Source organism: Pseudomonas sp. SMN5 (assembly GCF_052041925.1).
Classification (GTDB): domain Bacteria; phylum Pseudomonadota; class Gammaproteobacteria; order Pseudomonadales; family Pseudomonadaceae; genus Aquipseudomonas.
In genome coordinates, this window is the sequence record NZ_JBKGGX010000009.1 from 115,343 (window position 1) to 173,013 (window position 57,671).

A 57,671-nucleotide genomic window follows, 5' to 3' on the forward strand; every position below is an offset into this window, starting at 1 on the left:
CAGTTGATTGTTGGCCGGGTTGCGCACTTCGATGCTCGGCTCGCTGGGAACGAAGGCGTTGGCGATGAAGTGCTGGTAATGAATGATTTCGGTCATGTGTTTGCTCTCGCGGACAGTGTCGAAAACGATGCAGTGGCGCCTTTGCTCCTTGCATCGCGGCGTTCATTTGGCGCTGAAGGTTTTCCAGACGCCGCCTTCCTGCTGCAGGTCATGGGCGCGCTTGATCAGGTATTGATGGATTTGCTCCACCTGTTCCGGCGTAAAGGCATCGGCAAAGGACGGCATGCCGTCGGGCACCCGGCCGCCGTAGAGAATGCCGAGGAACATCTGGTGTTTTTCGGTCGTCAACTTACGCAGGTCCGGCAACACGCCACCGCTCACTGCATGGATGCCGTGGCACTGGGAGCAGTAGCCGTCATAGAGTTTGCCACCGGCCTCCACCGCGACGGCGTCACCGGTCAAAGGCGGCGGCTTGGGGGTCTCGGCAAGCGGTGCCGGTTCGTTGAGTTTCGCGGTGCCGCCCAGCTTGTAGGTCAGTACCTGAGAAAACGGACGAACCCCGGCGCGCAGGGACAACGCACCGGCGAAAGTCGAGAAGGCCCCGCCCCAGCCGGCCATGAACGTCACGTATTGTTCGCCGTCGACGCTGTAGGTAACCGGCGCGGCCATGACGCCGCTGGCCGCCGGTTGCTCCCAGAGCTTCTTGCCGGTATCAGCGGCATAGGCAATCACCCGGCCATCGGCACTGCCCTCGAACACCAGGTTGCCGGCAGTGCTCAAGGTGCCGCCATTGAAGATCGTCACATAGGGCACTTCCCAGGCCGGCTGCTGCTTGACCGGGTCCCAGGCGATAAGCTTGCCCGACCAACCCTTGGCCATTTCCAGCAGCCCATCAGCGTTCTCCGGCATCATCCCGGTGCGCAGGCCCAGTTGATACATGCTCTTGAACGGGTTGCGCTTCGGCGCCTCGGGGATGTGCTCGTAGTAGGCGGACATGATGTGCGCCGGGATATACACCAGCCCCGTGTTCGGATTGAATGACATCGGCTGCCAGTCATGTGCGCCCCAGAACGCAGGCGTCACCAGTTTGCGCTTACCGTCCTTCCAGTAGGCAGCGTTCTCGTCATCCACGATAGGCCGGCCCGTCTTCATGTCCATGCCCTTGGTCCAGCTCTGCGGCACGATGCCCTTGGCCGACAACAGCTCCCCCGTGGCACGGTCGATCACATAGAAGAAACCGTTCTTCGGCGCCTGCATCAGCACCTTGCGCGGTTTCCCGTCGATCGGCAGTTCCGCCAGGATCATGTGCTGGGTCGCAGTGTAGTCCCAGGCATCTCCCGGCGTGGTCTGGTAATGCCAGACGTATTCGCCGGTGTCGGCGTTGACCGCGACGATCGAGGAGAGGAACAGGTTGTCACCCTTGGCCTGGCTGCGCCATTTGGGGTCCCACAGCGAACCGTTGCCCACGCCGATGTACAACAGGTTCAGATCAGGATCGAAGGCAAAGGAATCCCAGGCGGTACCACCGCCACCCTGCTCGACAAATGCGTCGCCGTGCCAAGTCTTGGCGGCGACGGCCATGGCCTTGTCTTCCGGCGGCAGCTTGGGATCGCCCGGTACGGTATAGAAGCGCCAGGCCTGCTTGCCGGTTTCTGCATCGTAGGCGGTGACATAGCCGCGCACGCCGAATTCCGCCCCGCCGTTGCCGATCACCACCTTGCCGTTGACCACACGAGGGGCGCCGGTGATGGTGTAGCTGCGCTTATGGTTGTCCCGGGTGTCCACCGACCAGGCGCGTTGGCCGGTCTTGGCGTCGATGGCTTCCAGCCGGCCGTCGAGCACACCCACATAGACTTTGCCTTTCCACACTGCGACGCCCCGGTTGACCGCATCGCAGCAAGCTTCACCGGCGCGGTTGCGGTCGGACTGTGGGTCATACTTCCAGATCAGCCGGCCATTGCGTGCATCCAGGGCGTAGACCACCGAAAACGGCCCGGTGGTGTACATCACGCCGTCAACCACGATGGGCGTGGCTTCGACACCGCGGTCAAGATCGAGTTTATAGCTCCACGCCAGGCCGAGCTGGTTGACGTTCTGGTCGCTGATGCTGCTGAGCGGGCTGTAGCGTTGCTCATCGTAGGTACGACCGGTGCTCATCCAGTTACCGGGCTCCTGGTCGGCGGCAATAATCCGCTTGCCATCGACGTTGGCGGGCACGTCCTGCGCCCAGGCCGGCACGGTGCTCAAAGTCATGGCTAACGCGACGAACAGGCTCTTGAGCGGAGCGCCGAAAGGCGCGGTTCGGGGGGCGGGAGGCACGGCGAGACCAAACTGTGTCATGGGGGACTCCTGATTCTTATTAGTAGCGAAGCCATTGCGCTGCGCAGAGGGACAAGAGCAACCCCTGTGCCAGTCGCCACCAAGGACCTGTAAGCCGCGCCCTATAAGGCTTACAGGAAGAATCGATTACTGCATCAACTTGCGACAGGTGTCGCACCCATGGAGCATCTGTGCCACGCATGGCACATCTGTTTCACGCACAGGTATGTGCCTCATTAAATTTATTCACTTTGAGTAGCGATCTATTTCGTTTGAATAAAACTCGAGGGTTTTCATACTTCCAGCCTCGTATCGGGTCACTCCCGCAGCCTTGGAAGAAACATGCAAGCCATGCATCGACAGGTCGCCATGCTCGCCAGCGCGCAGGCCTTGTTTCAAACAGTCTCAGTCTTGGTCATGACAATTGGTGGGCTTGCGGGAGCCCAGCTGACAGAGCGTGCCGACCTGGCAACGGCCCCCATTGCCAGCATGTTTCTCGGCACCGCAATGGGGATGTTTCCTGCCTCGGCGCTGATGGCCAACGCCGGACGAAGAGCGGGTTTCATGCTCGGAGCAGCCCTGGGTGTGCTGGGTGGCCTCATCGCAGCGCTGGGTATCTGGCTGATCTCTCTGCCCTTGCTCTCGCTAGGAACGTTTTTCGTCGGTACGTATCAGGCCTTTGCTCAGTTCTACCGCTTCGCGGCGAGTGAACTGGCGGATGACGCTTTGCGTCCGAAAGCCATTTCACTGGTTATGGCGGGAGGAATTGTGGCCGCGCTTCTGGGGCCGACCCTGGCCCGTTATGGCGGCGACCTGCTGGCGCCAGCGTACGTGGGGTCCTTTTTAGTGACGTCGATCGTCGCGGCCCTGGGGCTGGCAGTGCTATCGCGCCTGGAAATGCCGAAAACCGAAACGGTGCACATCGCCCTAGAGAAAGGCCGGCCGTGGCGTCAAATCGTCACCCAGCCCACGTACCTGGTGGCGCTGTTTGGTGCCGTCACCGGTTACGGGGTAATGATCCTGGCCATGACCGCCACGCCGTTGGCCATGATTCATCACCACCATTCATTAGCGACCGCCGCAACCGTTATCCAATTGCATGTACTAGGCATGTTTCTTCCATCCTTTTTTACCGGGCCTCTCATTTCGCGTATTGGGGCCTTGTGGGTCATGCTCCTGGGGCTCGCCCTGCTGGCGCTGCATGTGGTCACCACGTTTACCGGAACCGGTTTCGGTTCATTTGCCGGCGCGCTCGTTTTGCTTGGAGTTGGGTGGAATTTCCTGTTTATCGGTGGAACGTCGCTGCTAACCACAACTTACAGTCCTTCAGAAAAAAGCCGCGCACAGGCAACCAACGACCTGGTGATTTTTGCTGTAGGGCTTTCATGTTCGTTTGGGGCCGGTGGGCTACTGAACATTCTGGGCTGGGAAATACTCAATGCCGTACTACTGCCCTGGCTCTCGCTGGCGGCACTCGCAATCCTCTGGCTGCTGGTGGCGGGCAAACGCCAGAGCTTCCAGATGTGACTTTTGAAACCAATGGGCCCCGCGGCCAAAGATCCTGCCGACGCGCGGTGGCCAGAAGTCATGTACAACGCCGAGGTACAAGCACCAGCACGACTGATGATCAACTGACATCCAAATCCGCATTTGATACCGTCAAAAAGCGAGCTGACCCAGACGCTGAGACACGCTTACCTCGCTCTACAAACTGACTCCTCGGAGGAGATTCTAGCTAGCCTATCGTTCTGATAAGTTTGCATCACGATACCAGGCCATACACTGATCGATGGAGCCACCATGCGCATAGTCCAAGATTCCCGGTCAGACACCATCCTCAGGCTTGAGCATCTCTTAGAAGGCGTTAACTATACCGTCTGGGTAAACACCTACGGGCCTTTCGACCTAAGTAGAACACTTGAGGAGCAACTGGCCCATTCCATTGGCAAGGATGTCATCGTGGGTGGTCAGTCTTGCATGACAGCAAGCGAAGCCCGCAACACCGTCACAGAACAACTGCTGCATTCGGGGGATGGTAGCTACGGCCCCGTAGATCTGACGGTAAAACGCCCAGAAATCCTGATGCTCCTAGAGGTCCTGTTCAAGCAGGTGAACCTTGACCAAGCCAGCGTCATTACCTCATTTTGGCTCTCCAACGGTCATCCGGCGTGTCCGGTATTCTGGGAGCTCTCCCTTGATATCCATGCCCATGGAAAACGATGGATTCTGATGAGCAGTGGCAGCGACTAGGCTGAATAGGTTTGGCTTCGAGCTCCTTTTTAGCTCGTTGCAGCCTGTGCCAATGGCTGTTTCAGGTCGTTTCCTGGTAGCGGCCCTCAGCGTAGTCGCCAGACGTGCTGATTCTAATTGTCAGTCGCCAGCGCGATAATCGTGCCTAGCCATCAGCACGCCGGAGGTGAGATGTACGGCTTTTCCAAGGATTTGAAGTTGGAAGGGGTTGCCTGGGCGGGGTTCGCATATCAGACAGACGATGATCCAGAAACTGCTTTAAACGCTTCTTTGACGACTACGATATCTCCAGTGTAGCTGTACTTGAAATCCTCCTACCTCGATATCAGACTCAATGGGTTACCCCAGCGCTGTGATCACCCAAACGGAGTAGAAATTGTTAATTCATGGAGAGTGGTATTCATTTCCTGGCGCCACCAGCTCCTCTTTAGACGCGCTTAAGGCAGCAGCACCGCCAATGCTTCCTGATGAGTACTACCAGCTGCTGAGCGAGAGCAACGGCGGTGAGGGGCCCCTCCCCGTCAACCCTGTGTATTTCGTCCTCGACTCTGCAGAGACTGCGTCAAACCCGGAGAGCATCGCGCTGTATAAGCAAATGGCGCCGGGCCTGTTCGTGTTCGGTGGCAATGGTGCTGGAGAACTCTTTGCTTTTGACCTTCGAGGCGCTTCTGCGCCATGGCCCATTGTGTACTTCGACGGGATTGACCCTTGGGGATCAGTAGAATGCATTGCAGGGAGCTTTGCGGAGTTTGTCTCACTGGTTGGTAAGGAGGAACACTCCAGATGACAAATTTGAAGCACTGCTGGAAACGGCCATGGCTGCGTTGAAGAAAAAGCAGGAGAACCTTAGTCAGGATTACTCGTTGAGCGATATGGGGAGATGGTGGCTCGATCAGGAGACCGCGACCATCCAATTCTTCGATGAACATGACCGCCTGACAGTCGAGGCACAAGTAATCAATATCGGTTCTTTCGCACCGAAGCGATTAAGTTGGATGTGGGCTTGGGGTAACCCCACGGTACCTGCCAAGCTTCGTCAGAAAGCCCTTCCTCTCAAGGAACTACAAGCTATCACCGGAATTGACCTCTTCGCCTTCGACCAGGCATTTACCCTTGAGAACGAGGCCATGGCTTGGGAGCTAGCTGCAATCGCGGTTCAGCATCTGAATGCGCGGGGTTGTTATCGAGCGCCATCGCCGCCCGATGGGCCAACGATTTTTCTGGCCATAACCAACCTAACCCGCGTTTTGCATTGATCAACACCAGGGGCGGACGGATTTAGATCATTGGCCGCGACGGCGCCGCGATTGCGGTTGGCCAGGCCACCCGCGAGCAAGGCTTACAATCTTGGCGGAGAGCTACTGGACACGGATGCTGCCCGGAGGTCCGACTCGCTCCTCCCGTTAACACATGCTTCATCCAGGGGCGAACATTCTCCCGCGCAGCGCGGCCGCCACATACGAGCCGTAGCTGTCACGCCACCTATATAGACCTCCAGATGTGCAGATAGATTGTGACCTGGCCATGCAATCCCCGCCCTAAGCCATGATTGCCGGTTAAATTAGCCATTCTTGAATGAGTGACAGATCAGCTCCGCTTTCATGCTTTTTCAATCTCACATTTCACGGCATGGTGATGTACCGCCTCCAGGACAGCCATCACATGAACTCCGCGCCCAAACACCTCGCAGTGCTCAGTTGCCATTGGCGATGAAAATTGTCATCGATGAAAATCTCTGACTGACACCCGCTGACAGACGATTAGCCGTCTGCATTGCTCTGCGCTGGGGCCGGTCAACCCTGCCCTACGCAGTTACGCCTGCTTCGCGGTTCTGAAGCGGATGTTGAGGGCTTCGACGGCGAGCGAAAACGCCATCGCAAAATACACATAACCTTTCGGCACATGCATTCCCCAGGCATCGGCGATCAACACCACGCCCACCACGATCAGGAAAGCCAGCGCGAGCATTTTCAAACTCGGGTGCTTGTCGATAAAGCCACTGATCGCCCCCGCGGCGAGCATCATGATCAATACCGCGATCACGATCGCAGCGATCATCACCGGAACGTGCAAGACCATCCCGACCGCGGTGATGACCGAGTCCAGGGAAAACACGATATCGATGATCGCGATCTGGATAATGGTGCTCAGAAAGCCTGCGCTTTTCTTGCCAAACGCCGAGGCCTGCTCATCGGCGTCTTCCAACGTTTCGAAGATTTCGCTGGTGCTCTTCCACAGCAGGAACAACCCACCAAAAAAGAGGATCAGGTCGCGGCCGGAAAAGCCTCGTCCGAACGCCTGAAACAGATCGGCCGTCAGCCCCATGATCCAGGTGATCGACAACAGCAGCAGAATGCGCGTGACCATGGCCAGCGCCAGGCCGAAGAATCGCGTTTTCGGCTGCATCGCCTTGGGCATGCGACTGACCAGAATCGAAATCATGATGATGTTGTCGATCCCCAACACAATTTCCAGGGCGGTCAGGGTGAAAAGCGCGATCCAGATTTCCGGATTGAGGAACCATTCCATAACGTCAAAACTCTCGTTTACTCAAGCAAAGAGCGCTGCTGACCCGTTAACTGGTCAGCAGCGCGTAGTCATCTGTTGCTAGATCCGCTGGGCGGATCCGCCTAGAAGATGTAATCGGTGGTCAGAAAGCTGGACTGGCGCTGCTGAATGATGTCGCTGACCAGCGCCTTGTTGCTTTCCAAAAATTTGGTGGCCACCAGCGTGCGAATCGAGAACACGCGCAGCGCATCGTCGACTGACAAAGTCCCTTCGGCCGAATTTTTTCGTCCGTTGAAAGGGAAACTGTCCGGTCCGCGCTGGCACTGCGCATTGATATTGATCCGTCCGACCTGGTTGGAGAAGGCGTCAACCAATCGGCCCACCTGCGCCGGGTCCTTGCCGAAAATGCTCAGTTGCTGGCCGAAGTCCGAATCCAGCACGTAGTCGATGACCGTCTGCAGATCCCGATAAGGCACCACCGGCACCACGGGGCCGAACTGCTCCTCGTGGTAGACGCGCATGCTCGAGATGACTGGATAGAGCACCGCTGGGTAGAAGAACGTTTCACACACCCGTCCGCCCCCGGGGTTGACGACCGCAGCGCCCTTGCTCACGGCGTCCTCGACCAGCCCGGCGAGGAAATCTGTCTTGCCTGGTTCCGGCAAGGGCGTTAATGCAACACCCGCCTCCCACGGCATGCCCGGTCTGAGTTGCGCCAGTTTCTGAGTGAATTTATCGAGAAACGCATCAACGACGGTTTCGTGCACAAAGAGAATTTTTAAGGCCGTGCAGCGCTGGCCGTTGAAAGACAATGAGCCGGTCACTGCCTCGGCAACCGCGTTGTCCAGATCCACATCCGGCAGGACGATCCCCGGATTTTTCGCATCCAGTCCCAGGGCGGCACGCAGACGATGCGGTTTTGGGTGCAGCTTTTTCAGGTCGCTGGCCGCCTTGTTGGTGCCGATGAAGGCGAACACGTCGATCTTGCCGCTGGCCATCAAGGCGCTGACGGTTTCGCGGCCGCTGCCGTAAATGATGTTGATAACGCCCGGCGGGAAGCTGTCGCGAAAGGCCTCGAGCAGCGGCCGAATCAGCAGCACACCGAATTTGGCAGGCTTGAACACCACGGTGTTGCCCATGATCAGCGCCGGGATCAACGTGGTGAACGTCTCGTTGAGCGGATAGTTGTAAGGCCCCATGCACAGCGTGACGCCGAGCGGTACGCGTCGAATCTGTCCCAGCGTGTCCTGTTCGAGCTCGAAGCGGCTGGAGCGACGATCCAGCGCTTTCAGGGCATTGATGGTGTCGACGATGTATTCGCAGGTGCGATCGAATTCCTTCTGCGAATCCGTCAGGTTCTTGCCGATCTCCCACATCAGCAGCTTCACCACCGCTTCGCGCTGCTCGCGTATGCGTAAAAGAAACGTCTCCATGTGTCGGATGCGTTCAACCACGCGCAGGGTTGGCCACACTCCCTGGCCGCGATCATAGGCTTGTACGGCTGCGTCGAGCGCTGTCATCGCTGTGTCTGCATCCAGCAGCGGCGTGCTGCCCAGGATCACGGCTTCGTGGCGCGCTTGCTTCTGAAGGCAAATCGGACTGCGCACGGGCGCCAGCGCGCCATGCCACAGGCGCAACTCGCCATTGACCAGATACTCGCGCTGCTCCAGGGCGGGATCCGGGCGATAAGCAGCGGGGATTTCGTCGGCACTCGGGAACAGTGTTTCCAGCGGACGGTTCACGTTCATGTTGGCTTTTACCTCGGGTGCGTGGCTGTCGCTGCCTGGCGGATATTCCGGCAGCGTGGCACGTCAAAAGAATTCAGTTGGCGTGGGGTTCACGGACAGACAGGCTCGCGTTGAGCCGCCCGGCAGATGGTTGCAAAAGACGTCGCGTCCAAAGACGCCCCCCCGATCAAGCCGCCGTCGATGTCCGGTTGAGTGAACAGCGCTTCGGCGTTGTCAGCCTTCACGCTGCCGCCGTAGAGGATCCGGCAACCGGCAGCGGCGGCCGGGTCCTGACTCGCCAGCCACTGACGTATGTGTCGATGCACCGCCTGCGCTTGGTCCGGCGTCGCCGTCTCGCCGGTGCCAATGGCCCAGACCGGCTCGTAGGCAATCACACCTGTGGCCAGGTTCTGAATACCGACAAGCTTGACCACGGCTTGCAACTGAGCGGTGACGATCGCCTGGGTTTCGCCACGTTGGCGCTGCTCAAGTGTTTCACCCACGCACAGGACGGGAACCAGACCGGCCTGCAAGCCCGCCGCAAATTTCTTCGCGACCTGCTCATCATCCTCGGCGTGCAACGCCCGTCGCTCGGAATGCCCTACGAGCACGAAACGACAACACAGGTCATGAAGCATGGAGCCACTGACCTCGCCGGTATGGGCGCCCGACGACTCGGCGCTGAGGTTTTGTGCGCCCAGCGAGATAGCCACGTCATCCAGCCAATCGGCGACGGTTGTGAGGTAGGGAAACGGTGGGCAAATCGCAATTTCAACGGTGTCCAGTGGTGCCACCAGGGGCAGCAATGTGCGCAACAACGCGGCGTTGGTCGCACTGCTGCCATTCATTTTCCAGTTACCCATCACCAGCGGCTTTCTGTTCGAGCCGGTCATTGAAACGCTCCTCTCTTCAATCATCAGGGGATGCTCGCTCAGCGAATGGTTTCACCCACGCACACCACCCGCAGCGAGTTGGTACCGCCCTGGGCGTTGACGTAATCGCCCTTGGTGATCAGCACGCGATCGCCGGCCTTGACCACGCCGCGTTCGAGCAACTCGGCCACCGCTTGCTCGTTGACACGTTCAGGGGCGAAGTCGTCGCTGTCGAAGGGAATGGTGGTGACACCACGAAACAGCGTCACCCGGTTCTGCGTGGCGCGGTTGCGCGAGAAAGCGAAGATCGGCAGGTGAGAGCGGATGCGTGACATCAACCGAGGCGTGTCGCCACTTTCCGTCATGCAGATAATGGCTTTGACACCGTGCAAGTGATTCGCGGCATACATGGCGGACATGGCAATGGACTCGTCGATCTTATGAAAGACCTGGTCCACGCGATGTTTGGAGCGATGGGATTGAGGATGCTTTTCCGCACCGATGATGATGCGGTGCATGGCCTGAACGGTTTCCACCGGGTACGCACCAGCAGCCGTTTCGGCAGAGAGCATGACCGCGTCGGTGCCGTCGAGTACCGCATTGGCCACATCGAAGACTTCAGCACGCGTGGGCATCGACTGCGTGATCATCGACTCCATCATCTGAGTGGCCGTGATCACCACCCGGTTGAGCGTACGCGCACGGTCAATGATCAGCTTTTGCACGGCCACCAGTTCCGCGTCGCCAATTTCCACGCCCAAGTCGCCACGGGCGACCATGACACCTTCGCTGGCTTCGATGATGGCGTCCAGAACACTCAGGTCATTGACCGTCTCGGCGCGCTCGATCTTGGCGATTAGGCCCGCCTGCCCGCCCGCTTCCTGCATCAGGCGACGCGCCAGGTGCATGTCCTGCGCGTCTCGCGGGAAAGATACCGCCAGATAGTCGACCTCCATGCGCGCTGCGGTCTTGATGTCGGCAAAGTCTTTTTCGGTCAGTGCTGAGGCTGAAAGCCCACCGCCTTTGCGGTTGATGCCCTTGTTGTTCGACAGCGGACCGCTGATCAGCACTTCGCAGATCAGTCGGCTTGCCTCGACTTCCAGGACCTTGAGTTCGATCCGCCCATCATCCAGCAGCAGGATGTCATCAGGACGGCTGTCGGTGATCAGCGCTTCGTAGTCGATACCGACGCGCAGGTTGTCTCCCGCGTTCTTGTCCAGCGCCGCGTCGAGAATGAACCGCTGACCTTTCTCCAGCGTGACCTTGCCGTTGGCAAACCGCGCGATGCGAATTTTGGGCCCTTGCAAATCGGCCAGTACCGCCACGAACCGCCCGTTTCTGGCGGCCACTTCCCGTACAAGTCTGGCGCGGGCGATGTGATCCTCGGCTTTGCCGTGCGAGAAGTTCAGGCGCACGACATCCACGCCCGCCTTCACCAGCCCCTCGATGGCTTGCGGTGACTCTGTTGCCGGGCCCAACGTGGCCACAATCTTGGTTCTGCGTTGCATGACAGAGGCTTCCTCAAACAGGGTTTTATTATTGAATGCGAAGAAAAATCGGCAGGTGCCGTTGATTATTGGCGCGCCAATAATCAACTCGGAGGTGCAATTACTTGGAACTCGCCCAAACGCCTTGCTCCGTTGAACCGCGATCGACGCGGTGAAAGCCAGCCTTGAGTGGGGTGCAAGTTCGTGAAAGCGGGAAAACGACATGAAAAAATTTTGGCACATTGACACATCAAAATGCAATGCTATTTTGGTCGACTCATTCAGTGCCCGTGCACGGCAACCGGTTCGCACCCACGACCAAGGAACATCGCCCATGTCACCAAGACGCTTCTCAATCGCTAGCCGGATGGTTTGCGGGTTTGCCATCATCTGCGCCCTGAGCGTGGCGCTGGGGGTGTTTGCCTTACGCCAGATCGATGAAGTGCAAGACCAGACCATCGAGATCAAGGACAACTGGCTACAGCGCGTGCGTGCGTTGGGCGCGGCGAACGCGGCCCTCAATCGCTATCGAATGGGGTCGATGCAACACATTCTTTCGACGACGGAAAAGGACATGCAGTCCTACGAGGACAAGACGGCGGGTCGCCTGCAGCAAGTGCGCGAGCACATGCAGCTGTATGCCAGATTGCTCGACAGCGACGAGGAAAAAGCTCAGTTGGCCGCGTTCAATTCAAGTCTGGACGTGTATGCGCGCAATCACCTGGAACTGCTCAAACGGTCACGCCAGGGCGACAAGACCGGGGCCCGGGAATATCTGATGACGATCAGGGATTCCTACGACCAGATGACGAAAAACTTTGATGACCTGATCGACCGTTCCAACCGGGGCGCGGAAGCCGCTGGCGAGCAATCGGAGGCAGCCTATCTACGCGCTGCCCGCGGCGTCTGGCTGGTGATTATGATCGTCGGTGTTGGCACCCTGTTGGTCGCGTGGCTGCTGACCCGCAGCATCACGGCGCCGCTCAATGAGGCCGTCAGGGTAGCCCGGACGATTGCCGATGGCGATTTGAGTCGCCCGATCAAACCGACGGGCGACGACGAGGCAACCCGCTTGCTCGAGTCGCTTCAAGCGATGCAAAGCAACCTGATCAAAACCTTGAGCCAGATCTCCGATTCCGCACAACAACTGACCACCGTGACCACCGAACTCAACACGGTGGCAGAGGCGTCCGGGCAGGATATTCACCAGCAGCATGCGGAAATCGAACAGGCCGCCACGGCGGTCACCGAGATGACCGCCGCGATAGAGGAAGTGGCGCGCAACGCGCTGTCCACCTCCGAACTGTCCGTGGCGTCGCGCGATATCGCCCTGCGCGGACAGCAGCGCATGGTCGAAACCCTCGGTGCTATCGAAACCCTGAGCCGGGATGTGCAGTTAAGTTCGACCCAGATTGAAAGCCTGGCGCAACAGGCACAGGGCATCGGCAAGGTGCTCGATGTGATTCGCACCATCGCCGAACAGACCAACCTGTTGGCATTGAACGCCGCCATTGAAGCCGCTCGCGCTGGCGACGCCGGGCGCGGCTTTGCCGTGGTCGCCGATGAGGTCCGCGCGCTCGCCCACCGCACGGCGCAATCCACGCGGGAAATCGAAGCCATGATCAGCGGCATACAGAGCGCAACGGACACCGCTGTTTCGACCATGCTCAGCAGCAGCGAGAACACGCGACTGTCGTTGTCATTGGCCCAGTCGACCCAAGAGGCCCTGGCCGAAATAGTCGCCGCCAACGATGACATCAACGAACGAAACCTGATGATCACTACGGCCACCGAGGAGCAGGCGCATGTCGCCCGCTCGGTGGATCACAACCTGCTGAATATCCGCGAGCTGTCGGTGCAATCGGCCGACGGCTCTCAACAGACCACCCGGGCCTCGGGTTCTCTGGCCCATCTGGCCTCGACACTGAACGGCATGGCTCGGCGATTCAAGCTCTGACCAGGTGCGTCGATGTTCTGCGACTTTGCATAATTTCGCGTTAAAAAGTAGTCTTGCCGTCCATTTATCGGGTGATCATCAATATGGCGTCCAGTGCGCTGGTCCAACGCATCGCTGCCGAGATCCGGCAACAAATCCAGACGGGCGGGCTGTCAGTGGGTGCCCACTTGAGCGCGCAGAAAGTAGCGGACGAGTTCAACGTGTCACGCTCACCGGCGCGCGAAGCGCTGGTATTGCTCTCTGAGCACAAGGTGCTCGAACAGCTGCCCAACCGTGGTTTTTTCGTGCTGAAACCGCCGCTCGACGCATTGCCGAGGGTCGACGAAGTGCTGCCGCTGGAAGAGCCGGACGAATACTACCGGCTCTCGGAAGACTGGTTGAACAACGCCATTCCCAGCGAAGTCACCGAACAGTTTCTGCGCACCCGCTATGACCTGACCAAAGCGCAGGTCATCGACATCCTCAACCGCGCCGCCAAGGTCGGCTGGGCCGAACCCAAACCCGGTTATGGCTGGCGCTTCCTGGACGTGGCTAAGACGCCGGAAACCCTGGAGCAGATTTACAAGGTGCGTTCACTGATTGAACCGGCGGCGTTGCTCGAACCGACCTACCAGCATGATCTGCCCAAGCTTCAGCGCTTGAAAAAGGAGCAGCAGGACATGCTCGACGGCGGTATCGATCATTTGCCTGCCGACGTCCTGCTCAAGAACGGCATTCGCTTTCATGAAGAGTTCGTCAAACTCTCCGGCAACCCGCTTTACCACATGATCCTGGTGCAGATGAACAACATGCGCCGGCTGATCGAATACCGCTCGATGATCGACCGCAAGCGCCTTTACAAGCAATGCGCCGAACACATCCGGATGATCGAGCTGGTCGAACAAGGCAACAACCTTGAGGCGGCGCACTTGATGAAACAGCACTTGAGCGGCTCCTTTGCTCACAAGTCGCCCATTCTTCAGTTGAGACCGGAATCGCAGGAGCGCCAGGCACCTGCGGACGGCCCCACATCACTACCAGAGGGAGTCACCCGGTGACGAGCGAAGCACAACTGCGCGAAGAAATCTGCGTTGTCGGTAAAAACCTGTACGAACGAGGCTATACCGTCGGCAGCGCCGGCAACATCAGTGCGCGCCTGGAAGATGGCTGGCTGATCACGCCCACGGATGCGTGTCTGGGCAGGCTGATGCCGCAAGACATCGCGAAAGTCAGCACGGACGGCACATGGGTGTCCGGGGCCAAGCCCTCCAAGACCCTCGAGCTGCACCGCCAGGTGTACGACCGCAACCCTGAGGTCAACGGTGTCGTGCACACCCACTCCACGTCCCTGGTGGCATTAACGCTTGCCGGCGTCTGGCGCCAGGACGACATCCTCCCGCCATTGACGCCTTATCAAGTCATGAAAGTCGGGCATATCCCGCTGATTGCCTATCAGCGGCCCGGCTCCCCCGATGTGGCCGCTCGCGTGGCTTTGCTGGCCAACAGCGTGCGCGGTGTGATGCTGGAGCGGCTGGGTCCGGTCGTGTGGGAGACGTCGGTGTCCAAAGCCAGCTTTGCGCTGGAGGAGCTTGAGGAAACCGCCAGACTCTGGATGATGACCAACCCCAAGCCTGAACCATTGACCGAGGCGGCTATCGACGAGCTGCGCCAGGTATTTGCAGTGAAGTGGTAACCATCGAGCCTGGCCGGAGCGAGTGCTCGCTCCGGCCAGCTCGTTCTAGGCGTTAGTCTCGCGCGCCGGCGTCGACTGGGCGACAACCTTGCGCACCACATACGGCAATATGCCGCCCTGCTTCAGGTAAAGAATCTCTTGCCGGGAATCCAGTTGCAGAACCAACGAGACCGTCGAGCGGGTACCGTCGCTGCGGGTGATCGTCAGGCTGACCGAATTGGCCCCGACCTGCACGCTTTCCAGACCCGAGAAGTCCAGCGCCTCGGCGCCTTCCAGCTGCAGTTGCCGGGCGTCCATCCCCGCTTCGAACGTGATGGGCAAAATCCCCATGCCAATGAGGTTGCTGCGGTGGATTCGCTCGAAGCTCTGAGCGACGACAGCCTTGATCCCCAGCGTCGCTTGCGCCTTGGCTGCCCAGTCGCGACTGGAGCCTGCGCCATAGTTGAACCCCGCAAACACCACCAGCGGAATGTCGCGCGCGACATAGCTCAGTGCCGCGTCATAAACGCGTTGAACGGTGCCGTCATAGGCGGCGGCGAATCCGCCCTCCCCGGGCTGACTCTCCAGCAGCTGATTTTTGACGGCCCGGTTGACGAACGCACCGCGCATCATCACTTCATGGTTACTGCGACGGGTGGAGTACTGATTCAGATCGTTCGGGTTTTCGCCGTGTTCGATCAGCCATTGCCCGGCCTGGCTTTGCAAGGGAATCGCGCTGGCCGGCGAAATATGGTCGGTGGTGACGTTATCCCCCAGCACCATCAGTACCCGCGCCTGCTTGATCGACAGCTCGCCCGAGGTCTGTGGTTTGACGTTCTGCAGATAAACGGGGCGACGCAAATAGGTGGAGTTGGCGGCCCAGGGAAACTGAACGCTGCCGCTGGCTGACAAGGCCTGCCAGTGATGTGTACCGTCCCACAGCATCGCATTGCGCGCCCGGAACAGTTCCGGACGCACCGTTTCATTGACCAACCCCTGAATCTGCGCCTCATCGGGCATCAGCTCATGCAAGTAGACGTCCTTGCCTTGGGCATCCTGGCCCAGCGGTTCGCGCTGAATATCCACGGTGATCGTCCCGGCCAACGCATAGGCCACCACCAGCGCCGGTGATGCCAGGTATCCCACTTGCACGCGCGGGTTGACCCGGCCTTCGAAGTTTCGGTTGCCGGACAGCACCACCACGGTCTTGAGCCCTTGATCCGAAAACTGCTCCATGTGCGGTTCAAGGCTGCCGGAATTGCCGATGCAGGTCATGCAGCCGAAACCGGCGAGGTCAAACCCCAGCGCCGAGAAGTCATCGAGCAGATCGGCTTGCTGCAGGTAGTCAGCCACCACGCGCGAGCCGGGTGACAGCGACGTTTTTACCCAGGGCTTGCTCTGCAATCCGCGGCGCCGTGCGTTGCGCGCCAACAAGCCGGCCTGAATCATCTGGCTCGGGTTTGCGGTGTTGGTGCAACTGGTGATCGCCGCCAATGAAATCGCCCCATGGGTCAACGGTTGCCCGAAGGACGGTTCGAAATACTGCGCATCGTTGTCGCTCGAGCGTGCAATCACACCGTCGCGCTCGCCAAGAATGTCGTGGCGGAAGGACGAGGCGGCCTCAGCCAACCGGCGCCATTGGTGAGGCTGATGCGGGCCGGCAACGCTGGGCTCGATGGCGTCCAGGTCCAGCTCGATCAGGTCATCGAACCGGGGTTCGGGCAGCGCGTCATGTCGCCACAACCCCTGTGCCTGGAGATAGCCCTCGATGCGCGCGATGGTCTCGTCGCCGCGGCCGGTCAGGTGCATGTATTGCATCGTCGTGTTATCGAACGGGAAAAACACCACGGTGGCGCCGTATTCAGGCGCCATGTTCGACAGCGTTCCCCGTGCCGCCCAACTGAGCGTGGACAGACCCGGCCCGCAAAACTCGACGAACTTGCCCACCACACCTTTTGCCCGAAGCAACTGGGTGATGCGAAGCGCCAGATCGGTGGCGGTCACCCCTGCACGCAGCGCATTGCTCAGTCGAATGCCCACAACTTGCGGAAAGCTGATGGGCACCGGCTCGCCCAGCATTGCCGCCTGCCCTTCAAGCCCTCCGACGCCCCAGCCGAGCACGCCGATGGCATTGATCATCGGCGTGTGGCTATCGGTCGCTACGATGTCGTCCGGATGCAACAGCGGCTGACCATCGGCCGTCTGGCTTTCCCAGACCACCGTCGCCAGCGACTCCATGTTGACCTGGTGAATAATCCCGGTGCCCGGCGGCACCACCTTGAAATTGGTCAGGCTTTTTTGCGCCCATTTGATGAATTCGTAACGCTCGGTGTTGCGCCGGTAGTCGATGTCCAGATTCTGCTCGACGGCATCGGCCTGTGCGTACCGCTCGACAATCACCGAGTGGTCGATGACCAGCACGGCGGGAATCATCGGATTCATGGTCTGCGGCGCGCCGCCCATCTCGGCGACCATGTCGCGCATGCCGGCGAAATCCGCCAGCGCTGGCAGACAGGTGGTGTCATGAAACATCAGGCGGTTGGGGTAGTACGGCACTTCACAGGCCGGCGCGCCCTCACGGATGCAGGCGATGAAATTCCCCAATGCGTCGGGCGAACAACGCGCCACGTTTTCCATCAGGATTCGAATCGAATACGGCAGGCGTGACAGTTCGTCCTTGTTGAGTATCTTGTGCAGATCCACGTAGGCGTATCGGGTCTGGCCGATCTGCAGGTGGCTTAGATAGCGATCATCGATGGCTGAAATCATGGTTGGTCATTCACCGGTAGTAAGCATTTAAAGCGACTCTCTGGCCGTTCAGTGAGCACCAGCGTATCCAAAGGCGCCGGCGGCGAATATTGAGCGTTCAGCAACCCATCGTTCGCGCGTGGCGAACGCAGGCTTAGCGAGCCTGAAATTGTCAGCGGCCACCCATGGCCCTAACCTGACGCCCAGACCTATCCCTTGGAGATCATCGATGCTCACACCCACCCACGACGTCCTCCGGGACCTGGCGCCCAGCGGCACGCTGAGGGCGGCCATCAATTACGGCAATCCGGTTCTTGCGCAACGCAATTCGCAAACCGGCGAGCCTCAAGGTGTCTCTGTTCGCCTCGCGACAGAACTCGCCAGACAGCTGGGGGTAGCGGTTACATTCGTCACCTACGATGCCGCCGGAAAAGTCTTCGACGCGTTGGCGAGCGATCAGTGGGACGTGGCGTTTCTCGCTATTGAACCGGTGCGCGAAGCGCAGGTGGCCTTCAGCGAACCCTACGTGATCATCGAGGGCACTTACCTGGTTCGAGCCGATTCGGCGTTCGTCAGCGTCCAGGATCTGGATCAGCCCGGCGTTCGGATCGCCGTGGGTCAGGGTGCCGCCTATGACCTGTTTCTGAGCCGCACCCAACAACACGCCGAGCTGGTTCGTGCGCCCACCTCCGCCGGCGCCGTGGACCTGTTTCTGCAACAGGGCCTGGATGCGGCGGCGGGCGTGCGGCAGCCGCTCCTCAAGGTGGCCGACACCGGCAGTGGGCTGCGCGTACTCGACGGGCATTTCACCTCGATTCGCCAGGCCATGGGCGTTCCCGCCGCGCGCTCCGCCGGGGCCGCTTACGTGCGCGCGTTCCTTGAGACGTTGAAAGCCAACGGCTTTGTGCGCAGCGCCCTGGACGACACCGGCCAGCGTGACGTCACGGTCGCCCCGGCGCACGGCTGAACGGGGAGGTCGCATCACCACCGCATCAGCTGCCTAGCGGCTGATGCGTGCCAGCCAGAGCTTATGCACCGGCTCGGCGCACAGCATCACGACCACCAGGCGCATGATCTGCATCGCCGTCACAATCCCCGCCCCAAGGTTCAACGCCTCGGCCGTGAGGTACATCTCGGTACTGCTGCCAGGCATCATGCCCAGCGCCATGGTCATTGCCGGGAAGTCCAGCATCCAGCCAATCCCCATGGCCAGCGCGACCGTGCACACGATCATGGTCAGGGTGAACAATGCGACGCTGAACAGAAACGTGGGCGACGCCTTGAAAAATTGCCGGTCGAAATAACCACCCAAGGCGCAGCCGATCATCAGCTGTCCGTACTGACTGAGTTCCACGGGCAGCGCGGTCTGGAGGTTGAAGCTGGCGGTAAAGAACGCACAAAAAACCATCGGCCCGAACATCCAGGGGTTAGGCAAATGGCAGCGTTTCCACAGCATCGCGTTCAACGCGCCGCCTAACAGCAGAGGTCCCAACCACCACCAGTCCGCCGGTAATCGCGGATGGACAGCCGTCGGCAGAATTTTCTCGATCAGAAAGAACGCGGGCGGTACACACAGCACGATCAGGACCAGCCGCACGCTGTGGGCCGCTGCAATCTGGCTGACATTGGCTTTGTGGCGAATGCCCGACTGAATCATCTCGGCGAAATTGGCCGGCATGAAGGCAAAGAATGCGGTCGTCAGGTCCATGCCGCGCCGCCGCATGAACTCAATGCCCAGCAGGGCCAGGAACAGCGTCAGAAACGCCGCGAACAGCATCATCACGAAGTGCCCCAGCACCTGCTGCAATACCAGCGGGGTGAAGTGCAAGCCGATGGAGGTGGCGATCATCCATTGACCGGTCAGGCGGCCGTTCGGAATCTCGCCAACCCGCCAGCCAATGCAGCGCACGAGGATCACCGCCAGCATCGAGCCGATGATCCAGGGCAGCGGCCAATTCAGGTAACTGGCGGTGAGCGCCCCCATGGCGCCCACCACCGGCGTCGCCCACCACTGGCCAAGGGACGTCAGAAGCCGCCTCATGAATGGGCTCCGCCAAAAACGATGCACACGGGGCTGCCGGTTTCGATCACTTCGCCGGTGGCGGCCAGGGTTCCATCACACGGGCCAACGTCAAAGACGACGATTGAATCGCTGTCTTCATTAGCCACATACATGCGTTGACCATCCGGCGACAGGGCGAAGAAACGCGGCGTTCGCCCCCGGGTCGGCGTGGCCGTGATGAATGTCAGCCAACCCAGTTGCGGGTCGATGGCGAAGACCGCGATAGTGTCGCTGCCACGGTTGGACGCGTACAGAAACCGGCCTGACTTATCGACTTCCACTTCTGCAGCGGTGCTGTCTGCGGTGAACGACGGTGGGAGCGCCGACAGTATCTGCCGCGGTATCAGCTGACCATTGTCAGAGTTGAAATCGTAAGTGGTGACGGTCGAATCCAGTTCGTTGACGCAATAGAGCAAAGGCAGCGAAGGATGGAAGGCCACGTGTCGCGGCCCCGCCCCTTTGCGCGTACTGACAGACGGAAACGGCGCCGGCTGCAAGGTGCCCGACGTGGCATCGAATCGATAGATGAAGATCCGGTCCAGGCCTTTGTCCGGCACGACCACCCATTTGCCGCTCGTATCGAATGGATTGAAATGTGGCTTGGGCCCCTGCTGCTCGATGCGATGCGGACCGATCGCGCCCTCGGTGAGTACCTTTTCACACAAGGCGCCCAGCTCGCCGGAAGGCAGAATGGGCAGCACGACCACTGAGCCGCTGTAGTGATTGCTCACCAGCAAGAAACCACCGTCCGGTGAAACCGCCAGGTGCGCGGGGTTATGTCCCTGGGTGCTCTGGCTGTTGAGGTAAAGCAATGTGCCGTCGGCATTGACTCGGAAAGCGCTGGCCTGATCGGTGTCGCCGTGAACGCAATACAGGAAATCCCGATGCGCGCTGAGTGCCAGGAACGACGGATTGACCAGGCCTTCAACGCACTGGACGTGGGACAGGCGTGAAGTCTGCCTGTCTACGCGATAAACATTGATGCCGTCTCCGCGGGCGTTTCTTTCACGGGTGGTACGGCAGCCGACGTAAATGAACATGTACTGATCTCAATGAATGAACAGCCGCCCCTGACCCGTTACGAGGTCAGGTGGGCGACAAAAGCGCGAGCGGTGGGTGGCAGGCTGTCGAACCGCCGGGCGATGACCCGCAATTGCCGTTTGGCCCAGGGCTCGGCCAGGGTGATCGCTTGCAGATGGAAGCTGCGCAGATACGGGCGCAGCACGTCACGCGGCAAAATACACACGCCCAGATTGGTCGACACCATCCGGCACATGCATTCAAAGCTGGACACCCGCACACGCTGACGCACGGTTTTGCCCAGCAGTGCAGCCTGCTCAGTCAGCAGCAGGTGCACCGAACTCTCGACATGCGGGCCAATGAATTCATACTGCAGCACCTGCTCGAAAGTCGCTTGGGACTGACTGGCCAATGGATGATGCTCGGGCGCCGCAATGACCAGCTCATCCACGCGGTAGGCCAGCGTTTCCAGGCCCTGAGACGGGGTCTGCTCGGCGATGACACCGACATCCGCTCTGCCATCGGCGACTGCGCGCACGATGGCCGCACCGACGCGTTCTTCGATGTCGAAGCGGATATCGGGGTAAGTCGCCAGAAACGTGCCGATGTCCAGCGACAACTGTTGAGCGAGCGCCGAGGTCACGGCGTGCAAACGCACGTGACCCTTGATGCCGGCGCCGTATTCACTCAGCTCCTGGTCCATCTTCAGCAGTGTTTCGTTCACCTGCAGGGCGTAATGACGCAACGACTGTCCAGCCGGGGTGAGCTCCATGCCGCGCGGGTTGCGCACGAACAACGGCGAGCCCACTTTCTCTTCCAGTTCGCTGATCCGCTTGCTGACCGCGGATGTCGCCAGATGGCACAGTTGCGAAGCCTTGGTCAGGTTGCGCTGTTCGGCCACCGCCATGAAGATTTCCAGGCTGAGCAAATCATGGCGCATTGGCCAAGGCCTTCTCGAAGAAGTCTACGGTGCCAAAGTTGCCGGACTTCAACGCCAGGGCGACCGGGTCGTCGCGCAGGCCCAGCGTCCAGGGCACACCAGGATCGATCATTGCACCGATTCGCAATGCGTCGACCGCGAGCGCCTTGACCACCGCGCCGGAGGTTTCACCGCCAGCGACGACCAACTTGCGAACACCCATCTCGTACAGGCCGACGGCAACCGCTGACAGCGCGTCCTCAACGAGCTGGCCCGCGGCTTCAACCCCCAGTTTCTGCTGGGCCAGCTTCACCGTTTCAGGCTGGGCGCTGCCGTAGATCAACACCGGACCCTTATGAATCAACGCCTTTGCCCACGCCAGCGCTTCGGCCACCTGATCCTGGCCGTTAGCTAACAACAACGGATCAAGGGAAAAACTTGGATGAGTCTTTTGCCAGTGGGCGACCTGACTGTTCGTGGCGACCGAGCAACTGCCGGACACCACCGCAGCAAGGCCTTTGATCGCAGGCAAAGCCGAGGCGGCCGCCGATGCCGTGAGCAAGCCGGCCCGGCAAAAGTTCTCGGGCAGGCCCAGCGCGACACCGGAGCCCCCGGTGACCAGCTTGTGATCGGCCACAGCCTCGCCGATCGCGTGCAGGTCCGCATCATCAATCGCGTCCACGATGGCGTAACCATACCCTTGTGCGGTGAGCTCATTAAAGGCTGCCGCGATGGCTTTGGCGCCCTTTTTCACCGCGGGATGCGCCACCAGCCCAACGGATTTGCGCGTCTGTTGAGCCAGAACGCGGACCAGATTGGCGTCGGTCATCGGGGTCAATGGGTGGTTGCGCATCCCCGACTCGCTCAACAACTGCTCGGCGACAAACAGCTGGCCGTTGTAGATCGTTCGTTTGTTTTCCGGAAACGCCGGGCACGCCACCGCGAACGAGACGCCCAGCGCGTCAGCAAGTGCATCGGCCACCGGGCCGATATTGCCCCGGGCGGTGGAATCGAACGTCGAGCAATACTTGAAAAAATACTGTTGGCAGTTGGCGTCGCGCAGCCATTGCAGGGCTTCGAGCGACTGGCTGACGGCCTCTTCGGGGCTGACCGTGCGGCTTTTCAGGGCAATGACGACTGCATCGATGTCATCGGGCAATGGCCCTTGCGGTACGCCGATCACCTGCAAGGTACGCATGCCGCCGCGCACCAAGGTGCTGGCCAGATCCGTACCGCCGGTGAAGTCGTCAGCGATGCAACCCAAAAGTAATTGACCCACTGCTCTCTCCTCGCGCCCGTTTCCCTCCTACCGCGAGGGAGAACGGGCTAAAAACTGGTTGATAACGCGTACTCAAGACAAACGGGGCGGCATGCCAGCATGCCGCCCCGTCTGATCAACCCAGGATCACCTTGGCGACGGCTTCGCCGAAGGCCTTGGTGCCGCTGGAGCCGCCCAGGTCAGGCGTGCGTTGTTTCGGATCCTGCAGAACCACGTCGACCGCCTTGTCCATTTCTAGGCCGGCCTTGATCAGTGCTTCCTTGTTGTGGTGCTCGCCCATCCACTGCAGCAGCATACCCACCGACAAGATCATCGAGACGGGGTTGGCCTTGTCCTGACCGGCGATGTCCGGTGCAGAACCGTGCTGAGCCTGCGCGCAGCAGTGAATATCGCTGGCCATCATCGAACCGGCGAGGCCCAGGCTGCCGGACAGTTCGCTGGCCAGGTCGCTGATGATGTCGCCGTAGAAGTTGGTGGCAACCAGCACGTCAAAGCGCTCGGGGTTGCGCACCAGGTGAGCGGTCGAGGCGTCGACCAGCAGATCGTCCAGCGCGACTTGCGGGAAGTCCTTCGCCACATCACGCACGCATTCCAGGAACAGGCCGTCAGTCATGTGAAAGCTGTTGGCCTTGTGAACGGCGGTGACTTTCTTGCCGCGTTTCATGGCGAGCTCGAAGGCACGGCGCGCGATTCGCTCGCTGCAGTGACGGGTGATTTTACGGGTGGACAATGCCATGTCCGGAGTAGGCATCACTTCGCCCCAACCACGGCTCATGTTGCGATCCGGGTAGAAGCCCTCGGTGGCCTCGCGCATGATCACCAGGTCCATGGTCTTGCCTTCCTTCATGTTCGAAGTCAGGAATGGACGAGTGCGAGCAGGACGAACGTTGGCATACAGATCCAGGCCGATGCGGAATCCGGCGGACACGTTGCGACCGCCCTTCTCCGGCGCCGGATAGTCGGCGTGGGATTGCGTACCCAGGATGATCCCGTCGCAGCCCTTGGCTTTTTCCAGCACTTCTTCACGCAGCGTGGTGCCGTATTTGTCCAGGCTCGTGAAGCCCACGTCGTCGTAATCGAAGCTTAAGCCCAGATTGAATTTGGTGTTGGCCGCTTTCAGCACCGACATTGAAGACTCAACGATTTCCGGACCGATACCGTCACCAGGAAGAACCAAAATACGCATCGCAAACCCCTTGTTTATTGTTTGAGCCGAAGTTTCGAAGCCGGCGCGTCAGGGCTGCCAGCCTCTTTTATGTACGCCGTAAATACAAAGTACAATATCGCCGCAGCGAAGTCCTTACCGATTTGCGCCCGTTCGTCCTGACACGTTCCGGCCGACAGTGCTTGCGCTTTCGACATATTGCATTTTATTGCATGAATATACAATTTGTGCAACCGTTGTACCCAGCGGTTCTGAATCCCAGGAGTGAGCAACATGAGCGTTAAAACTTCCGATCTGTGTGACCAGTATCCGGACGATGTCCGGGGTCCTGACCCCGATGTTTCAGGATTTCGGGGGCAGAACCGAATTTCAGGGGCGAGCATTAACGCTCAAATGTTTTGAGGATAATTCGCGCATCAAGGAAGTGAGCAGTCTGCCAGGCCAGGGCCGTGTACTGGTGGTCGATGGCGGCGCCAGCGATCGTTATGCCTTGTTCGGCGACGTGATCGCTGCTGACCTGGTCAAGAACGGATGGGCAGGCGTTTTGATCTACGGCTATATCCGCGACAAGGCGGCACTGCGCGATATGCCCATTGCCATCAAAGCGTTAGGCACCTCGCCACGAAAAACCGTCAAGCGTAACGAGGGACAGATCGGCGTTGCCGTGGAATTCGCCGGGCACACGATTAACGAGGGTGACTCAATGTACGGCGATGATGATGGCGTCGTGCTGTTGAACACGCCGCTCTAGCTGACGACGGAGACCTCAAGGCTGCGCTGGTATTCCAGCTCATCCTTGGCCTCCTTGTCGGTTTTCTGCCGCCCCACTACATCGAGGTGGTTACGCAGGAACTGCGCAGCGGCTTCGCGCTGACCACTTTCAATGAGATCCAGCAGATGAATGTGTTCCTTGCACTGGTTGATCAATCGCGGGCGATCCACGTTGGCTTTGTACGCCATGAATCGACGCAGCTGGTTTTGTCGACGGATAGCCTCCAGGAAGAACGCATTGCCCGAACAGCGCACCACCAGCTCATGCAGCTGGGCACCAATCTGAAACAGCTGCGAACGCGACAGCGTGAAAATATCGCCATCAAGCAGCTGTTGTTGGACTTCGCGGGCTTTGGCAAACGCGGCCACATCAACCTCATAACCCGGTTCCAGCACCGCTGCAGGTTCGATCGCCATGCGAAACCGGTAGCTCTGGATGTGAGCCTTCGAATCGTGCAGAAAGCTGTTGATCTCCCACCCCTGCCCCGGCTTGCGCTCGATCATCGCCTCGTTGGTCAGACGGTTGAGAACTTTCATGAGTTGCCCTCGGGGCACTTCATACCTGCGCATCAACTCGGCTTCAAAAAAAGTCGTGGGGATGTCACCACGCAGCACGTCATCGACCACCCGCAGGTAAAAATCCTCGAACGGATCGACCTCCAGAGGCAATTTTCGGCTGTCGATGCCGCGCGCATCTGCAGTGAGGAAATAGCCTCGATTGGGCTCTTTGGTCGCCAGCCCCAGTTCGGCCAGCAAAGCAAAGCCGCGCCGAATGGGCGAGCGGGAAACACCCAGCTCCTTGGCAAAGGCTTCTTCGCGCAGCGGATCACCGGCACGCATCGAACGGGCTCGGGCCATGTCGATGATTTTCGGAGCCAACTGCTCCGCGAGATCCTTTTTGATCCTGGGTTTCGTTTTCGACTTGGCGCCCGTCGATGGCTGATCAAGGGTGGACTGTGCTGAATTCATGGAAACCGGTTTTCAAGGGCGGATAGGGAAAAATAACCCGATGCGCGCCAACACGCCACTGTCGCACTGATACGCCGTGGCTCAACAACACCCATGCTCCCTTTGCGAGGCATCTTCATGAAACCCCCACGTATCTTTTTGATTCATGCCACACCGGTCTCGATCGCCCCGATTACCGAAGCCTTTACCAGGCTGTGGCCAGAGGCGAAGCTGGCCAACCTGCTGGAGGACTCGCTGTCGAGCGACCTGGCCGAGGCCGGTGAAATCACCGAGGCGATGAATGAGCGCTTCCACAGATTGGCCACGTATGCCGCCGATTGCGGCGCCGACGCGATCCTGTTTACCTGCTCGGCTTTTGGCGATGCCATTGACCGGTGCAAGCGTGCGCTGACGATTCCGGTGCTCAAACCTAACGAGGCGATGATCGAGCAAGCGCTGGCGCGCACCGGCAACGTTTCGATCGTTGCCACGTTTGAGCCTGCCATCGCCTCGATGACCCAGGAATTTCAGGACTATGCCCGGCAATTGGGTGTCGATCTGCAACTGAGCACTGTCATCTGCCCGGGCGCTTTCGATGCGTTGCGTGAGGGAAACGTCGAGCGCCACGACGCCTTGGTCGTCGAAAGCGTCCGTCAGCCGTCTAGCGGCGACGTACTGTGTTTTGCCCAGTTCTCCATGACCAGCGCCGCGCAAGGCGCGAGCCAGGCCAGTGGGCGCGACGTACTGACAACGCCAGACAGCGCGGTACTCAAACTTCGCACCCTGTTGAACGCCTGAGTGTCGAAGGAGCCGCTTATGATCAGGTTGAACGCACACATCGGTTTTCAGTTCACGGAACTGCCGTTTCTGGAACGGTTTGCAGCGGCCGCCAAGGCCGGCTTCCACGCCGTCGAATTTCCTTCGCCCTATGAGTATGACCCGCTGCAGATCGCGCAACTGCTCGAGGAGCATCAATTGCACATGGTGCAGTTCGCTGCCCCGCAGGGTGCGACCCGTGGCACGACTGCGCTCTGTGCTCCGAGGGAAGAATTCGTCGCCCAGTTACGCCAGGCGGCGCATTACGCGCAAGCCTTGGGATGCAACAAACTTCATTTGATGTCCGGCACCTCGGTCACCGATTTGGGAACGATGACGCAGGACGGGCGCTATCGACGCAACCTCGAATATGCGCTCGAGTTCTTGTATGACGAACGCATCGAACCGTTGATTGAAGTCATCAGTTCGACAGAGATGCCCGGTTATCTCATGAGCCGCTTCGATCTTGCCGAGCAAATGCTTGAGGCTTTGCCAGGTCTCGGATTGATCCTCGACACCTACCACACTGCGCTGTTGGGTGAAGATTGCCTGCGCAAACTCAACCAGTGGTGGCCCCGCATCAGCCATGTGCAGGTCGCTGATTTTCCGGGCCGTCATGAGCCTGGCACGGGGCGCATCGATTTCAGTGGGCTGGTCGCCATGCTGGAAATCGACGGTTACGAGGGTTGGGTGGGCTGTGAGTATCGACCGCTCACGAGCACGGAAGACGGGCTCGAAGCGCTGCGGAACGTCCTGCGATCAAGCCGACATGAAAATGACCGTCCGTAAGAAACCGTTTCCTTTTGGCGAAATTGTATCGCGTAACCTTGCAAAACAATTTCCACTGCAGTCTATTAGTTCCAGTCGCGGTAGAAACTGCACGCAATGCTCCCAACAAAAAATCATAAACGGAGTCAACGCATGAAAAAGAAAATCGCTTTTGTGACTGCTGGCATGGGCAATCTCGGGACTGCTGTCTGCCAGCGCCTGGCTCGTGATGGTTTCACCGTCGTGGCAGGATGTGGACCGGATTCCCCGCTCAAGGACGCATGGCTGGCTCAGCAAAAGCAACTGGGCTTCTCGTTTGTCGCTTCAGAAGGCAGCGTCGCAGACTGGGATTCCTGCCGCGAGGCGTTTGAGCAGATCCGCAAAAACGTCGGCCCCGTCGACGTCCTCATCAACAATGCCGGCACTGCCCGCAATGTGGTGTTCCATGACATGCAGCCGTGTGATTGGGCGACGGTCATCGATACCAACCTGAACTCGTTGTTCAACGTCACCAAACAAGTGATCGACGGCATGGTCGAGCGTGGCTGGGGGCGGGTCATCAATATCTCGTCGGTCAACGCCCAGTTGGGCCAGGTTGGCCAGGTCAACTACTCCACCGCCAAGTCGGCCATCCGCGGCTTCACCCGCGCCCTCGCCCGGGAAGTCGGTTCCCGTGGTGTCACCGTCAATACGGTGTCTCCCGGCTATATCAACACGGCCAAGCTCAAATCCGTCACCACGCCTGATGCCATGGACCGCATCATTGCCGATATCCCCACCCGTCGCCTGGGCACGCCGGAAGAAATAGCCTCGATGTGCGCCTGGCTGGCGTCCGATGAATCGGGCTACGCCAACGGTGCGGACTTCTCGCTCAATGGCGGCCTTCACATGAGTTGATACTCGTGTGAGACTCACCGGCCACTCGCTGGATCAATACCTGTAAGCAGCGGGAACCTTGATGCGCACAGAGCGCAGATCCCATAAAAACAATTGTACTTTACGTCAAGGTGATACAAATGCTCTCATTCCTCGGCTACGGCATGATCGTGACCTTCATGGCACTGATCATGACCAAGCGCCTGTCGCCTCTGGTGGCCATGACCACGGTTCCGATCGTCTTCGCCCTGCTCGCCGGCTTCGGTCCGGACATGGGCGACATGATGATCGAAGGGCTGCGCAAAGTGGCGCCGACCGCGGTCATGGTAATGTTCGCGATCCTTTATTTCGGCGTGATGTTCGATACCGGCCTGTTTGATCCGATCATTCGCAAGTTCATCAAGCTGATCAACGGCGACCCCATGAAAGCCGTGGTGTTTGCCGCTTTGCTGGCGGGCATGGTCTCGCTCGATGGCGACGGCTCCACAACCTACATGATCACCGTCACCGCCATGCTGCCGCTGTTCAAGCGCCTGCGCCTGGAGCCGTTGTCGCTGACGTGTGTCGTGATTCTGGCCGCCAGCGTGACCAATCTGTTGCCATGGGGTGGACCGCTGGCCCGCGCCGCCGCCTCTTTGCAGGTCGACACCTCCGAGCTGTTCATTCCGTTGATTCCGGTGATGATCGTAGCCTTCCTCGGCGTACTGGGTCTGGCTTGGTTCATTGGCGTTCGCGAACGTCAGCGCCTGGGCACACTGCGGTTGTCGGTGGGCGCGGCAGCGACGGTGTTCGATGACGAGGCTGACGAAGGGATGCCCTCGATGTCGGATGAAAATGCGGAGCTGCGTCGCCCCAAGCTGTTCTGGTTGAATGCCAGCCTGACCATCGCCCTGATGGCCGGCCTCGTGACTGAAATACTGCCGTTGTCGATCTTGTTCATGGTGGCGTTCTCCGTCGCCCTGGTGATCAACTACCCGCACATGAACGATCAGCGTCGGCGCATCTCGACGCATGCGCCGACAGCCCTCAACCAGATCGCCATCTTTCTGGCGGCTGGCATCCTCGCGGGCATTCTCTCCGGCACAGGCATGGTCAACGCGATGTCTGCGAGTTTTCTGGCGATGCTGCCTGAATCGTGGGGCCCGTACATGGCGCCGATCACCGCGCTGGCAAGTATCCCTGCGACGTTCTTCATGTCCAACGATGCGTTCTACTATGGCGTGCTGCCGGTGCTCGCCAAAGCCGCCGAGGTGTACGGCATCACCCACGCCGAAATCGGTCGAGCGTCTCTGGTGGGCCAACCGGTGCACTTGCTCAGCCCGCTGGTTGCCTCGACGTACTTGCTTTGCGGCCTGGCCGGCGTCGAGTTCAGCGACCATCAGAAGTACACGATGAAATGGGCCTTTGCGTTGAGCTTCCTCATCTTGGCCGCGTGTCTGGTCATGGGCTTGTTCCCGCTGGCGGCGGGCGTTTGATAAACAGCGGCCGATAACCTGGTCATCCCGATAAAAAAACATCCCGGAAGCAGAACTGCTTTCGGGATGTTTTTTTCATTAATGCCCAAGCTCAACGTGCGGCAGTTGCTGTCCGGGCATCGACGGGAGGCACAAGAGCACTCACACCTCCCGATCCAGCGGTCGCATTTCTCTACACTACACCCTCAGCGGATGTAGCTTCCGCCATTGACGTCCAACGTTGCACCGTTCAGCGAAACTTGCGAAGGTCGAAGCGTGAACGCCACCAACTCGGCGATTTCCGCCGGGCCAGCCATACGCCCCACCGGAATATCTGCTACGGCTGCTGCCTCACCGTGTTGCGCAATGAATTGTTCGGCCATATCGGTACGCACCCATCCGGGGGCGATGGCGACTGCTACGACACCCTCCCCCGCTACGCTGCGAGCCAGAGATTTGGTCAGGTTGATCAAGGCCGCTTTGCTCGATCCGTAGGGTAGGACGTCCGCCGCATATCCACGCTGGGCCGCTCGGCTTGCCATGTTGATGATTCGCCCGCCCCCGTGTTCACGATAATGAGCTATCGCTTTACGGCACAAATCGGCAGCTGCAAAAAAATTGACCTGGAACTCCCGCCGCCAGGCTTCTCGCCACTGCACCGACGAAGCCTCCAATGGGATTTCTGTGCGAATCCCGGCGTTGTTGATCAAGGCGTGAATTCGGCCGCCGCTTGCTTCGAGCGCTGCTTGCCACAGCTGTTCGGGACCTGTCTCCTGGCTCAGATCGCCTTGTACGACCCACCCGTTTCCACCGATACGATCGAGGAGTTCGTGAGCGCCTTGAGCATCCCGACTGAAGTGGATGACGGGCCGCGCGCCTTCCGCGGCCAACTGCTCCACGATAGCGGCGCCAATGCCGCCGGATGCGCCAGTCACCAGTACGGTTTGCCCGGTCAAGGGACGTAGGTGGTCATTCATAAGTAGTCTCCTTCCTATGCTGAAAATAAAACCGCCCGCAAGGTCGGCGGGCGGTCAGACTCGTACGAATTACTTTGTGGCGTTGGCTTCAATCGATGCCTTGTCCACCAACTGCTGAATTTCGCCCGTATCCCGTCGCTGGCGAAGGTAGATATTGAGTACCTCAAGATCCGCTGCCGAGATATCCCTTCGAACCCCAAAAGAGACGCCTTGCTTGGCGAGAGCGGGTTTGGGCAGGATTTCACGCGTCCAATCCGGGTTGGCCAACGCGAACAGATGATTCGTGTCGCTGGCGTCAACAAGCACATCGGCACGTTTGGACATGACTGCCAGACGGGCCTCGTCCATTCCCGGCAGGCGCATCACTTTGCCGTTATGCACCACAGCGGAGATTGCCTTGTCCTGCGCAGTGCCGGACATCACGGCAAATGTGACCTCTGGCTTGTCGAGAGCCCCGATGTCCTCTTTGACATCTGCCACTTTGGGATTGTCTTTGTTGACCAGCAGCGATACCTGGTAATCGGTGGCGGGCACCGTGAACGCCACGGCCAAAGCCCTCTCTGGCGTCTGGTTCAGGGCCATGGCCAGGTCCCATTTGTTGCTCTGCAAGCCTGCAACGAGGTTATCCCAGTTGGTATCGACAAACGTGACTTTGACTTTCAACACCTTCTCGCCGAAATCCCGGCAGAGATCCACAAAGTAGCCACTGTAACCGCCTGTTTTGACGTCGCGCATGACGTACGGTGCGGCAACCGCAGCACCGCATCGCAGCACGCCGGCTTTTTGCACCTCTTGCCACATCGATGACTCAGCCGCCTGCGCAGCTTGATGCATCAGTACAGCGCCAAACAGACCAGCGGCGATCAACCCTTTTTTGACGGTATGCGGGATCGTGAAAACCATGTTCAACCTCACTGTTATCGTTGTTTTGGCAGAATGGTAAGGCGTTACAGTGCATGCTTCGCTGTGTGCAAAACTGCACTCAGAATAGAAACCGCCTCAGAAAGTGTCAATGCAGGGGTCACCTTTCTTTGTTGAGTTAAGTGACGGTTTTTATTGAGAAATCAGGTGATTAAAACGGTATGTAAACGTCAGTAGAAACCGGTTTAATTCACCCAGCCCCGGGTCCATGCTGATTCGTTGCAACGCGGTGGGCCAGATTGCCCACTCGAACGCCATAAAAAAGCCGCCAACAAGTGGCGGCTATCGAGCACAAACAGGTTCTATGGATGGGAATCGCAAACGCGCTTTTCCGCATTGAGCCCCACCCGAGTTGCCGGTTATCCCAACACTGAGCCGATCACCTCGTCGAGAATGGCAACACCCGCGTCGACTTCCTCGGCGGTGACAACACAAGGCGGCGCCACGTGAATGCGGTTCTCGACCACGAACGGCAGGAGTCCTCGCTCCATCAGCTTGGCTTTCAACGCCTGCATTTTGTCTGCCGGCACAGGGGCGCGGGTTTCGCGATGAGTCACGAATTCCAGCGCCCAGAACACCCCCACGCCCCGCACTTCGCCGATTGAAGCGTGACGCTCTTGCAGCTCACGCAAGCGTGGACCCAGCTGGGTCGCGCCAATCTCCAGGGCATTCTCTACGACACCTTCCGAGCGCATGGCGTCAATCGAGGCCACGACGGAAGCCATCGCGAGGGGATGGCCGGAATACGTCAGGCCACCCGGGAAGAAACGCGTGTCGAAATAGGCACACAACTGCTCAGAAATGATGACGCCACCAACCGGTACGTATCCTGAGTTCACGCCTTTGGCGAAGGTAACGAGGTCCGGAATGATCTCGTAATGTTCCAGCGCGAACCATTTGCCTGTCCTTCCGAAGCCGGACATGACTTCGTCGAGAATAAGCAGGATGCCGAACTCATTCGCCAGCTCCCGTACGCCTTTCATATAGGCAGCCGGTGGCAGCAGGACACCTGCCGTACCGGGTAAGCTTTCCAAAAGGATCGCAGCGATCGAGCCTGCACCCTCACTCTCAATGATTCTGCGAAGGTGGCGAAGCGCGCGCTCGGTTTCCTCAGCCTCTGTCTGAGCATTGAACTCAGTGCGATAGAGATAAGGTGTGAAAAAGTGGACGTGGCCACGCGCATACTCGTTCGGCACCCGGCGGGCATCACCGGTGGCAACGATCGCCGATCCGGTATTACCATGATAAGAGCGATAGGCGGACAGCACTTTGTCTCTTCCGGTAAAGAGCCTGGCCATGCGAATCGCGTTTTCGTTGGCGTCAGCCCCCCCGTTGGTGAAAAAGACCTTCCTGAATCCCTTCGGTGACTGCTCGATGATGCGCTTGGCGGCCTCGCCACGCATGTGGTTTGCAGTGGCGGGCGCAACGGTGGTCAGCGTACCGGCCTGCTCCTGGATTGCAGAGATGACCGCAGGATGCTGGTGCCCCAGGTTGGTGTTGATCAGTTGGCTGGAAAAGTCCAGATACTGTTTGCCTTCATAGTCCCATACCGTGCACCCCTTGCCGCCGGCGATGACCAGCGGGTTGAGGGCTCCTTGAGTCGACCAGGAGTGAAACACGTACTCCCGATCAAGACCTGTAACGTATTCATTAGTCACCGACATAAACGTGTCTGCCTCTTCGTAAATGCTTTGTGGGCGAAGCCGCTGCGTCGTCGAACGCCAGGGCTTCATGCGTCGACGACGCGACCTCAATCAGCTGTTGCTGGGGAACGCGAATTGCGCCGCTTCATGGCTGGTGCGCTTTGGCCAACGTTGAGTGATGGCTTTCTTGCGGGTGTAGAACCGCACACCATCCGGGCCATACGCATGCAGGTCACCGAAAAGCGAACGCTTCCAGCCGCCGAAGCTGTGATAGCTGACCGGTACCGGCAGCGGTACGTTGACGCCCACCATTCCGACTTCGATCTCATCACAGAACAGCCGTGCAGACTCACCGTCTCGGGTGAAGATGCAGGTGCCGTTGCCGTACTCGTGGTCGTTGATGAGCTTGATCGCGTGCTCCAAGCTGTTCACGCGCACAACACAAAGCACCGGGCCAAAAATCTCTTCCTTATAGATCCGCATTTCTGGCGTGACATGATCGAACAAGGTACCGCCGACAAAGTAACCGTCCGCACTGCCGGCGACCTCCAGACCACGACCATCAACAACCACCTGGGCACCCGCAGCCACGCCGTCTTCGATGTAGCCCAGCACCTTGTCGCGCGCCGCGGCGGTCACCAGCGGGCCCATATCCAGGCCACAGGTGGTGCCCGCGCCGATCTTCAATGCTTTGATCTGCGGCTCAAGCTTCGCCACTAACGCATCCGCCACCTGGTCGCCCACGCATACGGCCACAGAAATCGCCATACAACGCTCACCGCATGACCCGTAAGCTGCGCCCATAAGCGCGCTGACCGCGTTGTCCAAGTCGGCATCGGGCATCAACACCGCGTGGTTCTTCGCGCCACCCAATGCCTGAACGCGCTTGCCGCGCTTGGTGCCTTCGGCATAGATGTATTCGGCAATCGGGGTCGAACCCACGAAGCTCAGCGCTTTGACCTCTGGGGCCTCGATCAATGCATCAACGGCTTCCTTGTCGCCGTGCACGACGTTCAGAACGCCTTTTGGCAAGCCGGCTTCATGAAGCAGTTCAGCAATGAGCAGCGTGGAGCTGGGATCGCGCTCCGAAGGCTTGAGAATGAAGCAGTTGCCACACGCGATCGCCAGCGGATACATCCACAGCGGCACCATGGCCGGGAAGTTGAACGGCGTGATACCGGCGACAATCCCGACAGGGTGCAGATCAGTCCATGCGTCAATGTTCGGGCCAACGTTTCGGCTGTATTCGCCCTTCAGAATCTCTGGAGCTGCCGATGCAAACTCAACGTTCTCGATTCCGCGCTTGAGCTCGCCCACAGCATCTTCAAGGGTCTTGCCATGTTCTTCGCTGATGAGCTGCGCAATTCGCTGCTCGTTGGCTTCCAGCAACTGCTTGAAGCGGAACATCACTTGGGCGCGTTTGCCTGGAGGCGTGTTGCGCCAAGCCGGAAACGCAGCCTGAGCCGAATCAATGGCCTTCTGCACGGTCGCTCGACTGGCGAGGCCAAGCTTATGAATGGCCTGCCCCGTAGAAGGATTGAATACATCAGAGGTGCGATCGCCGTCTGCGACATATACTCCGTGGATCAAATGCTTGATGGTGCTCATTTCTGTTCCTCAATACTTGATAGCAAGCGGTCTATATAGAAGGTCATGCCTGGCGGATGCCGGGTAACTTCATCAATTAACGCCGTGCAGGGCTTCGCCCACAGCGTCGAACAAACGATCCAGTTCCTGTGGCTTCGTATTAAAGGTCGGGCCGAACTGCAGCGTGTCGCCGCCGAAGCGGACGTAGAAACCTGCTTGCCAGAGCGCCATGCCCACTTCAAAGGGACGCACGATGGTGTCACCGTCACGAGGGGCGATTTGCAACGCACTCGCCAATCCACAGTTGCGGATGTCGACCACATGTTTCGCGCCTCTGAGGCCGTGAATGGCTTTTTCAAAGTACGGTGCCAGCTCGGCTGACTGCTGCAGCAGGTTTTCCTTCTCCAGCAAATCAAGTGTTGCAAGGGCGGCGGCGCACGCTACAGGGTGCGCGGAACAGGTATAGCCATGCGCAAATTCGACGGCGTACTCAGGTGCCGCCTGGTGCATGAACGCGTCGTAAATGCTGCTGCTCGCAATGACCGCTCCCATAGGGATGGCGCCGTTGGTGATTTGCTTCGCCACATTCATCAAGTCCGGCGTTACACCAAAATATTCGGCACCCGTACGGGTACCGAGGCGACCGAACGCGGTGATCACCTCGTCGAAGATGAGCAAGATATTGTGCTGGTCGCAGATCTCGCGAAGCCGCTGCAGATACCCTTGAGGAGGAACAATCACACCGGCCGAACCGGACATCGGTTCAATGATCACCGCAGCGATGTTGGAGGCATCATGGAGCTCGATAAGTTTGAGCAGCTCATTGGCCAGCGCCACCCCACCCGTCTCGGCAGCGCCTTTCGTGAAGGCCAGATCGGCTTGAAGTGTGTGCGGCAGGTGATCGACGTCCATGAATTGCCCGAACATCTTGCGATTCCCGCCGATGCCTCCCAGGGATGTACCCGCCACGTTCACGCCGTGGTAGCCGCGCGCTCGTCCGATCAGCCGGGTCTTTTGCGGCTGACCTTTGATGCGCCAGTAGGCGCGGGCCATTTTGATAGAGGTGTCGGCACATTCGGAGCCCGACCCTGTGAAGAACACATGATTTAAATCCCCGGGCATCAACTGGGCAATACGGTCAGAAAGCTTGAAAGCCAGCGGATGGCCATATTGAAACGCGGGGGAGTAATCCAGAGACACCAATTGCTTTGCTACAGCGTCGGCAATGTGCTGCCGTGAATGACCCGCACCGCAGGTCCACAGCCCGGACAAGCTGTCGAAGACTTCCCTGCCGGTTTCGTCAATCAGCCAACTGCCCCGCGCGCCTACAATGAAGCGAGGGTCCTTGTGAAAGTTGCGATTTGACGAGAAGGGCATCCAGTGCGACTGCAGATGAAGCGTGCTGGCCAAGGGAATCTCTGTGCGCAAAGCCTGGTTCATGTCGGCATCCTGGGGGGCGGTGGATGGCGCTAGCTTGTAATGAACAGAAATGTACGGTAAATCTGAATTTTCTAACGCTCAGATATTGAATTACTCACGTATGACAAGAAAAATTCCGCTCCACCAAGTCAGTGATTTCGATTTGAGGCTCCTCAGGGTTTTCAAAACCGTTGCTGAATGCGGCAGTTTTTCAGCCGCCGAAACCGTGCTGGGTATCACCCGATCCGCCATCAGTCTGCACATGGGCGATCTGGAGAAGCGACTCGGCATGCGCCTCTGCCAGCGTGGAAGAGCGGGCTTCGCGCTGACCGATGAAGGACGAGAGGTGTTGCGAGCCGGGGAGACGGTGCTGGTCGCCATCGAAGGGTTTCGAAGCGAGGTGAATCAAATGCACCAGCACCTTCGCGGCGATCTGAACGTAGCGATCGTCAACAACCTGGTGACCCAACCCAAGATGCGAATCACCCACGCACTCAAGGCGGTGCGGGCTACGGGCAGTGGTGTTCGAATCAACCTCAGCATGAGCACACCCGGCGATATCGAACGTGGCCTGCTCGATGGCAGACTGCATGTAGGGGCCGTTCCGTTGATCACCCCCCTTTCAGGCCTGGAATACGGGGTTTTGTACGAAGAGCGCTCAAATCTCTACTGCAGTCACGAGCACCCCCTTTTTGAGCACGCCCACCACGTCAGCGATGAACAACTGGTGCATGCCGACGCGGTGATACCCGCCTACCGGATGAGCGCCGAAGCCATCGGTCTGCACCAGTTGCTCAATTTTGCGGCCTCTGCCACCGATCGTGAGGGCATCGCTTTTCTCATCCTGACCGGCAGCTACATCGGATTCCTTCCGGACCATTATGCGGCGACCTGGGTGGACAAAGGCGTGATGGCTCCGCTGGACCCGTCACGGCTCTACTTCGACACCAAGCTTGCCATCGCCACTCGAAAAGGCCGCCGGCAAAACCTGATCCTGGATCGCTTCCTCGATGAGTTGCAGCTGAATTCTCATCCGGCATAACCCCCCTCACCTTTCTGCCCTCCTCTGAAAACGCCCTCGATCAAAAACGCATTGATCGGGGGCGCTTTGCTACAAAAAATTCTTTATAGCTTGTTGACAGGCGCCAGGAATTGGAAATAGCCTGGATTCATCGCTGCATACAAGTCAGCGCTCATAACAACATACAGATTTTTGGCTTGCACTCTTCTGTCTACAAAAACAAATCACCGGAGAGACTCACCATGGCACTGTTCTTTTCACGCAAACTCGTCGGCATTACCGCGCTCACTGCTGCCCTCGCAGTGTTCGGACACACGTCTGCGAACGCCGAAACAAAAACGTGGGAAAGCGTCCGTCAAGCGGGCGTGCTCCGCTGCGGTGCAGCCGTCGCAGCGCCGTATGTAATGCGCGACCCGGCCAGCGGTCACTACAGCGGTTTTTTTGTCGATCTGTGCCGCGACTTCGCCGAGAACGTGTTGAAGGTCAAAGCCCAGTTTGTCGACACCAGCTGGGACAACCAGGTGGCTGGGTTGCAGAGCGGCAAATGGGACATGGCGATGGCGCTCAACAAGACACCTGAGCGCGCGAAGGCAGTCGCATTTTCGGTACCCGCAACGGACTACCAGATCTCGCTGCTCATCAATAAAAAGAACCCGAAGTTCGCAGGCGCGGGTAAAAGCCTTGCCGATTACGACAAAGCGGGCGTGACCATCGCGGTGATCTCGGGAACAGCAGCAGACAAAGCCGTTTCAGCCGCTATCAAGCATGCCGTCTTGATGCGCCTGCCGGGCTCGGACGAAACTCGGATGGCCGTCATGTCCAAGCGCGCAGATATCCTGGCCGACGCCAATGACACCAACCACCTCTTCGCCATGGCGAACGACTGGGCCAGCGAAATCCTCCCCGAACCTGCTCTGGCCAAACAAGGCGTCTCGTTCGCGGTGCCACTGCAAACCGCTTCGCAGGATATGGCCGAGCTCGATGCCTACCTGACCCAGAAGCGCGAGGCAGGCGACATCGAGAAGCTTGTCGATAAAGCCTCTGCCGAAATCCTCGCGGCGCAAAAAACACAGTAACTCCCGCCGACTTACCGGGAGCCCTGGGCAAGGGGCTCTCGCGGAGACCAGTGTCATGACAATTCCTCAATTGGTGGCCTCACAGCCACAGGCTTCGATCATCCCGAATTCGGGCCAGGGCGGCTCCTTTATCCAGCTTCAAAATGTACGCAAGGCCTATTCCGAGCAATTGGTGGTGATGGACGGAATGAACCTGGACATGCGTGCGGACGATCGCCTGGTCATCATCGGCCCGTCCGGCAGCGGCAAGAGCTCGTTGCTGCGCGTCTTGATGGGGTTGGAAGGGATTCAGGGGGGAGCCATTCAGTTTCAAGGTAGACCGTACATCGATGGCAACCGAAAAATGGGCCGGCCTCTCGATGAAACATTGCACAAACAGATCGGCATGGTGTTTCAACACTACACCTTGTTCCCGCATCTTTCCGTGCTGGGCAACCTCATCCTGGCACCCGTGAAAGTTCATGGTCTGAGCAAGACTGAAGCGACCGAGAAGGCACGCGCCTATCTGGCTCGGTTGGGACTTGAAAGCAAGTTGCACGCGTACCCAAGCCAACTGTCTGGCGGCCAGAAACAACGGGTGGCCATTGCCAGAGCCCTGATGCTCGAGCCCCGCCTGATGCTGTTCGATGAAGTGACCTCGGCGCTCGACCCGGAAATGGTCATCGAAGTCCAGAACGTCATGATGCAGCTGGCGGAGCAGAAGATGGCAATGATCATCGTCACTCACGACATGCACTTCGCCCGACACATCGCCACCCGGGTGGTGTTCTGCGCCAACGGCAAGGTCGTCGAGCAAGGTCCGCCCGAACAGATCTTTACCCAACCTCGTGAAGTCCGCACGCGCGAATTCCTCGAAAAGGTCGTGCATTTCGATTGAGGGTAAAAACATGAGCTACCAATTCGATTTCCATTTCTTGAGCGGCACTGCGCCGGCGTTGCTCGACGGGCTTAAAGTCACGCTTGAGTTGGCGCTGGTGTCGAATGTCATCGGGCTGATCGGCGGGTTCCTGCTATGCCTGATGACCATCAGCCGTTGGTTTTTCATCCGCTGGCCCGCGCAGCTCTTTATTGAGTTCTTTCGCTGCACCCCTGCTTTGCTGCAGATCGTATGGTTCTTCTACTGCGTTCCGATGCTGTTTGACGTGTTCATCGATCCGATCGCCATGGGCTTTTTGGCCCTGGGCCTGAACCTGACCGCGTTCAATGCTGAAGCCTATCGAGCGGGCGTCCAGGCGGTACCTCGCGAACATCTGGATGCCTCGGTTGCGTTGGGCCTCAAGAGCTGGCAGCGGACGCTCTATGTGATCTTGCCCCAGTCGCTGCGCAGTGCTCTGCCGGTGCTGATAACCAATGGTATTGGCACCCTGCAGCAGAGCGCATTGGTTGCCATCGTTGCCGTCGCCGACCTCATGTACGTCGGCAAGAGCCTGGCGACCGAGGCTTACCGTCCCCTTGAAACTTACACCCTGATCGCCTTGATCTACTTCGCACTTTCTCTGCCTATCGCGCAGTTGGTGCAGTGGTTCGAACGGCGTCAGGAACTTGCCGGTCAGCGCTGAGGAGACTACCCATGCCACTCGATTTCTCGGTCGTTCTTGGATATTGGCCTGTGCTGCTCAAAGGTCTGGCGCTGACCCTGGCATTCACTGGTCTGTGCGCATTGCTGGGCAGCCTGCTCGGTTTCACCGTCAGTCTTGTGCGCCAGATCAGGCTGAAGCTGGTGCGCTTGCCGTTAACCCTCTACGTGGAGTTCTTTCGCGGCACCCCTCTTTTGATCCAACTGTTCTGGGTGTTTTTTTGTTTCCCGGTCGTGTTCGGACTGGATATCCCGCCCTATGTATCTGTGATCATCGCCCTGACCTTGTATATGGGGGCGATCACCAGCGAGACATTCCGCGGCGCGCTCAAGTCCATTGCCAGTGAGCAGCATGACGCGTGCACCGCGCTGGGCCTCAACGCCAAGGTCAAGGTGCTCTATGTGATCTTTCCCCAGGCACTCCTTCGCGCGGTACCGCCCCTGCTGTCCAACGTTGTAAGCCTGTTCAAGGAAAGCGCACTGATCTCTTCGGTCGGCGTCGCTGATTTGATGTTCGTTGGTCAGAACATTTCAAACAGCACGGCACGCCCGGTCGAGTTTCTTTCTGCGGTTGCCGTCATTTACTTCCTCGTAGCGTTCCCGTTGACCCGACTGGTCGGCGTGGTCGAAGGACGCCTTCTGCGTCGATTTGCATACTGAATAAAACCCACCCCTAGGAGTTAAAAGCATGAAACTCAACGGCATTCTGCCCGCTCTGGTTACCCCTTTCGACGCCGCCGGCAAGGTCGATCACGATACGTTGGCCTCGATCCTAGAACATCAACTTAAAACGGGCGTCAGTGGCTTCGTACCGCTGGGTTCGACCGGCGAGTATTACGCGCTGACCAATGACGAGCGCCGGCAGATTCTGGCGACCGTCAAAGAAGTGGTCGGTGATCGCGGCACCCTCATCGCCGGCGCTAACGGCTCGTGCACGCGTGAAGTATTGGAGCAAGTCAAACAGACCGTCGACGCAGGCTATACCAACCTGCTGATCGCGCCGCCTTACTACGCACTGCCATCGCAAGAAGAGCTGCTCGCCCACTACAACACCATTCTGGAGACTTTCCCTGAAATCAACGTTGTGCTTTACAACTACCCTGTTCGCACCAACGTTGAAGTGGGGATGGATGTCATTGCCGCATTGAACAACCACCCACGGGTGATTGGCATCAAGGAAAGCAGTGGCAACCTGCTGCGCGCCATCGAGATTGGTGAAAACTACAAAGGCATTCAGCTGTCCTGTGGCTCTGATGACCAGGCCCTGGATTTCTACCTGTGGGGCGCTGACAGCTGGATCTGCGGACCGGCCAATATCTTCCCGGAAAAAGTGGTCGCCTTTCACAAAGCCTTTACCAGCGGTGACATTCGTGGCGCCCAGCAGGTCATGCGTAGCCTGTTCCCGGCGATGGCGAACCTGGAAAGTGGCAAGTTCGTGCAGAAAGTGAAATACGGTGCCGAGCTGGCCGGCTTCAAGGTGGGTAACGCGCGTGCGCCATTGCTTCCACTGACCGATGCCGAGAAAACCGAATTCCGCAAGGTGTTCGAAGCGTCTCAGGCGTGATCCAGTAGCCGCTGATGCTACCTGCCAGCGGAAGGGCATCTCCCCTTCCGCGTGCATCCGCCCCTCTGTCCAACCCTACGTTGAGCATCACAGACATGAACAACCCGCAAACGTCATCGCAACAGGCCGTCGTCATCGGCGGCGGTATCGTCGGCGTATGCTGCGCGCTTTACCTGCAGCGCGACGGTTACCGGGTCACTCTTATCGATCCCGCAGCGCCTGGCGACAGCACTGCCAAGTGGAGCTGCGGGCAAATGGCGGTGAGCGAAGTCATTCCGCTGTCCAAGCCTGGCATCTTGATGAAAATTCCAGGCTGGCTGCTGGATCAGAAAGGTCCCTTGGCTCTGCGGCCCAGCGCGCTCCCGGGGATCCTGCCGTGGTTTATGCGGTTTCTCGCCTGCGCACGGCCTTCCAGGATCAACGAGATCGCCAACGACATGGCGAAGCTCACTCAGCATGTATATGAAGACTACACCCCGCTTCTCGACGTATGTCCTGACAAGACGCTGCTTGGGCAACGTCCCGTTCTGGAAGTCTTTGATTCGGTTTCAGGCCTTGAGCATGAGCGTCCGCACCTGGAATTGCGCAAGCAGCTCGGCTTCAGCTCCCAGGAACTGGGCGCTGCCGATATCGCGGACCTGGAACCTGCGCTGGCCGGGAAATTCAAGCACGGCCTCATGTTCCCGGACTGGCGAGCGGTGAACGACACGCAAGGCTTCATCGCTGCATTGACACACAGCTTTGAAAGCCAGGGCGGCGTGCGCATCCGTCAACGTGTCACGAAGATTGATGAAAACCATGACAAGGCAACAGGCGTAACGCTGGAAGACGGCACACGTGTGCCCGCTGACCATTTGGTGGTTGCCGCCGGCACCGGCTCCCGTGCTTTCTTCAACTCGTTGGGTGTCAACATACCGCTGGCCGGCATTGCGGGTTATCAGGCGGTACTTCCTCGACCCGAGGTCGAGATCCGCCACTCTGTGATCTACGCCGATGGCGGTTTTTGCTTCGCCCCGATGACGCGCGGACTGCAAATTGGCGGCACCATCGAGTTCGCCGGACCAAACGCTGAACCCAATTTCAAACGCGCCGAGATCATTATGGAAAAAGCCCGCCGCGTCTTGCCACAACTCAATACCGACGGTATGGAGTTTGGCGTCGGCTATCGCCCCTTCCTGCCAGACACAAAACCTGTGATCGACCGCTCGCCACGGCTTGAAAACACTATCCTGGCTTTCGGGCACGGCCAGTTGGGCCTGACCCTCGGCGCAACCACGGGTCGACTCGTGAGCGATCTGGTCGCGCAGCGCACCCCTGCACAAAATCTTGGCGCTTTTGGCGCACGTCGCTTCGCCGTCCTTGGAGGTACAGCATGAACCGCTATGACCAGTTCTACATCAACGGCCAATGGGTCAGCCCGATTAACGGCGCAAGCTTCGAGTCCTATGATCCGAGCGACGAGAGCCTCATCGCCAGCGTCGCCTCTGGATGTGCCGAGGACATCGATGTTGCGGTCCGAGCCGCGCGTGCAGCATTTGACGAGGGCCCCTGGCCGCGCCTGAGCGGTGCTGAGCGCGGCGCCTACCTGCGCAAGATCGCCGAAGGCATCCGCGCTCGCCAGGAAGAACTCGCCGAACTCGAAGTGCGTGACAATGGCAAACCGTTTCCGGAGGCCATGTGGGACATCGGGGATACGGCAGGCTGCTTCGACTTCTACGCCAACCTGGCCGAGGAGCTGGATGGTCTGCGCGATAAGCCGGTCGCTCTGTCCGACGAGCGTTTCAGCTGCATCGCGCGCAAAGAGCCTATCGGGGTAGCAGGAGCGATCGTGCCCTGGAATTTCCCGATGCTGATGGCTTCGTGGAAGGTCGCGCCGGCACTGGCGGCAGGTTGCACGATCATTCTCAAGCCCGCCGAGCAGACATCGCTGACTGCTCTGGAGCTTGCACGCATCGCCGACGAAGCAGGCTTGCCTGCAGGCGTGCTGAACATTGTCACCGGTCTGGGCCCTGTGGCTGGCGCTGCGCTCACCGCGCATCCGGGCGTGGATAAGCTGGCGTTTACCGGAAGCGTTCCGGTCGGCAGCCGCATCATGCAAGCAGCTGCTCAGGACATCAAAAACGTCACGCTGGAGCTTGGCGGCAAATCACCCTTCGTGATTTTTGCCGACAGTGACATCGAGAAAGCGGTCGAGTGGATCATGTTCGGCATCTTCTGGAACAAGGGTGAGGTCTGCTCGGCGACCGCACGTGTTCTGGTCGAACGCTCAGTGTATGAGCCGCTGCTGGCACGTCTCGCCCAGGAGGCCCGTAAGATCAAGATCGGGAACGGCATGGAGGAAGGCGTCCTGCTCGGCCCATTGGTGAACAAAAAACAGTATGACGGTACCCTTCAGGCCATCTCGCGGGGTCTTGAGGCTGGAGCCCGCCTGGTGTGCGGTGGCGAGCGCCCGGCACACCTCGACAAAGGTTTCTATCTTCAACCCACCGTTTTTGCGGACGTACCGGAAGACAGCTGGATCTGGAACGAGGAAATCTTTGGCCCGGTGGTGTGCATCCGTCCCTTCGACACTGAAGAGCAAGCAATCAAGTCGGCAAACAACTCGCGCTTCGGACTGGGCGCCGCCGTGATGTCCAAAGACTTGCAGCGCTGCGAGCGTGTAGCCCGTAAATTCCGTGCAGGCATTGTCTGGATCAATTGCTCACAGCCTACATTCACCGAAGCGCCATGGGGCGGTTACAAGCAGAGCGGTATTGGCCGCGAACTGGGCGAATGGGGCATGAACAACTATCTGGAAACCAAACAGATCACTCGCTACGACAGCGAACAGCCTTGGGGCTGGTACATCAAGTGAGGTAACAACCATGCGTTGGAAACAGACCCTTCAGCTCGCTGAAGTGCACTGCGAAGGCGAGATCGGTAAAGTCATCACTGGCGGCGTCCTGGGCATCCCGGGTGCCACCATGCTGGACAAGATGAACTACATCAATGAGGTCGACGACAGCTTGCGTCGCCTGGTGACGATGGAACCGCGCGGCTGCTTGCAGATGTCCGTCAACTTGCTTCTGCCGCCAACCCGCCCGGAAGCGCACGCCGGTTTCATTGTGTTGCAGTCCGACAAGGCACACCCGATGTCTGGCAGTAACTGCATCTGTGTGGTCACTGCGCTGCTTGAGTTGGGCATGGTGCCCATGCAGGAGCCGGAAACCACGGTGGTTCTGGACACACCTGCCGGGCTGGTGACGGCTCGCGCCCAATGCGCGGACGGCCGATGCCTGAGTGTGTCGCTGGATATGGTCCCGGCGTTCGTCGAGCACCTGGACCTGCCCATTCAGACGCAAGCCTTCGGCACGATCAAGGTCGACGTGGCTTTCGGAGGTGTGTACTACGCGTTGATCGACGTCGATCAGGTGGGTTTGTCGATCGCCCCCGAGAACGCCAGGAAATTGGCCGAGGCCGGGGTCGCGTTGAAAGACGTGATCAACCGCCAGATCAGTATCCAGCACCCGTTGCTGCCTTCAGTGAACGAAGTCGCGTATGTGATGTTCCGCAATCGTCTGGACGACCGAACCTACCAGACATGCACAACCCTCCCGCCGGGGCGAGTCGATCGTTCGCCATGCGGTACCGGGAGCTCCGCCAACCTTGCGACGCTGGCGGCACGTAACTTGGTCAAAGCCGGTGACCAACTGGTGTCACGCTCGACAATCGGTGGCCAATTCCAGATTGCGCTGCTGGGGCAAAGCGAAGTGGCTGGAAAAGCCGCCGTATTGCCCAGAGTGACCGGCCGCGCCTGGCTGTATGGCATCCAACAGCTGGGCGTGGATCCGGATGATCCTTTGGCGGCGGGTTTCATGCTCAGTGACACGTGGGGTGAGGGTTCCGGTACTTAAAAAAGCACGAGTGCTCGTCGATCTTCGAGCACTCGGATGGAGCTTTTCGAGCGCCAGATCCACCCTTCCCGTCCCGGAGCCAAGCCGTGAAGTAGCCTATAAAAATGACAAGGGTCTGGTCTGTATACTCACGACCAGACTCCATGAGGCCTGATGATGACAAAAGATAACGAAGACGACGCGGGCCCGCGCCGCCACGGTGGCAGGTACATATACGAGGAACTGCGCAAGCAGATTCTTACGCTGAAGCTCAAGCCGGGGGTGCAGCTCGATGAAGTATCCCTGGCCGCGCAGTTCGGGCTGTCTCGCTCACCGGTACGGGACGCGTTGGCACGCCTGATCACTGAGGGGCTTGTGGTCATACTCCCGAACCGCACGACGTTGGTGACGCCGTTCGAGATCGAAGAGTTTCCTAACTATGTATCCGCTCTCGATCTCATCCAGCGTACCGTGAGTCGCCTGGCCGCCACCCAGCACCGACCGGACGATCTCCAAGCCATTCGCGACGCCGATGCGGCTTATCTGAACGCAGTGACGACGGGCGATTTCCAGGCCATGTCGGAGCTGAACAAGGCGTTTCACATGGCGATTGCTCATGCCGGACGCAATCCTTACTTCATTACCTATTACGAGCGGCTGTTGGGTGAGGGACAGCGCCTGCTGCATCTGCACTTCGACCATGTGGTGAGCTCCGCCAACACTCACAGGCTAGGCCGTGACCATGACGAGATCATCGCAGCCATTGCGGCCCGTGACGCAGACGCTGCTGAAGCGGCCGCGCATGAGCACACGATGCTCTTCCAGCGTCGTTTTCTGGATTACATGCAACAGAACCTGACCGCACGGATGTCCATCGCGTGAATCCTGATCAGGTCTGCGGACTGGCGGGCTGCCAGCTTTTCCCAACGACTTCCGAGGAAAGCCATTCATGAGCAGATTCAAAGGAAAAACCGTCATCGTCACCGGCGCTGCCGGCGGTATTGGCAGCGCCATCGCCACGCGATTCGCCATGGAGGGGGCAACGGTCGCCGTGAGCGACATGAATGCGCCAGCACTGGAGGCGTTGGCTGGCGAGCTTCGAGCCGCCGGCGGACGAGCCTTCGCGTTCGAGGCCGATATCGCAGATGCAAACGCTTGTCGCACGTTGATCCATGACGTGTCCGGGCAGTTGGGCCAGATCGATGTGCTGGTCAATAACGCAGGTATCAATCGCAGGGGTAACCTGCTTGCGATAACAGAAGAGGATTGGCAAACCAGTTTTGCCGTCAACCTGGACTCGATGTTTCATCTGTGCCGGGCCGTGCTGCCGATCATGATGGACGCAGGTTCAGGCTCAATCGTCAACACCGCGTCTCAATGGGGTTTGCACCCCGCTCCCGGCCATATCGCCTATAACGTCACGAAGGCTGCAGTGGCTTCGTTCACGCAGAACCTGGCCCGCGACTATGCGCCCCATAACATCCGGGTCAACGCAGTCTGCCCGGGCGAAATTCATACGCCCATGCTTGAAGCGGGCGTGCGCAGATCCGGCCGCACGATCGCCGACCTGGATCAAAGGGTTCCCTTGGGCAGGATAGGCAAGCCCGAGGAAGTCGCGGCGCTGGTGGCTTTTCTGGCCTCGGATGAAGCGGCGTTCATGTGTGGGTCACTGGTGGAAATCACAGGAGCCCAAGCGGTCGCCTGATTGCCGTCTGTTCCACGTTGCGCGCCTACTTCACGGAGATGGCGCGCGTCAGGTTTTGCTGAAGGTAGGCCAGAAAGCGACGCTGGAAGAGCATCGTGTGTTCATGGGCAGTTTGTTCGGCTCGATCCGCGTTGCGCGCGGCGATCGCTTCGATGATTTCATCATGATCGCGGCCCAGCTGGGTGGAGCTGTTTTCAGCGCTGACGATGTAGTCAAAGTGCAGGTGCAGCAACCGCTGCCCTTCCCCCAACAGCTTCTCGTAATAGCTGATGAAGTAGGGATTACGACCTGCCTCGGCGATAGCCATGTGGAATGATTTGTTCATTTCGGACATGGCTTGAAAGTCGCCACTGCGCACTGCGTCGAGGTATGCCACGTCCGCCGCGCGAATTTTCGCCAGGTCTTCATCTGTCCGGTTTATCGCCGCCAGGCGCGTCACAGCGCGCTGGATGAGATCCAGCGCCGATACGTAATTAGGGAACTCTTCGATCTCGAATGGCGTGACCAGCGTCGTGCGGTTGGGCAGGATGGTGACCAGACCTTCGCTGATCAATCGTGCCAATGCATCTCTCACGGGCGATCGCGACAAACCAAACTGTGCGGCCAGCGATACCTCATCCAACGGCACGCCGGGTTTGAGTTTCAGCGTGAGAATCTGTTTACGCAGTTCCTCGTAAATGTAACGGCCGCCATGGCGCTTGGCGACAGGTTCTACGGTGTCTTTGCTCATCGGGTCTCATTCTCGGCGGGTAACGGCGCACTGCGCGTCACTTTAACACCGACAAGGGATGGTTTTGAAACTGCCCTTGCACGCGCTGTATGGCATATCAGGCTCTGCACCCGCCCTGAGATCGTCATCGGAAGTGGCGTGCATCACCGGCGGTAAAGGAGCGTGGGAACTCGCCGGTGGACGGCATTCAATCGGTGAAAAACGCGCTCTCTGGCGGCAGGGACAGGTCATAGCAATCGTGACCGAGCATCAGACACAGTGCGTCGACGATGATTTGATGATCCTTGCGGTCCGGTAATCCCGACACCGTCACACTGCCAATGACCCCAGCCCCCCGGACGATGATCGGGAAACCTCCCCCGCAGTCCGCGTAGTCGGCAGGTGACAGGTGATAACGCTCCTGGATACCCAGACCTTCGATCGCCAACTGATGGGTCAGCCGATAGGAGCTGCGCAGAAAACGCTGCACGGTGTTGTTCTTGCGCCGTACCCAGTCAAGGTTATCGGACGTCACGCCCGGCCTGGCCGAAAAGAACAGAGGCCGGTCGAATCTTCTGATGTCGATCACCAGGGGCCAATCTTCGGACATTGCCTGCTCCTGCAACTGAGCGCCGAGCTGCCAGGCAATATTTTCATCGAAGCTCTCGAATACGAGCACTTGTTCCTGACGAATCAACGTCGCCAGATCGTCTGCCAATGTCATGTTTTTCTCCCCATTCGTCACGTGTTAATCAAGACTTCGCCATCCAGCCGAACGGATCAGAATCGGTTGACTCGATAGGGGGTCATGTCGACAGGAGGTGTTTGGCCGGTCATGAGATCAGCGATCAATCGCCCGGTCGTTGCGGCATAGGTGAGGCCTAAATGGCCGTGTCCGCAGGCGTACCAGACATTACTGCGCGTAGCGGATCTCCCCATGACGGGCACCGTGTCCGGCATCGCAGGTCGATGGCCCATCCACTCGGTGGTGTCCTGCACCTGGAGATCGGGGAGCGCTTCCTTGGCGCGCTTGACCAGGACCTGAGCACGACGATAGTTGGGCGCTGCATCCAGCCCGGCCATCTCAACCGTCCCGCCAATGCGAATGCCCCCTGCTGTGGGCGTGACCATGAACGCTTTCGCTGGCCATATGATCGAATGGCGCATGGAAATGCCTGGCGCCATCACTTGGGTGTGATATCCCCGTTCGGTTTCGAGCGGGATGGGCTCTCCAATGAGTGAGGACAGTCGGGCGGTGTAAGCGCCCGCGGCGAGCACGATGGATTCTGCCTCAAGAAAGCGCCCGTCTTTGAGATGCAAGCCCGATACGCGCTGCGGGTTTTGATCGAAACTCACGACCTCGCCCTGTCGAACCTCTCCGCCCAGAGCCTTGAATTTCTCCACCAGACTTGAAACCAGCTTGTGCGGATCGGAAATTGACCGGTTTTGCGGAAACAGAACCGCCTTGCCGATCTGGTGGCCCAAGGCAGGTTCAAGCGCGCGCAGCGCATCTGCATCCAGCACTTGATGATCAAATCCAAAGCGCTCGAGCACGGCGATGTGTTCCCTGTCAGCACGGTATTCGGCTTCATCGGTGTAGAGGCTCAAGCAGCCCTCGGCACTCATCATGTGCTCGAGTCCCGATGTTTTAAGCAGCTCCGCCAGATCCTCATGAACGCGCGAACAAAGCACGGCCCCCGCAGCTTCGAGCTCTCGCACTTTAGATGGCCGGCTAGCCGCCAGAAATCGAAGAAACCACGGCAGGAGTTTGAGCATGTAGCCGGGGCGTACACAGATCGGGCCTTCGGGATCCAGCAGCCACTTTGGCATCTGTGCCCAAACACCCGGGCGGGACGCAGGCATGAATTCAGTCACGGCAATACTTGCCATGTTCCCGAAAGAGGCGCCCAGACCGGGTTCGCTTTTGTCCAGGAGCACAACCTTTTTGCCCCGACGCTGGAGCTGGTATGCAATGACGGTTCCGATAATTCCGGCACCAACCACGACGATGGGACGCACATGACCTCCTGACTTTGTTATGCCTGAGTCACCTTGAGGCCGGGAAGACCCGGTCAAAGCGCTCCACACGCGAAATGAATACCGCCTATTCGCGCGGTCAGGATACGAGCCGTCACAATTGAATGCAACGTTGTATGCATTGTTTTTTGAGGGATTCTCGGGGTGTCCGACGGTTTGGTCGGGCGGGTGTTCTTCAGTTCAGCTGAACGATTTGCCAACGCTTTCGACGTCAATGAAAAGCTTGAGGCGCTTACGACAGATTTTCGCGAGGCTCACTTCTAGGACATTACGGCAGTCGCTCCGCTGGACAAGGTCGTTCTCAAGCTTCGTCGTGGAGGCGTTCAAGTCGATATCATCGGAATGAACCGGGCAACCGCTACCCTAGTGGATCGGTTCGGGGTGCACGACAAGTCAGATGGTATCGACACGCTGTTGGGGACTGACATAACTGATCTCGTTCGGTCGAAAGTGGCCTCAATACTGATGTCCATTTTTGGCGGAAAGCGGGCCACCTGGTGCGGCAGCTTTCGGCCAAAAGCGGACGTTTGCCGCGCACCGAAACAAGCCGTCGTTCACTCCTGTGGATAAGGCGCTTCATCTGTCGACTGGTGCCAAATAGAACCATGCGCCCGGCTGAGTTCGACGGAATATCTGTCGCACAACATCTCGATGGCAGCTTTATCAAGCGCCTGATCTGAGGAGGAGATCGCCCCACCACAGGTCAGGTACAGGTACAATGCACACAGCGCCTCCAGCCTCGACGAGTCGGACTGCACGGTAAACCTAGAGTCATCTACCTCGCTCGCTTGGATTTCTATGCAAGGGTCATCGCTCTCCCTGTCTTTCACATACAGACATGTCCAGGAGCGGCTGTTCACAGGGTATGAATTACCCTCTGTGTCTACGTTTCGCCCAGGGCCATATAACAGATCCAGGAAGCACCTGAAGTCGGGCCGTTCGCGAACGACGGTCACTGTGTACATCGGTTCTCCTCAGCCTCGTGTGTATCGTCCGCTACAGGTCGGTATCCCGTTGAACAGCTCGAAAGTATAGAGGCAGATCTATAAACTTAAAGTGCAGATCGCTTTTGTTTTGCGGCAGCTGAATCTTTATAGCTATTAATGAAGTCATGTTTTTTAGTTTTAATTTTGAGATCAGCCAGATAGAAATTTCCGCTTCCAACTAACCACATAAGTTTATCAAATTCATAAGGCACAATATTCTGCGCGGTGCAGTATGCGATGATGTCTTTGAAAACCCCGAAGTCAGTCTTGGCCGAGCTTATTCCGACAGCACGACAAATATCATTTATATGCGTGTCTGGCTTGGCGAAACCCGAGTACCCATTCTCTTTCAAAAAGTCACATGACAGAGCGAAGCCAAAGCCCTCTATTTCTTCTTTCAATAAAAGTGGCAGTGCAAGTCGGGAGTATGAGCTCCCATAGAATGACTCTACAAAATCATGGAATTCATCAGCTTTCTTGAAAGAGGCGAGAAACTTTGCCGAAGATATTGCGGATTTTAAGTATATAGACCAGTGGCTGCGATTGTTATTTTTGTCAATTTCTACCGGCGTTTTTACGTTGGCCTTCTTGATTGCATCAATCAAGTCAAAATGATTGTCGTATGCGTCAATAACCTTAGCTGGATTAAACTCGAAAAGTATCTCGGAAAGTTTTTCGATGTCGCCAATGGTATTAGGCATCGACTGTCGATTTTTTGCATGGTTTAGCATTGAGCGATATAGCTTGGGAATTGACGTTTTCTTTCCTACTTTCCACTCAAACAGATGGATATCGATCAGCTCATCATCCACGCCATCGAATGATAGAAGATATGCTCTTGCGCTTCGCATTAATGGTGTCGGCATTTATACTCCAAATCTTCAGTGCTCATCGCCCATTTGTATGAACACCCTCTGTAGCGCCTCTGGGAAATAGAGTACTTATATTGAGAGAAAACCTATTGCCAGAATTTTTTGAGTTCCAAGACACCATTTCTGTATTGAGCGCAGGGTCTGCCAACTAACTGGCAACGCGCTCATGAATAAATAATGACGTTACGCTACTCATACGTTTCCTTGACTATTTCTGAGCTTTGCAGCACGCCTAAAAAATCGAAATCTATTAATGACTATCGGCTAGGCCTGAGGAAGCTTTAGTGAGTTCTTTAGCTGTTGGCGGTATCAAGCATCCTTCGGCCACTGTCCGCTTCTGGCCGAAAGCGGTCGCTCGCGATCGGAAGCCGATGGCCGACCTCGCCCAGCGGACAGTTCTCGTAACGCAGAAGCTACCAGCCCTGTGGATGCAGGGTAAATTTCTCACTAACAATGAACCCGCCACAGCTCACCCAGCTTGGTCGTATAGCTCTGGCTCATCATTTCCCGACGCATCCCCCAGTCAGGATCAACAGGCACGCTAGCGGTTCGTAGCGTCCCCCTCCCCCAGCGCCCATTAATCTGATCCAACACCGCCATGAGCTTCGTGGCATCAGACGGCTGCGAGGTGGCAAACAGATCATCGGTGTATTCACCGGCTATTAGACAGAAACCACCGACCTTTTACTTCTCGAAAGGTAATCCACAACCCTACTACTACCCCGTCATCTCGTTCGATCAAATACGAGCGATTGTCAAATATCTCGCCTTTTATCTCCTTAATACCGCGATGAACCTTGTAAGTTTTTTGCTCCCCCAGCCAATTGGTGTATGCCGCTTCGCTCTTTTCTAGCAACTCCGCCTCTTGTTTTATCCAAGGAGCAAAATGCCCTGAAAATATTTTTGACCAACATCTGCCGGAAAACTCGGACTCTATGCACTTCACGTAACTGCTTTCAAAAGCGTCCTTATCCACAATAGGCTCACCCGCATAACTGAGCGATGAAAACATAGCGACACTGCAAAAAAATATTCTTTTCATAAAACCTCTCACTCCTCAGAAAAATCCATATCAAACTTTTTGCTTTATAGTTAAAAATCACAAAGCAGATTTACCGCAGTTTAGCCTAGCAGGTAATATGTGTTTATGCATCGTATCCCAACTATTTTGAAACAGATCCAAGTATATATTCCAATCTTCTGCTAGATACAAAGCATGCTATAGGCATTTTACTCAACGCTCACGCAAGCTCTAACTAGTAGCAATCTGCAATGGACTTAAGAAATACTCAATCACTCTACGCTGATCCGTTTTTACTTCCGCAGTGACCGCCATGCCAGGCAACAACTTTATATTTTGTCCTTTCACCGTTAAATGATCCGACCCAAGCCGTATCTTACCGCTGTAAATCAAACCTCGTTTTTCGTCTTCCACAGCGTCATCAGAAATACTTAGGACTTCACCGGCAACCGCTCCGTATTTGGTAAATGTAAATGTTTCGACCTTTACAGTGACGGCCTGCCCCGGATGCACAAACCCAACATCTTTATTTTCAAATACAGCTTCAACCTCAACCGGCTGCCCCGTAGGTACGATCGTCAATAGCGGCTGCGCCGGCGTCACGACTCCGCCCACCGTATGTACATTCAACTGCTGCACCGTCCCATCTACTGGTGCCTCCAGTGTCGTCAACCCATCCTGATATTCAGCTTTGGCAAAGTCCTGCTTCAAAGAAGCCACCTTCTGATCTGCTTGCTGTAACAAATCCAGCATAGACCGTCGGGTTTGGGCCACCACGCCAGCTCTTCTGCGTTCAGCCTCCTGCCGCGCCGCTGACGACTGCAACAAGCTGGCTCGTTGCACACTCAACTGTCGTTGAATGTCCAACCTCGCCTGTTCCATTTCCAGTTAGGCATGGCGAGCGATGCATTGCTTCTCTAGAAGATGCTGGTAGTCACCCGCGAGCTTCGCAACGATGGGTAGGGTCTTCTGAAAACTGGCGACTTGGCCCCGGGCCGACTGTATGTCGGCTTGGCGCTGAGCGATCTCGGCTTCAGCGGTCTCCAATCCGCTGCGGTACTCTTGGTACTGACCTTGCAGCCAGCGCTCCGCAGCCAACACGTGGTCGGGATCCGCACCCGGAATCGCACCGTTCAACGTTCTTGGCGATCGCTGTTGATCAATAGCATCAAGCATGGCAATTGCCCGAACGCTGTCGATTCGAGCGGCTAACAGGTCGCTTTGCACGCGGCCCACTTCAGCCTCTGCGGCAGTAGAGTCCAGCTCCAACAACAACTCACCGGCTTTTACTGTCTGACCATCGTGGACATGAATGGCTTTGACTACAGCCGTTTCACTGGATTGAATAACCTTGCTCTTGCCACTGGGAATGATCTTGCCGGTAGCGGTCGCCACGACATCGATCGTACCAATACACGCCCAGGCCAAGGCTAATGCAGCGAAACCCATAATTGCCCACATGAACACCCGAGGTGCCGGATGTGTCGGACGCTCCTGTAGTTCAAGAGAAGCGGGCAAAAACTGAATTTCATGAGCCAGGCGCTTCGGCGCATCCATACTTCGGCGGGCTCTCCAGGATTCGCGCAAGACGTGCCGGTACCGCCGTAGTAAGCCTGTCGTTTCAGCGTTAGACATTGCTGGCTCCTTGCTGCAAACGATACAAACTTGAGTAATGCCCAGCCTGGTGGCTCAAGAGTTCGGCATGACTGCCCTGCGCCACAATCTGGCCGCGGTCTACCACCACAATGCGATTGGCATCCCGCACAGCTGAGAGCCGGTGGGCAATGATGATGACCGTGCGCCCCTTGCAGATGTCCTTCATGTTCTGCTGCACAACGCGCTCCGACTCATAGTCGAGTGCGCTGGTGGCTTCGTCGAAAATCAGGATCCTGGGGTTACCCATCAGTGCGCGAGCAATGGCGACCCGCTGCCGCTGACCACCGGACAGCGAGGCACCATGCTCACCCACCACGGTGTCATATCCCTCTGGAAGCTCCAGGATGAACTCGTGGGCGCCCGCGAGCTTGGCTACTTGGATAACCTTCTCCAGTGGTACGCCTGGATCGGCAAGTGCGATGTTTTCACGGATGCTACGAGCGAACAGCATGTTGTCCTGCAACACCACACCAATCTGCCGGCGCAACGAAGAGACGTCTGCCAGCGCCAGATCCGCAAGGCAGCTTGCTGGATGACTTGCTCAGCACTGACCTCGAAGCCATCGACGCCGAGTTGAAAGTACTTCGTCCCGCCCCGGCACCGGACGAACCACGCCAACAACCCAAGCGCGCGCCGTCGCCGCCGCAGTTTCCGCGTACCGTCATTCATCACGAGCCTGAGAACACCAAATGCTTATGCGGCTGCCAGCTTCAACGCATCGGCGAAGACGTCAGCGAGAAGTTGGATTACACGCCTGGCGTGTTCACGGTCGAGCAGCATGTGCGTGGCAAGTGGGCCTGCCATCAGTGCGAAACACTGATCCAGGCACCGGTACCGGCACAGATGATCGTCAAGGGCATCCCCACCGCCGGCTTGCTGGCCCACGTGATGGTGGTCAAGTTCGCCGACCACCTGCCGCTGTACCGGCAGGAAAAGATCTTCGGCCGTGCCGGCCTAGCGATCCCGCGTTCAACGCTGGCTCAATGGGTCGGCCAAACCCGCGTGCAACTGCAACCGCTGGTAGATGCACTGCGCGAAGCCGTGTTGGCCCAGCGAGTCGTCCATGCCGACGAAACACCGGTGCAAATGTTGGCCCCGGGCGAAAAGAAAACACATCGAGCGTACGTATGGGCCTACAGCACGACACCGTTCTCAGCACTGAACGCGGTGGTGTACGACTTCAGCCCCAGCCGTGCTGGTGAACATGCGCGCAACTTCCTGGGCACCTGGAACGGCAAGCTGGTTTGCGATGACTTCGCGGGCTACAAAGCTGGCTTTGAGCAGGGCATCACCGAAATCGGCTGTATGGCCCATGCCCGGCGTAAAATTTCGACCTGCATGTGGCGAACAAAAGCCAGTTGGCCGAACAGGCGCTGCACTCCATCGGCGGCTTGTACGAAGTCGAACGGCAGGCCAAGGATATGAGCGATGAAGAGCGCTGGCGATTACGCCAGGAAATGACGGTGCCTATCGCAGAAAAGTTACACGAGTGGATGCTGGCCCAGCGTGCACTTGTGCCCGAGGGATCGGCTACGGCCAAGGCACTGGATTACAGCCTGAAACGCTGGGTAGCGCTGACGCGCTACCTGGATGATGGGGCTGTACCTATCGATAACAAAGCGGTCGAGAATAAGATCAGGCCGTGGGCGCTCGGTAGGTCGAACTGGCTCTTCGGTAGATCGCTGCGCAGCGGTAAACGGGCGGCGGCGATCATGAGCTTGATCCAGTCGGCGCGCATGAACGGGCATGATCCGTATGCCTATCTCAAAGATGTGCTGACGCGGCTGCCGACGCAGCGTGCGAGTGAGATTAACGAGCTGCTGCCGCAAAAGTGGACGGCTGTTTAATCACGCGGTGCGTGTTTTCCTTATTTAACGATATCCAGATATATTGACCCCTGCACGTGTGTGCATGGAGGCTTGCTTTGCTTAGGAAATTACTAGTCGGTGTACTAGCGCTTTTGGGGCTCTTAATCGTCATTGTCGCGCTGATAGCCGCGCTGCAGGCTGCCGACCGTTCCCCATCCTATGGCGTGCCGCTCAAAATCGATGGCCCAGTAAGCACGACCAACTTAGTGGTACGCGTAAGCAAACCTGACACCTACACCGTGTCTCTGAGCTACCCATACGTAGACGGTGTGGAACGGAGAAAAGCTTGGACGCTTGCAGGAGGTGATTCCCTCAAGGACGGCTTATGGCAAGAGCCGGGTTCCCCCTTTGTTTTTCAGATCCGCATTAATGAAATCTCCAGCGGAAAAGAGATGTTGAACCAGCAAGTCACCCATCCAAAATTGACCTCGTGGGGGAGCGGAAATTTAAATGCCGACTTGGTTCGTATAAAACTTGAAAGTGGTCTTTATCGAGTATTTGTGCAGCGCTATGGGAACTTGGCCGAAGCGCCGCCAGCCGAACTCCAGCTTCAGTTTCATAGGGCATATCAAGGAAAGTGAGGAGGGTTTACTGAGTGAGCGCATACGTTATACGGCGCTTGCGGGCAGTAGCCTTAAATTCATCACAACGCATTTCTAGGTTTTCTGGAATTGGCCAGCGATGGTGTATCGATCGCGTATGCCATGTGTCAATCATAGGAATTGATTCAGGCAAGATGGGTTTGGCAGACGCTTCCGTTATCGAACATCCGATATGCTCGGCTTTACTCAAATCCAAGGCATGCGCTCGCGACACTCGTGTGAGAAATATGCGCCAGGAGACAACGCCAGCCCCTGCGCTCTACGTCCATCAAAGCTCAACTGCGCAGCCAACGAGCAGCCAACTACGTCATGGCTCTCTCGGGAGCCTCGGTCACGCAAGAGGCGCTCTCCCCTGTCGCCAGCCACACTTCAGGCACGCTGAGCAAGCGAGCCAATTGCTCCATACGCGTTTTGGGGATGCCGCGAGCGAACCAATTCGCCAGGCACTGCGGGCTGATGCGAAGCAGCTCCGAGAAGCCTGCGTGAGATATGGCATATTCCTCCAGCGTGGCCTTCAGACGTTGCCCACTGGCCCGTCGGGATCGTGAAGACAAATGCCTTCGCTGCTTTTCCGTAGGGTTATTCATCCTAATGCTCTGTCTCCTGAAACTACGATTGGGGCGGACCCAATGTAGGTGACAAGAAGCAGGATGGGATAGAGCTTAAAACGCACGGTTTTGGAGATAAGGAACAATCCCACGGCCGGCGACCGAAAGACCTACAGCCCTTGCCTAGGCCAATTCTCGCCGGCCCGAGTTTGCTGATGTGGGCCTCAAGAGCGCTACTGCAAGCTACGGCAACGGTTGTTTCCAGGCAAACGAATAAACCTTCTGCGGCGCCGAAGGCTGGCAGGCCAGGTTGTCGGCATCGGCCCCGACCAGGAACCATTCGGCCCGTGAGGTATGCCCGACACGGCGCGCCTTCTGCGGGTCATAACATCGCGCCATGTCCCTGCCCGGCAC

Annotated in this window: 48 protein-coding genes and 7 pseudogenes (2 of these 55 running past the window's edge); 28 read left to right on the plus strand and 27 right to left on the minus strand. The window is 58.1% G+C overall.

From position 1 onward, the window contains the following. Both aldA and ACLEJR_RS11305 read right to left on the minus strand, forming a co-directional pair. A protein-coding gene (gene aldA / locus ACLEJR_RS11300; RefSeq protein ID WP_440813940.1) for an aldehyde dehydrogenase crosses the window boundary here: on the minus strand, nt 1-96 show its 5' portion. The gene continues 1,341 nt to the left of window position 1, outside the view; only the first 96 of its 1,437 coding nucleotides appear in the window; its start codon is at nt 94-96; the stop codon falls past the left edge of the window. A gap of 66 nt (nt 97-162) precedes the next feature. After that, on the minus strand, nt 163-2,340 hold the full coding sequence (locus tag ACLEJR_RS11305) for a PQQ-dependent dehydrogenase, methanol/ethanol family (protein ID WP_440813941.1): 2,178 nt from the start codon (nt 2,338-2,340) through the stop codon (nt 163-165). A gap of 321 nt (nt 2,341-2,661) precedes the next feature. Here ACLEJR_RS11305 and ACLEJR_RS11310 point away from each other — a divergent pair, with 321 nt between their 5' ends. From ACLEJR_RS11310 to ACLEJR_RS11325, 4 genes are all read left to right on the plus strand, one after another. Next, the gene (locus ACLEJR_RS11310) at nt 2,662-3,846 is read left to right on the plus strand and encodes an MFS transporter (protein ID WP_440813943.1); all 1,185 of its coding nucleotides are present in this window, start codon (nt 2,662-2,664) and stop codon (nt 3,844-3,846) included. Between the two features lie 273 nt (nt 3,847-4,119). Then, the gene (locus tag ACLEJR_RS11315) at nt 4,120-4,569 is read left to right on the plus strand and encodes a hypothetical protein (protein WP_440813946.1); all 450 of its coding nucleotides are present in this window, start codon (nt 4,120-4,122) and stop codon (nt 4,567-4,569) included. A gap of 376 nt (nt 4,570-4,945) precedes the next feature. Beyond that, on the plus strand, nt 4,946-5,356 hold the full coding sequence (locus ACLEJR_RS11320) for an SMI1/KNR4 family protein (RefSeq protein ID WP_440813948.1): 411 nt from the start codon (nt 4,946-4,948) through the stop codon (nt 5,354-5,356). Next, on the plus strand, nt 5,331-5,825 hold the full coding sequence (locus tag ACLEJR_RS11325) for a DUF6882 domain-containing protein (protein ID WP_440814083.1): 495 nt from the start codon (nt 5,331-5,333) through the stop codon (nt 5,823-5,825). The genes ACLEJR_RS11320 and ACLEJR_RS11325 overlap by 26 nt, the downstream gene beginning before the upstream one ends. A 556-nt stretch (nt 5,826-6,381) precedes the next feature. Here the strand turns inward: ACLEJR_RS11325 and ACLEJR_RS11330 are convergent. The 4 genes from ACLEJR_RS11330 to pyk form a co-directional block, all read right to left on the minus strand. Further along, the gene (locus ACLEJR_RS11330) at nt 6,382-7,098 is read right to left on the minus strand and encodes a TerC family protein (protein ID WP_440813951.1); all 717 of its coding nucleotides are present in this window, start codon (nt 7,096-7,098) and stop codon (nt 6,382-6,384) included. Nucleotides 7,099-7,199: 101 nt separating this feature from the next. Further along, nucleotides 7,200-8,825: an NADP-dependent glyceraldehyde-3-phosphate dehydrogenase gene (locus tag ACLEJR_RS11335; RefSeq protein WP_440813954.1), complete on the minus strand. Its 1,626-nt coding sequence runs from the start codon at nt 8,823-8,825 to the stop codon at nt 7,200-7,202. Between the two features lie 89 nt (nt 8,826-8,914). After that, the gene (tpiA, locus tag ACLEJR_RS11340; RefSeq protein ID WP_440813957.1) at nt 8,915-9,697 is read right to left on the minus strand and encodes a triose-phosphate isomerase; all 783 of its coding nucleotides are present in this window, start codon (nt 9,695-9,697) and stop codon (nt 8,915-8,917) included. Nucleotides 9,698-9,735: 38 nt separating this feature from the next. After that, the gene (gene pyk / locus ACLEJR_RS11345) at nt 9,736-11,184 is read right to left on the minus strand and encodes a pyruvate kinase (RefSeq protein ID WP_440814084.1); all 1,449 of its coding nucleotides are present in this window, start codon (nt 11,182-11,184) and stop codon (nt 9,736-9,738) included. 313 nt (nt 11,185-11,497) lie between these two features. Between pyk and ACLEJR_RS11350 the strand changes: the two are divergent. The 4 genes and pseudogenes from ACLEJR_RS11350 to otnC form a co-directional block, all read left to right on the plus strand. Further along, nucleotides 11,498-12,259, plus strand: a pseudogene (locus tag ACLEJR_RS11350) (MCP four helix bundle domain-containing protein); the annotation flags it as partial. Continuing rightward, the gene (locus tag ACLEJR_RS11355) at nt 12,257-13,120 is read left to right on the plus strand and encodes a methyl-accepting chemotaxis protein (protein WP_440814087.1); all 864 of its coding nucleotides are present in this window, start codon (nt 12,257-12,259) and stop codon (nt 13,118-13,120) included. The pseudogene ACLEJR_RS11350 and the gene ACLEJR_RS11355, both read left to right, overlap by 3 nt. A 53-nt stretch (nt 13,121-13,173) precedes the next feature. Continuing rightward, complete coding sequence (locus ACLEJR_RS11360) at nt 13,174-14,157, plus strand: GntR family transcriptional regulator (protein WP_440813960.1); 984 nt, start codon at nt 13,174-13,176, stop codon at nt 14,155-14,157. Beyond that, nucleotides 14,154-14,792 carry a 3-oxo-tetronate 4-phosphate decarboxylase gene (otnC, locus tag ACLEJR_RS11365; protein ID WP_440813962.1) on the plus strand — a complete coding sequence of 213 codons (639 nt, stop codon included), beginning with the start codon at nt 14,154-14,156 and terminating at the stop codon, nt 14,790-14,792. Before ACLEJR_RS11360 ends, otnC begins: the two co-directional genes overlap by 4 nt. A 45-nt stretch (nt 14,793-14,837) precedes the next feature. Here the strand turns inward: otnC and acnA are convergent, their stop codons facing one another. Beyond that, entirely contained in the window at nt 14,838-17,540 is a 2,703-nt protein-coding gene (gene acnA, locus ACLEJR_RS11370; protein ID WP_440813965.1) for an aconitate hydratase AcnA, read from the minus strand. 208 nt (nt 17,541-17,748) lie between these two features. On the opposite strand from acnA, the gene ACLEJR_RS11375 reads away from it, so the two are divergent. Beyond that, nucleotides 17,749-18,486, plus strand: coding sequence for an ABC transporter substrate-binding protein (locus ACLEJR_RS11375; RefSeq protein WP_440813967.1), 738 nt, complete (start codon nt 17,749-17,751; stop codon nt 18,484-18,486). Between the two features lie 33 nt (nt 18,487-18,519). Here the strand turns inward: ACLEJR_RS11375 and ACLEJR_RS11380 are convergent, their stop codons facing one another. The 5 genes from ACLEJR_RS11380 to ACLEJR_RS11400 all read right to left on the minus strand — a co-directional run bounded on the left by ACLEJR_RS11380 (nt 18,520) and on the right by ACLEJR_RS11400 (nt 23,985). Then, nucleotides 18,520-19,560 carry an AbrB family transcriptional regulator gene (locus tag ACLEJR_RS11380; protein WP_440813970.1) on the minus strand — a complete coding sequence of 347 codons (1,041 nt, stop codon included), beginning with the start codon at nt 19,558-19,560 and terminating at the stop codon, nt 18,520-18,522. Continuing rightward, entirely contained in the window at nt 19,557-20,621 is a 1,065-nt protein-coding gene (locus ACLEJR_RS11385) for a lactonase family protein (protein ID WP_440813972.1), read from the minus strand. Before ACLEJR_RS11385 ends, ACLEJR_RS11380 begins: the two co-directional genes overlap by 4 nt. Nucleotides 20,622-20,659: 38 nt before the next feature. Beyond that, nucleotides 20,660-21,541, minus strand: a complete 882-nt coding sequence (locus ACLEJR_RS11390) for a LysR family transcriptional regulator (protein ID WP_440813974.1) — start codon at nt 21,539-21,541, stop codon at nt 20,660-20,662. After that, nucleotides 21,531-22,799 (minus strand): 3-oxo-tetronate kinase, encoded by a 1,269-nt coding sequence (gene otnK, locus ACLEJR_RS11395; protein ID WP_440813977.1) that lies wholly within the window; start codon nt 22,797-22,799, stop codon nt 21,531-21,533. The genes ACLEJR_RS11390 and otnK overlap by 11 nt, the downstream gene beginning before the upstream one ends. A gap of 115 nt (nt 22,800-22,914) precedes the next feature. Further along, on the minus strand, nt 22,915-23,985 hold the full coding sequence (locus ACLEJR_RS11400; RefSeq protein ID WP_440813980.1) for an isocitrate/isopropylmalate dehydrogenase family protein: 1,071 nt from the start codon (nt 23,983-23,985) through the stop codon (nt 22,915-22,917). A 252-nt stretch (nt 23,986-24,237) separates the two neighbouring features. Between ACLEJR_RS11400 and rraA the strand changes: the two are divergent. After that, nucleotides 24,238-24,715, plus strand: a pseudogene (gene rraA / locus ACLEJR_RS11405) (ribonuclease E activity regulator RraA). Here the strand turns inward: rraA and ACLEJR_RS11410 are convergent. After that, nucleotides 24,712-25,638 (minus strand): GntR family transcriptional regulator, encoded by a 927-nt coding sequence (locus ACLEJR_RS11410; protein ID WP_440814089.1) that lies wholly within the window; start codon nt 25,636-25,638, stop codon nt 24,712-24,714. The pseudogene rraA and the gene ACLEJR_RS11410 sit on opposite strands and share 4 nt — an antisense overlap. A gap of 183 nt (nt 25,639-25,821) precedes the next feature. Between ACLEJR_RS11410 and ACLEJR_RS11415 the strand changes: the two genes are divergently transcribed. From ACLEJR_RS11415 to ACLEJR_RS11430, 4 genes are all read left to right on the plus strand, one after another. Beyond that, nucleotides 25,822-26,481 (plus strand): aspartate/glutamate racemase family protein, encoded by a 660-nt coding sequence (locus ACLEJR_RS11415; protein WP_440813981.1) that lies wholly within the window; start codon nt 25,822-25,824, stop codon nt 26,479-26,481. Between the two features lie 18 nt (nt 26,482-26,499). Beyond that, a complete protein-coding gene (locus ACLEJR_RS11420) occupies nt 26,500-27,288 on the plus strand; it encodes a hydroxypyruvate isomerase family protein (protein WP_440813984.1) in 789 nt (262 codons plus the stop codon). Between the two features lie 132 nt (nt 27,289-27,420). Further along, nucleotides 27,421-28,164, plus strand: a complete 744-nt coding sequence (phbB, locus tag ACLEJR_RS11425; protein ID WP_440813987.1) for an acetoacetyl-CoA reductase — start codon at nt 27,421-27,423, stop codon at nt 28,162-28,164. A 119-nt stretch (nt 28,165-28,283) separates the two neighbouring features. After that, on the plus strand, nt 28,284-29,618 hold the full coding sequence (locus ACLEJR_RS11430; RefSeq protein WP_280035171.1) for a CitMHS family transporter: 1,335 nt from the start codon (nt 28,284-28,286) through the stop codon (nt 29,616-29,618). Between the two features lie 185 nt (nt 29,619-29,803). On the opposite strand, the gene ACLEJR_RS11435 is transcribed toward ACLEJR_RS11430, so the two are convergent. From ACLEJR_RS11435 to ACLEJR_RS11455, 5 genes are all read right to left on the minus strand, one after another. Next, a complete protein-coding gene (locus ACLEJR_RS11435) occupies nt 29,804-30,574 on the minus strand; it encodes an SDR family NAD(P)-dependent oxidoreductase (protein WP_440813991.1) in 771 nt (256 codons plus the stop codon). 69 nt (nt 30,575-30,643) lie between these two features. Further along, a complete protein-coding gene (locus ACLEJR_RS11440) occupies nt 30,644-31,477 on the minus strand; it encodes a transporter substrate-binding domain-containing protein (protein ID WP_440813994.1) in 834 nt (277 codons plus the stop codon). Nucleotides 31,478-31,854: 377 nt separating this feature from the next. Then, nucleotides 31,855-33,159: an aspartate aminotransferase family protein gene (locus ACLEJR_RS11445; protein ID WP_440813996.1), complete on the minus strand. Its 1,305-nt coding sequence runs from the start codon at nt 33,157-33,159 to the stop codon at nt 31,855-31,857. 90 nt (nt 33,160-33,249) lie between these two features. Further along, a complete protein-coding gene (locus ACLEJR_RS11450; protein WP_440813999.1) occupies nt 33,250-34,746 on the minus strand; it encodes a CoA-acylating methylmalonate-semialdehyde dehydrogenase in 1,497 nt (498 codons plus the stop codon). 72 nt (nt 34,747-34,818) lie between these two features. Then, nucleotides 34,819-36,165 carry an aspartate aminotransferase family protein gene (locus tag ACLEJR_RS11455; protein ID WP_440814001.1) on the minus strand — a complete coding sequence of 449 codons (1,347 nt, stop codon included), beginning with the start codon at nt 36,163-36,165 and terminating at the stop codon, nt 34,819-34,821. A gap of 100 nt (nt 36,166-36,265) precedes the next feature. Here ACLEJR_RS11455 and ACLEJR_RS11460 point away from each other — a divergent pair, with 100 nt between their 5' ends. From ACLEJR_RS11460 to ACLEJR_RS11510, 11 genes are all read left to right on the plus strand, one after another. Further along, complete coding sequence (locus ACLEJR_RS11460) at nt 36,266-37,186, plus strand: LysR family transcriptional regulator (protein WP_440814091.1); 921 nt, start codon at nt 36,266-36,268, stop codon at nt 37,184-37,186. A gap of 221 nt (nt 37,187-37,407) precedes the next feature. After that, nucleotides 37,408-38,241, plus strand: a complete 834-nt coding sequence (locus ACLEJR_RS11465; RefSeq protein WP_440814004.1) for a transporter substrate-binding domain-containing protein — start codon at nt 37,408-37,410, stop codon at nt 38,239-38,241. 55 nt (nt 38,242-38,296) lie between these two features. Beyond that, nucleotides 38,297-39,118 carry an amino acid ABC transporter ATP-binding protein gene (locus ACLEJR_RS11470; RefSeq protein ID WP_440814005.1) on the plus strand — a complete coding sequence of 274 codons (822 nt, stop codon included), beginning with the start codon at nt 38,297-38,299 and terminating at the stop codon, nt 39,116-39,118. A 10-nt stretch (nt 39,119-39,128) separates the two neighbouring features. Continuing rightward, nucleotides 39,129-39,800: an amino acid ABC transporter permease gene (locus ACLEJR_RS11475; RefSeq protein WP_280035158.1), complete on the plus strand. Its 672-nt coding sequence runs from the start codon at nt 39,129-39,131 to the stop codon at nt 39,798-39,800. Between the two features lie 11 nt (nt 39,801-39,811). Beyond that, nucleotides 39,812-40,477, plus strand: coding sequence for an amino acid ABC transporter permease (locus ACLEJR_RS11480; RefSeq protein ID WP_280035156.1), 666 nt, complete (start codon nt 39,812-39,814; stop codon nt 40,475-40,477). A gap of 28 nt (nt 40,478-40,505) precedes the next feature. After that, nucleotides 40,506-41,381 (plus strand): dihydrodipicolinate synthase family protein, encoded by an 876-nt coding sequence (locus tag ACLEJR_RS11485; RefSeq protein WP_440814008.1) that lies wholly within the window; start codon nt 40,506-40,508, stop codon nt 41,379-41,381. Nucleotides 41,382-41,476: 95 nt separating this feature from the next. Continuing rightward, a complete protein-coding gene (locus ACLEJR_RS11490; protein ID WP_440814011.1) occupies nt 41,477-42,757 on the plus strand; it encodes an NAD(P)/FAD-dependent oxidoreductase in 1,281 nt (426 codons plus the stop codon). Further along, nucleotides 42,754-44,235, plus strand: a complete 1,482-nt coding sequence (locus tag ACLEJR_RS11495) for an aldehyde dehydrogenase family protein (RefSeq protein ID WP_440814013.1) — start codon at nt 42,754-42,756, stop codon at nt 44,233-44,235. Before ACLEJR_RS11490 ends, ACLEJR_RS11495 begins: the two co-directional genes overlap by 4 nt. Nucleotides 44,236-44,245: 10 nt before the next feature. Beyond that, complete coding sequence (locus tag ACLEJR_RS11500) at nt 44,246-45,274, plus strand: proline racemase family protein (protein ID WP_440814015.1); 1,029 nt, start codon at nt 44,246-44,248, stop codon at nt 45,272-45,274. Between the two features lie 153 nt (nt 45,275-45,427). After that, on the plus strand, nt 45,428-46,135 hold the full coding sequence (locus ACLEJR_RS11505; protein WP_280035148.1) for a GntR family transcriptional regulator: 708 nt from the start codon (nt 45,428-45,430) through the stop codon (nt 46,133-46,135). 67 nt (nt 46,136-46,202) lie between these two features. Continuing rightward, nucleotides 46,203-46,958, plus strand: a complete 756-nt coding sequence (locus ACLEJR_RS11510; protein ID WP_440814019.1) for an SDR family NAD(P)-dependent oxidoreductase — start codon at nt 46,203-46,205, stop codon at nt 46,956-46,958. A 25-nt stretch (nt 46,959-46,983) separates the two neighbouring features. On the opposite strand, the gene ACLEJR_RS11515 is transcribed toward ACLEJR_RS11510, so the two are convergent. The 3 genes from ACLEJR_RS11515 to ACLEJR_RS11525 form a co-directional block, all read right to left on the minus strand. Then, the gene (locus tag ACLEJR_RS11515) at nt 46,984-47,688 is read right to left on the minus strand and encodes a GntR family transcriptional regulator (protein ID WP_440814020.1); all 705 of its coding nucleotides are present in this window, start codon (nt 47,686-47,688) and stop codon (nt 46,984-46,986) included. Nucleotides 47,689-47,875: 187 nt separating this feature from the next. Continuing rightward, nucleotides 47,876-48,391, minus strand: a complete 516-nt coding sequence (locus ACLEJR_RS11520; RefSeq protein ID WP_440814023.1) for a heme-degrading domain-containing protein — start codon at nt 48,389-48,391, stop codon at nt 47,876-47,878. A 56-nt stretch (nt 48,392-48,447) separates the two neighbouring features. After that, nucleotides 48,448-49,686: an NAD(P)/FAD-dependent oxidoreductase gene (locus ACLEJR_RS11525; protein WP_440814024.1), complete on the minus strand. Its 1,239-nt coding sequence runs from the start codon at nt 49,684-49,686 to the stop codon at nt 48,448-48,450. Between the two features lie 174 nt (nt 49,687-49,860). On the opposite strand from ACLEJR_RS11525, the pseudogene ACLEJR_RS11530 reads away from it, so the two are divergent. Further along, nucleotides 49,861-50,124: pseudogene (locus ACLEJR_RS11530) on the plus strand (STAS domain-containing protein); the annotation flags it as partial. A 631-nt stretch (nt 50,125-50,755) separates the two neighbouring features. Here the strand turns inward: ACLEJR_RS11530 and ACLEJR_RS11535 are convergent. The 5 genes and pseudogenes from ACLEJR_RS11535 to ACLEJR_RS11555 form a co-directional block, all read right to left on the minus strand. Continuing rightward, nucleotides 50,756-51,556: a hypothetical protein gene (locus tag ACLEJR_RS11535; protein ID WP_440814027.1), complete on the minus strand. Its 801-nt coding sequence runs from the start codon at nt 51,554-51,556 to the stop codon at nt 50,756-50,758. 453 nt (nt 51,557-52,009) lie between these two features. Beyond that, a pseudogene (locus tag ACLEJR_RS11540) lies at nt 52,010-52,219 on the minus strand (DUF4113 domain-containing protein); the annotation flags it as partial. After that, complete coding sequence (locus ACLEJR_RS11545) at nt 52,215-52,604, minus strand: hypothetical protein (protein ID WP_440814029.1); 390 nt, start codon at nt 52,602-52,604, stop codon at nt 52,215-52,217. The gene ACLEJR_RS11545 and the pseudogene ACLEJR_RS11540, both read right to left, overlap by 5 nt. 210 nt (nt 52,605-52,814) lie before the next feature. After that, a pseudogene (locus tag ACLEJR_RS11550) lies at nt 52,815-54,218 on the minus strand (HlyD family type I secretion periplasmic adaptor subunit). Beyond that, nucleotides 54,211-54,753 (minus strand): annotated as a pseudogene (locus ACLEJR_RS11555) (ATP-binding cassette domain-containing protein); the annotation flags it as partial. The pseudogenes ACLEJR_RS11555 and ACLEJR_RS11550, both read right to left, overlap by 8 nt. A gap of 2 nt (nt 54,754-54,755) precedes the next feature. Here ACLEJR_RS11555 and tnpC point away from each other — a divergent pair. Both tnpC and ACLEJR_RS11565 read left to right on the plus strand, forming a co-directional pair. Continuing rightward, nucleotides 54,756-56,086 (plus strand): annotated as a pseudogene (gene tnpC / locus ACLEJR_RS11560) (IS66 family transposase); the annotation flags it as partial. A 77-nt stretch (nt 56,087-56,163) separates the two neighbouring features. Further along, nucleotides 56,164-56,688 carry a hypothetical protein gene (locus ACLEJR_RS11565; protein ID WP_440814031.1) on the plus strand — a complete coding sequence of 175 codons (525 nt, stop codon included), beginning with the start codon at nt 56,164-56,166 and terminating at the stop codon, nt 56,686-56,688. Nucleotides 56,689-57,500: 812 nt separating this feature from the next. Here the strand turns inward: ACLEJR_RS11565 and ACLEJR_RS11570 are convergent. Then, nucleotides 57,501-57,671: the final stretch of an ArnT family glycosyltransferase gene (locus ACLEJR_RS11570; RefSeq protein WP_440814034.1), read on the minus strand. The gene runs 1,395 nt beyond the window's last position; only the last 171 of its 1,566 coding nucleotides appear in the window; its start codon lies beyond the right edge, outside the window — the gene reads right to left on this strand; its stop codon occupies nt 57,501-57,503.

Excerpts from the sequence above, each read along its gene's own strand:
- ACLEJR_RS11305 (WP_440813941.1), bottom strand. The coding sequence starts at position 2,340 with ATGACACAGTTTGGTCTCGCCGTGCCTCCCGCCCCCCGAACCGCGCCT.
- ACLEJR_RS11310 (WP_440813943.1), top strand. The coding sequence starts at position 2,662 with ATGCAAGCCATGCATCGACAGGTCGCCATGCTCGCCAGCGCGCAGGCC.
- ACLEJR_RS11315 (WP_440813946.1), top strand. The coding sequence starts at position 4,120 with ATGCGCATAGTCCAAGATTCCCGGTCAGACACCATCCTCAGGCTTGAG.
- ACLEJR_RS11330 (WP_440813951.1), bottom strand. The coding sequence starts at position 7,098 with ATGGAATGGTTCCTCAATCCGGAAATCTGGATCGCGCTTTTCACCCTG.
- ACLEJR_RS11335 (WP_440813954.1), bottom strand. The coding sequence starts at position 8,825 with ATGAACGTGAACCGTCCGCTGGAAACACTGTTCCCGAGTGCCGACGAA.
- tpiA (WP_440813957.1), bottom strand. The coding sequence starts at position 9,697 with ATGACCGGCTCGAACAGAAAGCCGCTGGTGATGGGTAACTGGAAAATG.
- pyk (WP_440814084.1), bottom strand. The coding sequence starts at position 11,184 with ATGCAACGCAGAACCAAGATTGTGGCCACGTTGGGCCCGGCAACAGAG.
- ACLEJR_RS11355 (WP_440814087.1), top strand. The coding sequence starts at position 12,257 with ATGCAAAGCAACCTGATCAAAACCTTGAGCCAGATCTCCGATTCCGCA.
- acnA (WP_440813965.1), bottom strand. The coding sequence starts at position 17,540 with ATGATTTCAGCCATCGATGATCGCTATCTAAGCCACCTGCAGATCGGC.
- ACLEJR_RS11375 (WP_440813967.1), top strand. The coding sequence starts at position 17,749 with ATGCTCACACCCACCCACGACGTCCTCCGGGACCTGGCGCCCAGCGGC.
- ACLEJR_RS11380 (WP_440813970.1), bottom strand. The coding sequence starts at position 19,560 with ATGAGGCGGCTTCTGACGTCCCTTGGCCAGTGGTGGGCGACGCCGGTG.
- ACLEJR_RS11385 (WP_440813972.1), bottom strand. The coding sequence starts at position 20,621 with ATGTTCATTTACGTCGGCTGCCGTACCACCCGTGAAAGAAACGCCCGC.
- ACLEJR_RS11390 (WP_440813974.1), bottom strand. The coding sequence starts at position 21,541 with ATGCGCCATGATTTGCTCAGCCTGGAAATCTTCATGGCGGTGGCCGAA.
- ACLEJR_RS11400 (WP_440813980.1), bottom strand. The coding sequence starts at position 23,985 with ATGCGTATTTTGGTTCTTCCTGGTGACGGTATCGGTCCGGAAATCGTT.
- ACLEJR_RS11415 (WP_440813981.1), top strand. The coding sequence starts at position 25,822 with ATGAAACCCCCACGTATCTTTTTGATTCATGCCACACCGGTCTCGATC.
- ACLEJR_RS11420 (WP_440813984.1), top strand. The coding sequence starts at position 26,500 with ATGATCAGGTTGAACGCACACATCGGTTTTCAGTTCACGGAACTGCCG.
- phbB (WP_440813987.1), top strand. The coding sequence starts at position 27,421 with ATGAAAAAGAAAATCGCTTTTGTGACTGCTGGCATGGGCAATCTCGGG.
- ACLEJR_RS11430 (WP_280035171.1), top strand. The coding sequence starts at position 28,284 with ATGCTCTCATTCCTCGGCTACGGCATGATCGTGACCTTCATGGCACTG.
- ACLEJR_RS11435 (WP_440813991.1), bottom strand. The coding sequence starts at position 30,574 with ATGAATGACCACCTACGTCCCTTGACCGGGCAAACCGTACTGGTGACT.
- ACLEJR_RS11440 (WP_440813994.1), bottom strand. The coding sequence starts at position 31,477 with ATGGTTTTCACGATCCCGCATACCGTCAAAAAAGGGTTGATCGCCGCT.
- ACLEJR_RS11445 (WP_440813996.1), bottom strand. The coding sequence starts at position 33,159 with ATGTCGGTGACTAATGAATACGTTACAGGTCTTGATCGGGAGTACGTG.
- ACLEJR_RS11450 (WP_440813999.1), bottom strand. The coding sequence starts at position 34,746 with ATGAGCACCATCAAGCATTTGATCCACGGAGTATATGTCGCAGACGGC.
- ACLEJR_RS11455 (WP_440814001.1), bottom strand. The coding sequence starts at position 36,165 with ATGAACCAGGCTTTGCGCACAGAGATTCCCTTGGCCAGCACGCTTCAT.
- ACLEJR_RS11460 (WP_440814091.1), top strand. The coding sequence starts at position 36,266 with ATGACAAGAAAAATTCCGCTCCACCAAGTCAGTGATTTCGATTTGAGG.
- ACLEJR_RS11465 (WP_440814004.1), top strand. The coding sequence starts at position 37,408 with ATGGCACTGTTCTTTTCACGCAAACTCGTCGGCATTACCGCGCTCACT.
- ACLEJR_RS11470 (WP_440814005.1), top strand. The coding sequence starts at position 38,297 with ATGACAATTCCTCAATTGGTGGCCTCACAGCCACAGGCTTCGATCATC.
- ACLEJR_RS11475 (WP_280035158.1), top strand. The coding sequence starts at position 39,129 with ATGAGCTACCAATTCGATTTCCATTTCTTGAGCGGCACTGCGCCGGCG.
- ACLEJR_RS11480 (WP_280035156.1), top strand. The coding sequence starts at position 39,812 with ATGCCACTCGATTTCTCGGTCGTTCTTGGATATTGGCCTGTGCTGCTC.
- ACLEJR_RS11485 (WP_440814008.1), top strand. The coding sequence starts at position 40,506 with ATGAAACTCAACGGCATTCTGCCCGCTCTGGTTACCCCTTTCGACGCC.
- ACLEJR_RS11490 (WP_440814011.1), top strand. The coding sequence starts at position 41,477 with ATGAACAACCCGCAAACGTCATCGCAACAGGCCGTCGTCATCGGCGGC.
- ACLEJR_RS11495 (WP_440814013.1), top strand. The coding sequence starts at position 42,754 with ATGAACCGCTATGACCAGTTCTACATCAACGGCCAATGGGTCAGCCCG.
- ACLEJR_RS11500 (WP_440814015.1), top strand. The coding sequence starts at position 44,246 with ATGCGTTGGAAACAGACCCTTCAGCTCGCTGAAGTGCACTGCGAAGGC.
- ACLEJR_RS11505 (WP_280035148.1), top strand. The coding sequence starts at position 45,428 with ATGATGACAAAAGATAACGAAGACGACGCGGGCCCGCGCCGCCACGGT.
- ACLEJR_RS11510 (WP_440814019.1), top strand. The coding sequence starts at position 46,203 with ATGAGCAGATTCAAAGGAAAAACCGTCATCGTCACCGGCGCTGCCGGC.
- ACLEJR_RS11515 (WP_440814020.1), bottom strand. The coding sequence starts at position 47,688 with ATGAGCAAAGACACCGTAGAACCTGTCGCCAAGCGCCATGGCGGCCGT.
- ACLEJR_RS11520 (WP_440814023.1), bottom strand. The coding sequence starts at position 48,391 with ATGACATTGGCAGACGATCTGGCGACGTTGATTCGTCAGGAACAAGTG.
- ACLEJR_RS11535 (WP_440814027.1), bottom strand. The coding sequence starts at position 51,556 with ATGCCGACACCATTAATGCGAAGCGCAAGAGCATATCTTCTATCATTC.
- ACLEJR_RS11545 (WP_440814029.1), bottom strand. The coding sequence starts at position 52,604 with ATGAAAAGAATATTTTTTTGCAGTGTCGCTATGTTTTCATCGCTCAGT.